Source organism: Exiguobacterium sp. 17-1 (assembly GCF_023096305.1).
GTDB lineage: Bacteria > Bacillota > Bacilli > Exiguobacteriales > Exiguobacteriaceae > Exiguobacterium_A > Exiguobacterium_A sibiricum_A.
Genome location: NZ_JALIGJ010000001.1, coordinates 346,030 through 403,700, shown reverse-complemented (window position 1 = coordinate 403,700; position 57,671 = coordinate 346,030). Strand labels below are relative to the sequence as shown.

Annotated in this window: 57 protein-coding genes and 1 other annotated feature (2 of these 58 only partly in view); of the genes, 14 read left to right on the top strand and 43 right to left on the bottom strand. The window is 48.9% G+C overall.

Translation table 11 applies throughout. The features are described from left to right. From whiA to hprK, 10 genes are all read right to left on the bottom strand, one after another. Positions 1–821 carry the 5' portion of a DNA-binding protein WhiA gene (gene whiA / locus MUN34_RS01920; protein ID WP_026827578.1) on the bottom strand. Its footprint begins 136 nt before the window's first position, so only the first 821 of its 957 coding nucleotides appear in the window; the start codon lies at positions 819–821; its stop codon lies off the left edge, out of view. Then, a complete protein-coding gene (locus MUN34_RS01915) occupies positions 818–1,816 on the bottom strand; it encodes a gluconeogenesis factor YvcK family protein (RefSeq protein ID WP_247856760.1) in 999 nt (332 codons plus the stop codon). Before MUN34_RS01915 ends, whiA begins: the two co-directional genes overlap by 4 nt. Beyond that, positions 1,816–2,685 carry an RNase adapter RapZ gene (gene rapZ / locus MUN34_RS01910; protein WP_247856759.1) on the bottom strand — a complete coding sequence of 290 codons (870 nt, stop codon included), beginning with the start codon at positions 2,683–2,685 and terminating at the stop codon, positions 1,816–1,818. Before rapZ ends, MUN34_RS01915 begins: the two co-directional genes overlap by 1 nt. A gap of 112 nt (positions 2,686–2,797) precedes the next feature. Then, positions 2,798–3,760, bottom strand: a complete 963-nt coding sequence (gene trxB, locus MUN34_RS01905; protein WP_012371272.1) for a thioredoxin-disulfide reductase — start codon at positions 3,758–3,760, stop codon at positions 2,798–2,800. 60 nt (positions 3,761–3,820) lie between these two features. Then, positions 3,821–5,305, bottom strand: a complete 1,485-nt coding sequence (locus MUN34_RS01900; RefSeq protein ID WP_247856758.1) for a tetratricopeptide repeat protein — start codon at positions 5,303–5,305, stop codon at positions 3,821–3,823. Positions 5,306–5,401: 96 nt separating this feature from the next. Next, on the bottom strand, positions 5,402–5,782 hold the full coding sequence (gene kapB / locus MUN34_RS01895) for a kinase-associated lipoprotein B (protein WP_247856757.1): 381 nt from the start codon (positions 5,780–5,782) through the stop codon (positions 5,402–5,404). A 29-nt stretch (positions 5,783–5,811) separates the two neighbouring features. Continuing rightward, positions 5,812–6,294 carry an acyltransferase gene (locus MUN34_RS01890; RefSeq protein WP_026827574.1) on the bottom strand — a complete coding sequence of 161 codons (483 nt, stop codon included), beginning with the start codon at positions 6,292–6,294 and terminating at the stop codon, positions 5,812–5,814. Continuing rightward, positions 6,278–6,934, bottom strand: a complete 657-nt coding sequence (gene ppaX, locus MUN34_RS01885) for a pyrophosphatase PpaX (protein ID WP_026827573.1) — start codon at positions 6,932–6,934, stop codon at positions 6,278–6,280. The genes MUN34_RS01890 and ppaX overlap by 17 nt, the downstream gene beginning before the upstream one ends. Positions 6,935–6,938: 4 nt before the next feature. Then, positions 6,939–7,772: a prolipoprotein diacylglyceryl transferase gene (gene lgt / locus MUN34_RS01880; RefSeq protein WP_247856756.1), complete on the bottom strand. Its 834-nt coding sequence runs from the start codon at positions 7,770–7,772 to the stop codon at positions 6,939–6,941. Next, a complete protein-coding gene (hprK, locus tag MUN34_RS01875) occupies positions 7,772–8,707 on the bottom strand; it encodes an HPr(Ser) kinase/phosphatase (protein WP_012371278.1) in 936 nt (311 codons plus the stop codon). Before hprK ends, lgt begins: the two co-directional genes overlap by 1 nt. Positions 8,708–8,827: 120 nt before the next feature. Between hprK and MUN34_RS01870 the strand changes: the two genes are divergently transcribed. After that, a complete protein-coding gene (locus MUN34_RS01870; RefSeq protein ID WP_026827571.1) occupies positions 8,828–9,220 on the top strand; it encodes a hypothetical protein in 393 nt (130 codons plus the stop codon). A gap of 105 nt (positions 9,221–9,325) precedes the next feature. Here MUN34_RS01870 and MUN34_RS01865 read toward each other — a convergent pair whose 3' ends face one another. The 15 genes from MUN34_RS01865 to MUN34_RS01795 form a co-directional block, all read right to left on the bottom strand. Then, positions 9,326–10,429: a DUF4097 family beta strand repeat-containing protein gene (locus MUN34_RS01865; RefSeq protein ID WP_247856755.1), complete on the bottom strand. Its 1,104-nt coding sequence runs from the start codon at positions 10,427–10,429 to the stop codon at positions 9,326–9,328. Positions 10,430–10,537: 108 nt separating this feature from the next. Continuing rightward, positions 10,538–13,393, bottom strand: a complete 2,856-nt coding sequence (gene uvrA / locus MUN34_RS01860; RefSeq protein ID WP_247856754.1) for an excinuclease ABC subunit UvrA — start codon at positions 13,391–13,393, stop codon at positions 10,538–10,540. A 1-nt stretch (position 13,394) separates the two neighbouring features. Further along, positions 13,395–15,362 carry an excinuclease ABC subunit UvrB gene (uvrB, locus tag MUN34_RS01855; RefSeq protein WP_026827568.1) on the bottom strand — a complete coding sequence of 656 codons (1,968 nt, stop codon included), beginning with the start codon at positions 15,360–15,362 and terminating at the stop codon, positions 13,395–13,397. Positions 15,363–15,529: 167 nt separating this feature from the next. Further along, a complete protein-coding gene (locus tag MUN34_RS01850) occupies positions 15,530–16,693 on the bottom strand; it encodes a PDZ domain-containing protein (RefSeq protein WP_247856753.1) in 1,164 nt (387 codons plus the stop codon). Between the two features lie 19 nt (positions 16,694–16,712). After that, complete coding sequence (locus MUN34_RS01845; protein ID WP_247856752.1) at positions 16,713–18,134, bottom strand: S41 family peptidase; 1,422 nt, start codon at positions 18,132–18,134, stop codon at positions 16,713–16,715. A 95-nt stretch (positions 18,135–18,229) separates the two neighbouring features. Then, positions 18,230–19,621, bottom strand: coding sequence for a M23 family metallopeptidase (locus MUN34_RS01840; RefSeq protein WP_247856751.1), 1,392 nt, complete (start codon positions 19,619–19,621; stop codon positions 18,230–18,232). Positions 19,622–19,662: 41 nt separating this feature from the next. After that, complete coding sequence (gene ftsX / locus MUN34_RS01835) at positions 19,663–20,562, bottom strand: permease-like cell division protein FtsX (protein ID WP_012371286.1); 900 nt, start codon at positions 20,560–20,562, stop codon at positions 19,663–19,665. Continuing rightward, entirely contained in the window at positions 20,552–21,238 is a 687-nt protein-coding gene (ftsE, locus tag MUN34_RS01830) for a cell division ATP-binding protein FtsE (RefSeq protein ID WP_014971187.1), read from the bottom strand. Before ftsE ends, ftsX begins: the two co-directional genes overlap by 11 nt. A gap of 194 nt (positions 21,239–21,432) precedes the next feature. Further along, entirely contained in the window at positions 21,433–21,795 is a 363-nt protein-coding gene (cccB, locus tag MUN34_RS01825; RefSeq protein ID WP_200868717.1) for a cytochrome c551, read from the bottom strand. Between the two features lie 109 nt (positions 21,796–21,904). Further along, entirely contained in the window at positions 21,905–22,774 is an 870-nt protein-coding gene (locus tag MUN34_RS01820) for a YitT family protein (protein WP_026827563.1), read from the bottom strand. Positions 22,775–22,875: 101 nt separating this feature from the next. After that, positions 22,876–23,379, bottom strand: a complete 504-nt coding sequence (locus MUN34_RS01815; RefSeq protein ID WP_247856750.1) for a GNAT family N-acetyltransferase — start codon at positions 23,377–23,379, stop codon at positions 22,876–22,878. Between the two features lie 66 nt (positions 23,380–23,445). Further along, positions 23,446–24,546, bottom strand: a complete 1,101-nt coding sequence (gene prfB / locus MUN34_RS01810; RefSeq protein ID WP_026827561.1) for a peptide chain release factor 2 — start codon at positions 24,544–24,546, stop codon at positions 23,446–23,448. Positions 24,547–24,613: 67 nt separating this feature from the next. Beyond that, positions 24,614–27,133 (bottom strand): preprotein translocase subunit SecA, encoded by a 2,520-nt coding sequence (secA, locus tag MUN34_RS01805; RefSeq protein ID WP_026827560.1) that lies wholly within the window; start codon positions 27,131–27,133, stop codon positions 24,614–24,616. Positions 27,134–27,350: 217 nt separating this feature from the next. Further along, entirely contained in the window at positions 27,351–27,914 is a 564-nt protein-coding gene (gene hpf / locus MUN34_RS01800; RefSeq protein ID WP_026827559.1) for a ribosome hibernation-promoting factor, HPF/YfiA family, read from the bottom strand. A gap of 283 nt (positions 27,915–28,197) precedes the next feature. After that, positions 28,198–28,398 carry a cold shock domain-containing protein gene (locus tag MUN34_RS01795; protein WP_026827558.1) on the bottom strand — a complete coding sequence of 67 codons (201 nt, stop codon included), beginning with the start codon at positions 28,396–28,398 and terminating at the stop codon, positions 28,198–28,200. A gap of 250 nt (positions 28,399–28,648) precedes the next feature. Here MUN34_RS01795 and MUN34_RS01790 point away from each other — a divergent pair, with 250 nt between their 5' ends. The 8 genes from MUN34_RS01790 to MUN34_RS01755 all read left to right on the top strand — a co-directional run bounded on the left by MUN34_RS01790 (position 28,649) and on the right by MUN34_RS01755 (position 35,763). Further along, positions 28,649–29,155 (top strand): competence protein ComK, encoded by a 507-nt coding sequence (locus MUN34_RS01790; RefSeq protein ID WP_026827557.1) that lies wholly within the window; start codon positions 28,649–28,651, stop codon positions 29,153–29,155. Between the two features lie 94 nt (positions 29,156–29,249). After that, positions 29,250–31,169, top strand: coding sequence for a serine/threonine-protein kinase (locus MUN34_RS01785; protein WP_247856749.1), 1,920 nt, complete (start codon positions 29,250–29,252; stop codon positions 31,167–31,169). 9 nt (positions 31,170–31,178) lie between these two features. Next, positions 31,179–31,469 (top strand): EscU/YscU/HrcU family type III secretion system export apparatus switch protein, encoded by a 291-nt coding sequence (locus MUN34_RS01780; protein ID WP_012371297.1) that lies wholly within the window; start codon positions 31,179–31,181, stop codon positions 31,467–31,469. Further along, a complete protein-coding gene (locus MUN34_RS01775) occupies positions 31,466–31,858 on the top strand; it encodes a flagellar export chaperone FliS (RefSeq protein WP_247856748.1) in 393 nt (130 codons plus the stop codon). The genes MUN34_RS01780 and MUN34_RS01775 overlap by 4 nt, the downstream gene beginning before the upstream one ends. Beyond that, the gene (locus MUN34_RS01770; RefSeq protein WP_026827553.1) at positions 31,858–32,748 is read left to right on the top strand and encodes a flagellin N-terminal helical domain-containing protein; all 891 of its coding nucleotides are present in this window, start codon (positions 31,858–31,860) and stop codon (positions 32,746–32,748) included. The genes MUN34_RS01775 and MUN34_RS01770 overlap by 1 nt, the downstream gene beginning before the upstream one ends. Positions 32,749–32,774: 26 nt before the next feature. Beyond that, positions 32,775–33,215 carry a YaaR family protein gene (locus MUN34_RS01765; RefSeq protein ID WP_026827552.1) on the top strand — a complete coding sequence of 147 codons (441 nt, stop codon included), beginning with the start codon at positions 32,775–32,777 and terminating at the stop codon, positions 33,213–33,215. 23 nt (positions 33,216–33,238) lie between these two features. After that, a complete protein-coding gene (locus MUN34_RS01760; RefSeq protein ID WP_247856746.1) occupies positions 33,239–33,907 on the top strand; it encodes a DUF2225 domain-containing protein in 669 nt (222 codons plus the stop codon). Between the two features lie 101 nt (positions 33,908–34,008). Then, a complete protein-coding gene (locus tag MUN34_RS01755; RefSeq protein WP_247856745.1) occupies positions 34,009–35,763 on the top strand; it encodes a GGDEF domain-containing protein in 1,755 nt (584 codons plus the stop codon). A gap of 34 nt (positions 35,764–35,797) precedes the next feature. Here the strand turns inward: MUN34_RS01755 and MUN34_RS01750 are convergent, their stop codons facing one another. The 11 genes from MUN34_RS01750 to MUN34_RS01700 all read right to left on the bottom strand — a co-directional run bounded on the left by MUN34_RS01750 (position 35,798) and on the right by MUN34_RS01700 (position 45,819). Next, a complete protein-coding gene (locus MUN34_RS01750; RefSeq protein ID WP_012371303.1) occupies positions 35,798–35,977 on the bottom strand; it encodes a hypothetical protein in 180 nt (59 codons plus the stop codon). 27 nt (positions 35,978–36,004) lie between these two features. Continuing rightward, complete coding sequence (locus MUN34_RS01745) at positions 36,005–36,391, bottom strand: hypothetical protein (protein WP_247856744.1); 387 nt, start codon at positions 36,389–36,391, stop codon at positions 36,005–36,007. After that, on the bottom strand, positions 36,355–36,726 hold the full coding sequence (fliS, locus tag MUN34_RS01740) for a flagellar export chaperone FliS (protein ID WP_026827547.1): 372 nt from the start codon (positions 36,724–36,726) through the stop codon (positions 36,355–36,357). Before fliS ends, MUN34_RS01745 begins: the two co-directional genes overlap by 37 nt. Positions 36,727–36,738: 12 nt before the next feature. Further along, a complete protein-coding gene (fliD, locus tag MUN34_RS01735; RefSeq protein WP_247856743.1) occupies positions 36,739–38,301 on the bottom strand; it encodes a flagellar filament capping protein FliD in 1,563 nt (520 codons plus the stop codon). 17 nt (positions 38,302–38,318) lie between these two features. Continuing rightward, the gene (locus MUN34_RS01730; RefSeq protein WP_247856742.1) at positions 38,319–38,675 is read right to left on the bottom strand and encodes a flagellar protein FlaG; all 357 of its coding nucleotides are present in this window, start codon (positions 38,673–38,675) and stop codon (positions 38,319–38,321) included. A 137-nt stretch (positions 38,676–38,812) separates the two neighbouring features. Then, positions 38,813–40,060, bottom strand: coding sequence for a flagellin N-terminal helical domain-containing protein (locus MUN34_RS01725; RefSeq protein WP_247856741.1), 1,248 nt, complete (start codon positions 40,058–40,060; stop codon positions 38,813–38,815). A gap of 224 nt (positions 40,061–40,284) precedes the next feature. Further along, positions 40,285–41,568, bottom strand: coding sequence for a methyl-accepting chemotaxis protein (locus tag MUN34_RS01720; protein ID WP_026827543.1), 1,284 nt, complete (start codon positions 41,566–41,568; stop codon positions 40,285–40,287). 198 nt (positions 41,569–41,766) lie between these two features. After that, entirely contained in the window at positions 41,767–43,281 is a 1,515-nt protein-coding gene (locus MUN34_RS01715) for a peptide ABC transporter substrate-binding protein (protein ID WP_247856740.1), read from the bottom strand. Positions 43,282–43,375: 94 nt separating this feature from the next. Further along, positions 43,376–43,611, bottom strand: a binding site (T-box leader). Positions 43,612–43,673: 62 nt separating this feature from the next. After that, on the bottom strand, positions 43,674–44,069 hold the full coding sequence (locus MUN34_RS01710) for a hypothetical protein (protein ID WP_114595086.1): 396 nt from the start codon (positions 44,067–44,069) through the stop codon (positions 43,674–43,676). Between the two features lie 359 nt (positions 44,070–44,428). Further along, on the bottom strand, positions 44,429–45,259 hold the full coding sequence (locus MUN34_RS01705) for a GNAT family N-acetyltransferase (protein ID WP_247856739.1): 831 nt from the start codon (positions 45,257–45,259) through the stop codon (positions 44,429–44,431). Between the two features lie 77 nt (positions 45,260–45,336). Continuing rightward, positions 45,337–45,819 (bottom strand): hypothetical protein, encoded by a 483-nt coding sequence (locus MUN34_RS01700; RefSeq protein WP_247856738.1) that lies wholly within the window; start codon positions 45,817–45,819, stop codon positions 45,337–45,339. A 137-nt stretch (positions 45,820–45,956) separates the two neighbouring features. On the opposite strand from MUN34_RS01700, the gene MUN34_RS01695 reads away from it, so the two are divergent. Then, on the top strand, positions 45,957–46,460 hold the full coding sequence (locus tag MUN34_RS01695) for a hypothetical protein (protein WP_012371315.1): 504 nt from the start codon (positions 45,957–45,959) through the stop codon (positions 46,458–46,460). 52 nt (positions 46,461–46,512) lie between these two features. Here MUN34_RS01695 and MUN34_RS01690 read toward each other — a convergent pair whose 3' ends face one another. Then, positions 46,513–47,778 carry a HAMP domain-containing sensor histidine kinase gene (locus MUN34_RS01690; RefSeq protein WP_247856737.1) on the bottom strand — a complete coding sequence of 422 codons (1,266 nt, stop codon included), beginning with the start codon at positions 47,776–47,778 and terminating at the stop codon, positions 46,513–46,515. After that, a complete protein-coding gene (locus MUN34_RS01685; RefSeq protein ID WP_247856736.1) occupies positions 47,775–48,434 on the bottom strand; it encodes a response regulator transcription factor in 660 nt (219 codons plus the stop codon). Before MUN34_RS01685 ends, MUN34_RS01690 begins: the two co-directional genes overlap by 4 nt. Before the next feature lie 129 nt (positions 48,435–48,563). Here MUN34_RS01685 and MUN34_RS01680 point away from each other — a divergent pair, with 129 nt between their 5' ends. The 4 genes from MUN34_RS01680 to MUN34_RS01665 all read left to right on the top strand — a co-directional run bounded on the left by MUN34_RS01680 (position 48,564) and on the right by MUN34_RS01665 (position 54,975). Further along, positions 48,564–49,706: a hypothetical protein gene (locus MUN34_RS01680; RefSeq protein ID WP_247856735.1), complete on the top strand. Its 1,143-nt coding sequence runs from the start codon at positions 48,564–48,566 to the stop codon at positions 49,704–49,706. Between the two features lie 547 nt (positions 49,707–50,253). After that, complete coding sequence (locus tag MUN34_RS01675) at positions 50,254–53,079, top strand: sensor domain-containing protein (RefSeq protein WP_247856734.1); 2,826 nt, start codon at positions 50,254–50,256, stop codon at positions 53,077–53,079. Positions 53,080–53,160: 81 nt separating this feature from the next. Continuing rightward, positions 53,161–54,042 carry a YitT family protein gene (locus MUN34_RS01670; RefSeq protein WP_247856733.1) on the top strand — a complete coding sequence of 294 codons (882 nt, stop codon included), beginning with the start codon at positions 53,161–53,163 and terminating at the stop codon, positions 54,040–54,042. Positions 54,043–54,072: 30 nt separating this feature from the next. Beyond that, positions 54,073–54,975, top strand: a complete 903-nt coding sequence (locus MUN34_RS01665) for an alpha/beta hydrolase (protein WP_247856732.1) — start codon at positions 54,073–54,075, stop codon at positions 54,973–54,975. Positions 54,976–55,027: 52 nt separating this feature from the next. Here MUN34_RS01665 and MUN34_RS01660 read toward each other — a convergent pair whose 3' ends face one another. The 5 genes from MUN34_RS01660 to flgL all read right to left on the bottom strand — a co-directional run. After that, entirely contained in the window at positions 55,028–55,852 is an 825-nt protein-coding gene (locus MUN34_RS01660; protein WP_026827534.1) for a squalene/phytoene synthase family protein, read from the bottom strand. A 127-nt stretch (positions 55,853–55,979) separates the two neighbouring features. Further along, the gene (gene csrA / locus MUN34_RS01655; RefSeq protein ID WP_026827533.1) at positions 55,980–56,207 is read right to left on the bottom strand and encodes a carbon storage regulator CsrA; all 228 of its coding nucleotides are present in this window, start codon (positions 56,205–56,207) and stop codon (positions 55,980–55,982) included. Further along, complete coding sequence (gene fliW / locus MUN34_RS01650; protein ID WP_247856731.1) at positions 56,207–56,647, bottom strand: flagellar assembly protein FliW; 441 nt, start codon at positions 56,645–56,647, stop codon at positions 56,207–56,209. Before fliW ends, csrA begins: the two co-directional genes overlap by 1 nt. A 4-nt stretch (positions 56,648–56,651) precedes the next feature. Beyond that, the gene (locus MUN34_RS01645) at positions 56,652–57,230 is read right to left on the bottom strand and encodes a DUF6470 family protein (protein WP_247856730.1); all 579 of its coding nucleotides are present in this window, start codon (positions 57,228–57,230) and stop codon (positions 56,652–56,654) included. Positions 57,231–57,247: 17 nt separating this feature from the next. Then, a protein-coding gene (gene flgL / locus MUN34_RS01640; RefSeq protein ID WP_247856729.1) for a flagellar hook-associated protein FlgL crosses the window boundary here: on the bottom strand, positions 57,248–57,671 show its 3' end. Its footprint extends 536 nt past the window's final position; only the last 424 of its 960 coding nucleotides appear in the window; the start codon falls outside the window, past its right edge; its stop codon occupies positions 57,248–57,250.

Genomic DNA, 57,671 nt, shown 5'->3' with positions numbered 1-57,671 from the left:
TCTTGGTGTGTCACCCGCAAAATGGCGATTTCTTTTAATTTGTCCGGTAAGACATCGAGTCCGACCGTCCGTTCGAGAAACTTGATGTTCTCGACCTGGCGTAACGCCGCCCCGACGGTTTTGTTGAGGTTCGCCGTCTCGCAGTTGACGAGCCGGTTGACCGAATTCCGCATGTCTTTTAAGATCCGGACATCTTCAAAGCGTAACATCGAATACGTCGCTCCGACGAGCTTCAGAAAATCAGAAATCTTCTCACTTTCCTTGATGTAGAGAATATGTCCTTTTTTCCGCTCGATCGCTTTCGCATTCAAATCAAATTGATTTGTCAGGCTGCGCAAGGCGGCATTATGTTCTTCGTACAGACTGAAAATTTCCAGGTGATACGAGGACGTCGCCGGATTGTTTAACGATCCTCCGGCTAAAAAGGCACCGCGCAGATAGGCCCGTGCACGACGTTCGTCGTTGAGAATCGAATCGCTGATCGAGCGGATCATCGTAAATCCTTCTCCCAGAATCCCAAGATCCTGTAGAATCTTATCCGCCTGTTGTTTGACGCGGACGATATAGACGTTATTTTTTTTCAGACGCATCTTTTTCCGGACAAGTAAATCCAAATGGACGGCATAGGCCCGTTTAAGCAAGGAATAAATACGGCGGGCAATCGATGCATTTTCTGTCGAGATATCCAGTGTCAATCCACGTCCAAGCCCAAATGAGATCGCGCCGTTCATCCGGGCCAAGGCGGCGAGTTCCGCCTTCATTTCATGATCAGTGATCGCGATTTGCGTTAATTCTTTTTTGACTTCTGATGCAAAACTCACGTCAGTTCCTCCTTCCCTTCGAATTGACGTACACGTCGGATGGATAGAACTTTCCGCATGACGAGGCTTGCGACAGCATCTGAGTCATGACGGATGAAGTGATGGTTATAATCCACGATATCGTCCGCGAGTACTTCAATTCCTGCTTCTTCAAAACTCGATTCATCATAGGTCACCATATCGGCATGATCCTTCTGGTACTTCCGCAGATAACTGACATCAATCGATTCGTTGTTGACGATGATTGTATCAATCACCCCTTTACCGAGGAATCGTTCCAGGACATTCAAGTGATCATTTGCCGTAAAGGCTGTCGTCTCACCTGGTTGCGTCATGACGTTACAAATATAGACGACCGGCGCAAGCGATTGTTTGATCGCATCACGGATTTCCTCGATCAGGACGTTCGGAATGACGCTCGTGTAGAGACTGCCGGGACCAAGGACGATGACGTCGGCATCGAGAATCGCCTGAATCGCTTCCGGAACCGGACGGACATCCTCTTCCTCGAGGAAAATCCGTTCGATGACTTTGCCGACTTTCGGAATCAAGGATTCCCCTTTGACGATCGTTCCATCTTCAAACTCGGCACATAACGTAATCGTCCGCTCCGTCGCCGGATAGACTTTCCCTTCGGCATTCAAGAGTTGTCCCATGACACCGATCGCTTCGACGAATGACCCGTTACAGAGCTGCGTCGCAGCCGTCAGCATTAAGTTACCGAGCGAGTGTCCGTGCAGACCTTCCCCCGTCTCAAAGCGGTATTGCATGATCCGGTCCATCAACGTCTCGGACTTCGACAGGGAGACGATGACGTTTCGGATATCGCCCGGCGGCAGCATGTTGAATTCCGTCCGCAGGCGGCCTGAACTTCCGCCGTCATCCGCGACGGTGACGATGGCCGTGATATCAAGCGGATAGTGTTTTAGTCCGCGCAAAAGAGTCGATAGGCCCGTTCCTCCGCCGATGGCGACGACTTTCCGTTCCCATTTCATTATTTTTCCTCCTTCGCATGGACATAATCCCGATGGTTCGTCACGACATGGTATTGATTCTTGAATTCTTTACTGATCGCTTCCGCAAACGTAATCGAGCGGTGTTTCCCCCCCGTACAACCGAGCGCCACGACGAGCTGCGATTTCCCTTCCCGTTCATACTGGGGAATCAGGAATTCGAGCATGTCGACGAGCTTTTTATAAAACAGCTTCGCTTCCGGCCATTGCATGACATACGACGAGACTTCGAGATCGAGACCTGTCTTTGGTCGGAGTTCCGGAATGTAAAACGGGTTCGGCAGGAAACGTAAATCAAACACAAGATCGGCATCGAGCGGCAGACCGTGCTTGAAACCGAACGACATCACGTTGACGGTGAACGGAATCCGTTCCCCTTCCGTAAACTCTTTTAAGATTCGTTCCTTTAAGGCGACCGGTTTGATGTCACTCGTATCCATCAACAACTGGGCTTTATCGCGGAACCCTTCAAGCAACGTCCGTTCCCGTTCAATTCCGATCAAAGGGGAAGCCGTCGGCGCCAACGGATGCGACCGGCGTGATTCTTTATACCGGCGGACGAGCACGTCGTTGCGGGCATCAAGATACAGCATCCGGATTTGCAGATTCGTTTTCTTCAAATCTTCATAAACGACAAAGAAACTGTCGATGAAATCACGAGCCCGTGTATCGATGGCGACGGCGATTTTCGGACGGACCTGCCCAATCACTTCAATCAATTGCGGCAGTAACGTCGGTGGTAGATTGTCGACACAAAAATAGCCTAAGTCTTCAAAGCTGTTCATGGCGACCGTTTTTCCGGCGCCACTCATTCCTGTAATGATGACCAGTTGCGGTTGATTCTGTTCCATCTCTTCGCCCTCCAGACAACAGTTCCGTGTGTATTTTTTACTCTCGTTTCAGTATAACATAAAAAAAGAGCCAGCTTGATGGAAGAGCCTCCCAACCAAGCTGGACCTTGAATTAGACTTGTGATGATTCCTGTAATTCTTCGAGCAAGGCTTCGATGTAATGTTGCGCGTTTTGCGCTGCAATCGAACCGTCGTTTGTCGCTGTGACGACTTGACGAAGTGTTTTTTCACGCACGTCGCCGGCTGCGAAAATACCTTTGATGTTCGTTTCCATCGCTTCATTCGTCACGACATACCCTTGATCGTTCAGAATGCCGAGATCCTGGACATATCCTGTGATCGGGTTCATGCCGATGTAGATGAAGACACCATCGATCGGATACGTTGTCGTTTCCGCTGTTTTCGTATTGATCAATTCAATGCCGCCGACTTTTCCGTTATCTTCGTTGATCTGTTTAACCGTATGGTTCCAGATAAAGTCGATTTTTGGATTGTCGAACGCCCGTTTTTGAAGAATTTTTTGAGCACGTAATTCTTCACGACGGTGAACGATCGTGACTTTTTTCGCGAAGCGTGTCAAGTAGACACCTTCTTCGACGGCTGAGTCACCGCCACCGATGACGAACAGTTCTTTTTCTTTAAAGAACGCACCGTCACAGACCGCACAGTAAGAGACACCGCGTCCGCCGAGTTCTTCCTCGCCCGGAACACCAATTTTCTTATACTGTGCCCCTGAAGCGATGATGATCGCCCGAGCATGGTAGTCCTTGTTGTGTGCATGAACGGTCTTGAATGCCGGACCGTCTTCGATGCTGCGAACGTCTCCGTACGCATACTCTGCACCGAACGCTTTTGAATGGTCGAACATTTTTTGTGAAAGATCCGGTCCAAGAATGCTGTCGTAGCCCGGATAGTTTTCGATATCTTCCGTGTTGGCCATCTGGCCGCCCGGAATACCACGCTCGATCATCAATGTCGAAAGGTTCGCACGTGATGCGTAAAGTGCAGCTGTCATTCCGGCAGGACCGGCACCAATAATGATGACGTCATAAATTTTCTGTTCAGTTTCTGTCATGATTCCACCCCATCTGTATTTTCGTTGTAATTTGAGTATAGGTGAGAATCGCACAAACGTCTAACACTTTGCACGGGCCGGGTTCAAAAGTCGTTGATAGGCACGGATCGTCGCTGCCGCATCATCGAATGAAACGTGAACGAGTGCCGCGCAGTCTTCAATCAACATACCGTCGCGGACATCATGAAACAGATAAATCAAGGCCGCAGCCGACTGTTCGACCGATTCAAACGTCTCACCACTCAGAACGAGTCGGGCAAATCGTTCGTAAAAATCACCTTCGAGGCTCATCCGTTCCTCATCCGAGACATATCGTTCCGCAAGACGAATCGTCATCAAGGCACGTTGAATCCGAGCATCGACAACTTCGTGCTCCCCGTTCATCTCATGAATGATTTGTTCAGTCAGTAATAAAACGTCTGGATGATCCGTCACTTCCGGCATCATCGATAATGCGAGCTTCGCTTCCTCATCGTTCAGCTTGCCGAGTAACAAGGCCGTAAAAATCCGTGAGACATCATCTTCTGTCTTCAAGGCTTGGATCAAGGCTGAGCGGAACTGGAGGTTATGACGGATGTCGTAAGCTTCCCGTTCTTCCCGCATGCCTTGCGCTTCTTCTGATTGAAGGAACGCAGCGGCTTCTTCGACATGTCCCGTCTTGAAAGCTGAGATCGACAACCAGTGGCCGAACAACGGGTCTCCCCGGTAGCCACGACGTTCGAGTAACTTCAGTTCTTCGTATGCCAAATCATGACGGCCGATGATCGCAAGCGTTGACGCGACCTTATAGCGTGTCTCAAGATTGACAGAGCGGACGTGTTCGAGCTTGTTCGACAAACGATGCGCTTCTTCATCCTGTCCCATCTCATGCAACAACACGAGGGTGTTACAGAGGGCATGCAAGTTTCCCGGATTTCCATCGAGGACTTGTTCGAGTGAAGCAAAAGCACGATCGTTTTCACCGAGATAAAACTCGACGATGGCGAGATTGTTATAGGCCGGCCAGAATGTCGGATACTGGGCGATTAATGACTCGAGTGTCTCCTGCGCCGCAAAGAGCATCCCTTTGTCGATTTGACGTTGTGCCTGAGCATGTAAACGAATCAATTCATCCTCATCGTCATCTTCCATCTCTTGTTCGAGATCAATTAATTCCACGAGTGCGGCCGATGCCTCTGCGTGTTTCCCGTTTGGTGCACTGGATAAATATTCAAGCGCGTAATTTTTCGCCTCTTCATATAAGGAGACATGCGCGTAGTTATTCGCTAAATAAAATAATGATTCCGTATTTGACTGGTCGAGCGTCCGCACTTGTTTCAAGACATCATTGGCATGATTGATTTCGCCTGTCTCGAATAAAACACGGGCGTAACGTAAAAGGTAACGGATGTCACTCGGCTGAAGTGTCGTTGCTTCATCGAGATGATAGACCGCCTCTTCCAGTCGCCCTTCCCGGTGCGCCTTCCGTCCGCGGAAATAAAAAAGCTCCGCTTGGCGCGTTGTAATCGCAAAGGGGTCTGCTTTGTATTCAGTTAATTCCATCATGATTCAAGCCCCCATAGATCTAAATCTAGTTTCGTAGTTGCAGAGACAAGAATAACCTATCTCGGAAACCGTTGCAACAGAAAAAAACGCCGGGGTTTATCCCCAACGTTTCGCATAAATCGATTCCAGTTCCTTGTAATTCTCCAAGCATTTTTGTACGAAAGCATCCGTTTGTGGGTTTTGTCCATTCAAGCGTTCCACTTCCTTGTCGAACGCTTGGCGTAAGCTTTCGGCATAGCTCGGAATCTCGCCTTCATAGGCATAGACGACACCGGGGGCAACCGTCACTTTTTCGTGCGGGTGTAAGGCGGTACGGACATGGAAGAGTGGCACGTCGACCTGATTCGGATTGTGCAGATCACCTTGAATCGGATGTTTCTCGACGGCCAATACCTCAACGACCAATCCTTGCGGACGTTCAGCAAATAATCTTCCGAAATACTTTCCTGTCTTATACGTAAAGCGGATTTGATTCATCTCGTCCTCTCCTCCTTCTCACATTTTTGTCACATTTCGTGCCGGCGCAGCGGTTGACTCGACACCCGTTCACCGGGCAGAATATCCCGGTGGACGACGGAACCTGCTCCAACCATCGCACCGTCTCCGATCGTCACACCGGGCAGAATCGTCACGTTCGCGCCAATCAACACATCGTTCCCGATCGTCACGTTGCCGATCCGGTATTCGGTCGTCAAATATTCGTGACAGAGAATCGTCGTATTGAATCCGATGATGGTGTTGGAGCCGATCGTAATCCGTTCCGGGAACATCGTATCCGGCATGACCATCAAAGCAAGCGCCGTCCGGTCTCCAATCTTCATCCCGAGACACGTCCGGTAGAGGCTGTTCTTGAAGCGAAGCGACGGGGAAAACCTGCCGATCGTGATGATCGTAAAACACCACATCACCTTAAAGAACGACACCGTCCGGTACATATGCCAGAGCGGGTTCGTTGCCCCGACATGATACCGGTCAGTCCGCCTTGGCATTTTCGGCCTCAATCCAGTCACTCAACTGTTCCATCGAATCAATGATTAAATCCGGCTGCAACGCTTCGAGATACGGACGTCCTTTAATCGCCCAGCCGACGGCAACGGTTTTCAGACCGGCATTTTTCCCGCCGTGGATGTCCGTATCGTTGTCACCAACCATGATCGTTTCTTCCCGTGTCGAACCGAGTAACGCCATCGCCTTTTCAAACGGTTCGACAGCCGGCTTCTCTTCCGTCACATCATCTGCTGCGATGATGGCATCAAACAGAGGTGTCAATCCAAACAGTTCGATTCCTTTTAGCGCGACCCGGCGACTCTTCGACGTGACGACCGCTAATTTATAGCCTTGTTCCTTCAATTGTCGTAATCCGTCGAGTACTCCCGGATATTCGAGGACAAGCGCGTCATGCATCGCGATGTTGTAACTCCGGTAAAACGCGACCATTTCTTTCCACTGGTCCGCATTCATTTCCGAAAACGACTTTTCAAGCGTCGGTCCGATGAACGGAAGCAGTTCCGCTTCCGTAAACGTCCGGTCCGGATAGTAATAATCGAGCGTATGGGCAAAACTTTTTAGGATGAGGGGGTTCGTATCAATCAACGTACCGTCGAGATCAAATAAAATCGTTTGAATCATCGGTTCATTTCGCCTCCCGTTTTGTTCCGTCCAAATAACGAACGGCATTTTTCCGCACGAATAGCATGATGACTCCGAAGATAATCAGACAGATCGAGACGATTTGCGCGGTCCGGAGTCCACCTCCCATCATCAAACTGTCCGTCCGTAAACCTTCGATGTAAAAACGGCCAATCGAATACCAGATCAGGTAACCGAGGAACACGTAACCGCGGCGTGGGTTGAACTTCATCCGCCAGACGATCAATAAGATGACACCGATGATGTTCCAAATACTTTCATATAAGAACGTTGGAATGTAATAGACACCGTCGATATACATCTGATTGACGATCCAGTCCGGTAAGTGCAATGTATCCTGCAGGAAGGTCCACGTCGTCTCTCCGCCGTGAGCTTCTTGGTTAAAGAAGTTCCCCCAGCGTCCGACAGCTTGTCCGAATAAGAGCGACGGTGCCAGAATGTCGGCAATTTGCCAAAACGAGATGTTTTTCTTCCGCGTATAAATCAAAACTGTCAAAATCGCACCGATGATGGCACCATGAATCGCAATCCCGCCCTGGCGGATGTTAATGATTTGATCAAGATTCTGACCATAATAATCCCACTCAAACGCGACATAATAAATCCGGGCACAGATGATGCTGATCGGAATCGACCAGATAACGACATCGACGGCATATTCTTCGTTAAAACCGATCCGTTTTGATTCAAAAATCGCAATCATCAGACCGACGACAGCGCCAAGCGCGATGACGATCCCGTACCAATAAATCGGAATCGGGCCCAGTTCGATGGCTACCCGATCAAACGTTGGTTGGACACTCGCTAATGTTCCCATCACAGACCACCGTTCCCGTCTTCAATCGCTTGCGCGAGACGCCCGGCAAACTCTTCTGCTGTATTGATACCCATGTTTTTCAGACGATAGTTCATCGCAGCCACCTCAATGATGACGGCTAAGTTTCGCCCTGGACGAACCGGAATCGTCAAGAACGGGATTTCCGTATCGATGATTTGCAATGTTTCCTGGTCCAGTCCTACCCGATCGTAGACTTTCGCCTGATCCCAAATTTCTAAATTACAGACGAGGCTGATTTTCTTATGCGAACGAACGGCACCGGCACCGAATAACGTCATGACATCGATGATGCCGATTCCGCGAATTTCAAGCAGATGCTGAATCAATTTCGGAGCTGTCCCGACAAGGATCCCGTCCCCGGTTTGGCGAATCTCGACCGAATCATCGGCGACCAAACGATGTCCCCGTTTGACGAGTTCCAGTGCCGTCTCGGATTTCCCGACGCCGCTTGCCCCTTTGATGAAGACACCGACACCGTAAATGTCGACGAGCACGCCATGCATCGCTGTCGTTGGCGCCAGTTCTGCCTCAAGGAAATTCGTGATTTGCGATTCGACCGATGTCGTATGTCCCTTCGTCGTCAAAAGGGGGACGTTCGTTTCGTCCGCTGCTTTGACGATGGCTTCCGGCACATCAAAACCACGTGTAATCAAAATTCCCGGTGTTTCATCCGTACAGAGAACATTTGCTCGTTCCAGCTGTTCTTCATACGTCAAGTTGTTGAAAAACGTCAATTCCGTTTTCCCGAGAATCTGGAGACGTTCTGCTGGATAATAGGCGTAATATCCGGCGAGGACAAGACCTGGTCGACAAAGATCAGCCGTCAGAATCGGACGATGTAGTCCTTCTTCCCCGGTGACAATTTTTAAATTGAATTGCTTTACGATTTCAGCTGTTCGCACTTTTGGTTGCACGCTCAATCAGCCCCTTTCACTTGAAGTATTGTACCATATTTTTATCAAAATCAAGGATTTCGATTAGAAGTGGGCAATCTTGGGAATGGAGTACAGATAGGAAAAAAAGGAGGGTTTACCATGATGGAATCATCAGGTAGTGGTATTGGCATTATTATTATCTTCATTTTATTCGGAATTCTTGCCATTGTTGGATTCGTTTATCTCATCATCGCCCTGATTGATATGTGGAAAGCGTATTCGCGTAACCAGGATCAAACGGCATTATTATTCTTCATCATCTCGATTATCGGGATCTTTATCAGCGGTTCGTTCATCTCGTATATTTTGGCTATCATTTTCTATTGGAACCGCTCACGTCGGAAGAGTTGGATGGGGATTGGGCTGATCATTCTCTCGATTGTTCTCGGAATCATCGGCGTCATCACGCTCTTCTCGTTTGGCTATGATATGAACAATTTCGAAAACATGAATTTTGACGATCCGATGATGGATCAGGATTACGATTATTAAGCAGTACCACTTTTTATCCGGCGACACCCTATCCTTTGATAGCGGGTCGTCTTTTTTTTCGCAAAAAAATCCCCGCCTCTCGTTATGTAAGAGGCAGGGATCATATTATAAGGCTTGCGGACTCAAGTGAACACCGTGTGTAACGGAAATCGTACCTGTCTTCGTATCGGCAGCGACTTCAATCTTCGGTGTCCGTCCACGACCTGACAGGAAGTGGAGTTTCCGGTTGACGACTTCTTTTTGATCACGGATCAATTCCATCTCATCGAGGTTACAGTTCAACCCGCCAAAGTTCGTTTCCAGTTCACCGTAGACTTCCGCACCGTGCGGCAACATCAGGGCGATACTTCCCGCAAGCGACGATGCTTGGATCTTCGCATCCTGGACCGTCTTCAGTTCACAACGGACGTTTCCGTTCGCCGTCTTCAGCTCAGAGCGCTCAAACACACCTGTCGCGATGACTTGACCATTGGCTGTTTTCGCTTTTAGAGACTTGATTTCCGATTCTTCGATTTCGATCGAACCGTTTGCTGTTGATGTCTTCACTTCTTCACTGAACAGGTCACGAACCTGAATCCGTCCATTCGCCGTCATCAGTTGCACCGACGTCGCATCGAGCGAAGATAACGTGATTTCACCATTTAACGTCTGCAACACAAATGATTCATAGTGACGGCGCGGAACCTTCAAGTGAACCGTCGCTCGAACCCGTTTGTCTTTTAAACGAATCGATAACGTATTCGCAGAGACAGAGTGCTGAAGCGCTGCTTGCAGCTGCTCCAGTGCCTGTTCTTCGTTAACTTGACGGAGCGGGCGACCGGTAACGGTCAACTCACACTCTTCCAAATCACCCGGTTCGACGATTGCATTGGCATTAAATAAATCCAAATGAATCGTCTCACCGCTGAACGGGAATTGTTTGACGTACGTGACGTTCGGTCCGGACGTTTGATTGAGTGATAAATCACTCTCTTTAATCCGGTTGACGAGGCCGTCAAAAGCTGACATGACCTTCGTTGTCAAAGAATCGACCGTATAATGATCGACCCGGTCGTAATGTTCCGGTTCGTCCACGTATTTATGCTCACTTGCCGGCGACGGGTTCTGATCGATTGCCTCGAGGCGCTCTAATTTGTCGAGCGCTTCGTCAATCGTCAGCTTTCCTTCTTTCACTTGTTCAAGTATCAGTTGGCGCATATCTTGCTTCATCAGTATTTCCCTCCTCTGATCTGGTACACGTTAATCGATGTGACTTGCTTATTTACTTCGTTCTACTTCCCTTACTTCCCTTTTTACGATTCCTGAATCAAAAAAGTTTCACGATTCGATCCGGGCCGCGTCCCGTTCGAGAACAGGAGCCAGGTAATGACCTGTATACGACTCCTTGACAGCTGCGATTTCTTCCGGTGTCCCGGTCGCGACAATCTTCCCGCCACCGTCTCCGCCCTCCGGACCAAGATCGATCAAATAATCGGCTGTCTTGATGACATCGAGGTTGTGTTCGATGACGAGCACCGTGTCACCGTTGTCGACCAGTCGTTGCAAGACTTTCAGCAACCGGGCGATATCGTGGACGTGGAGCCCTGTCGTCGGTTCATCAAGGATGTAAATCGTCTTCCCGGTCGACCGTTTATGCAACTCAGATGCCAGTTTGACCCGTTGCGCTTCTCCGCCGGACAGTTCCGTTGCCGGTTGTCCGAGACGCATGTATGTCAGACCAACGTCGGCAATCGTCTGCAGCTTCCGGCTTATTTTCGGAATCTTATCAAAGAATTCCAAGGCATCTTCGACTGTCATCTCCAGGACATCAGCAATCGTCTTGCCTTTATATTTCACTTCCAGTGTTTCGCGGTTGTACCGTTTTCCGTGACAGATTTCACATGGAACGTAGACATCCGGCAGGAAGTGCATTTCGATTTTGATGATTCCATCGCCGCGACAGGCTTCACAGCGTCCGCCTTTAATGTTGAAACTGAAACGGCCTTTTTTGTAGCCGCGGAGCTTCGCTTCGTTCGTCGAGGCGAACACGTCGCGGATATCGTCAAAGACGCCGGTATACGTCGCCGGGTTCGAACGCGGTGTCCGACCGATCGGTGACTGATCGATATCGATGACCTTATCGATTTGATCGAGTCCGGAAATTCCTTTATGGGCGCCCGGTTTTTCCTTCGCCCGGTTCATCTCATGGGCAATCGTCTTGTAGAGTATCTCATTGATCAACGTCGATTTCCCGGAACCCGACACACCGGTCACGGCAACAAACAAACCAAGCGGAATGTCGACATCGACGTTTTTCAAATTGTTTTCCGACGCTTTATGAATCCGTAAGGCCCGACCGTCCGGTTGTTTCCGTTCAGACGGAACCGGAATGAATTTCTTGCCGGATAGATATTGTCCCGTCAACGAGTTCGGATCCTGCATTAATTCTTCCGGACGTCCCGCTGCCGTGACGAATCCGCCGTGATCGCCGGCTCCCGGTCCGATATCGATCAGGTAATCCGCAGCCATCATCGTATCTTCATCGTGTTCGACGACAATCAGCGTGTTTCCGAGATCGCGCATCGTCTTCAACGTATTGATCAAGCGGTCGTTATCACGTTGGTGGAGTCCGATTGACGGTTCATCCAAGACGTAGAGGACTCCTGTCAGCCGGGAACCGATTTGTGTCGCCAGACGAATCCGTTGCGCTTCCCCACCGGATAATGTTCCGGCGGCACGCGAGATTGTCAGATAATCAAGGCCGACGTTTTCGAGGAATGAAGACCGTTCATGAATTTCGCGGACGATCATCCGCGAAATCGTCTGATCCTTCTCCGATAGTTTGCTTGGTAACTCTTCAAACCAGACGACAGCTTGTTTGACGGACATCTTCGTCACATCACCGATGTGGATTCCTGACACTTTGACTGCCAATGATTCGCGTTTCAAGCGGTGTCCTTTACACGTCGGACACGCTTTTTTCGCCATGTACCCTTCCATCTGTTCACGGATGTAGTCCGATGATGTCTCTTTGAAGCGGCGCTGCAGGTTATTCAGGACACCTTCAAAGAATAACGATGTATTGCGGACCATCCCGAAGTCATTTTCATAACGGAACTGAATTTCTTCCTTCGTGCTACCGTTCAACAAGATATCGCGGTGTTCTTCCGACAATTGTTCAAAAGGCGTATCCATGTCGATGTTAAAGTGGTTGCAGACAGCCGCCAGCAACTGAGGATAGTATTGTGAACTCGTTGGTTCCCAGGCGATAATCGCCCCTTCGTTGAGCGATTTATCCGGATGCGGCACGACGAGATCGACATCGACTTCCAGTTTCGTCCCGAGACCGTCACACGACGTACAGGCACCAAACGGTGAGTTGAACGAGAACATGCGTGGTTCGAGTTCACCGATCGAGAAGCCGCAAATCGGACAGGCATGGTGTTCGCTGAACAACAGTTCGTTCCCGTCCATCGTATCGACGATGACGCGACCGTCAGCAAGACGAAGGGCCGTCTCGAGTGAGTCCGCGAGGCGGGCTTCAACGTCCGGACGCACGACGACCCGGTCGACGACGACTTCGATCGAGTGTTTTTTATTTTTCTCGAGTTCGATTTCATCCGTCAAATCGATCGTTTCCCCATCAACACGGACGCGGACGAATCCTTCCTTTTTCAGGTCTTCGAAGACTTTCACATGGGCGCCTTTGCGTCCGGAAATAATCGGCGCGAGAATTTGCAGACGGCTGCGTTCCGGCAGTTCCATCACTTGGTCGACCATCTGACTGATTGTTTGGCTCGAGATTTCGATTCCGTGATTAGGACAGATCGGTTTCCCAATCCGTGCATACAGCAGACGCAGATAGTCATAAATTTCCGTGACCGTCCCGACCGTCGACCGCGGGTTTTTACTTGTCGTCTTTTGGTCGATTGAAATCGCCGGACTGAGTCCTTCAATCGCATCGACATCCGGTTTGTCCATCTGACCTAAAAACTGACGGGCATAAGCGGACAGACTTTCGACATACCGCCGTTGTCCTTCCGCATAAATCGTATCAAACGCGAGGGATGATTTCCCCGACCCCGACAAGCCCGTCAAGACGACGAGCTGATCGCGCGGAATTTCGACATCGATGTTCTGTAAGTTATTGACGCGAGCGCCTTTGATGATAATTTTGTTCTTTTTTTCTGCCAACTTAGGCACCTGCTTTCAATTCTAAGATAAGGTCTCGCAATTCAGCTGCCCGTTCAAACTGCATGTCTTTCGCCGCTTGACGCATCTCTTGATCGAGTTGTTCGAGCAACGTTTCGCGTTCCGGTTTTTTCAGTTTGTTGAACTTCTCGAGTTTTTCGACGGTATCATCATTCTCAATCGTCGTACTGATGACACCACGGACATCTTTTTGAATCGTTTTCGGCGTGATACCGTGTTCTTTATTAAAGGCGAGCTGAATGTTCCGCCGCCGATCGGTTTCATCAATGGCCCGCTGCATCGAGTCGGTCATCTTATCGGCAAAGAGAATGACGTGCCCTTCCGAGTTCCGGGCCGCCCGACCGATCGTCTGAATCAGCGACCGTTCCGAACGCAGGAACCCTTCTTTATCGGCATCGAGAATCGTCACGAGCGAGACTTCCGGAATATCAAGTCCTTCCCGCAACAGGTTAATCCCGACGAGGACATCGTATTTGCCGAGCCGTAAATCGCGGATGATTTCAATCCGTTCGAGTGTCTTGATTTCCGAGTGCATATAGTTGACCTTGACGCCATGTTCTTTCAGGTAGTCCGTTAAGTCTTCCGACATTTTTTTCGTCAACGTCGTCACGAGAACCCGTTCATTTTTCGCGACGCGCTCCCGGATGTTATCCATCAGGTAGTCGATTTGTCCGGTGATCGGATGAATCTCGATCGTCGGGTCGACCAGTCCGGTCGGTCGGATGATCTGTTCAACCATCTCTTTTGTATGTTCGATTTCGTAAGGACCCGGTGTCGCCGAGATATAGATTGCCTGGCTGACCTTCTCTTCGAATTCCTCGAACCGGAGCGGCCGGTTGTCCTTCGCTGATGGCAGACGGAAACCGTGGTCGACGAGGACTTGTTTCCGTGCCTGATCCCCGTTGTACATGCCGCGGATTTGCGGCAACGTCACGTGTGACTCATCGGCGACGAGCAGGAAGTCTTTCGGGAAATAGTCGATCAGCGTGTACGGTGTCGAGCCCGGTGGCATTAAGTTCAAGTGACGGGAATAGTTTTCAATCCCGGAACAGTAACCCATCTCGCGCATCATCTCGAGATCGTAGTTCGTCCGTTGTTCGAGACGCTGGGCTTCAAGCAGCATACCGTCTTCGCGCATCTTCGCGAGTTGCGTTTCGAGCTCAGCCTCAATGTTCGCAATCGCTTTTTGCAGACGGGTATCCCCCGTCACGAAGTGGGATGCCGGGAAAATCGAGATGTGTTCCCGGTCGGCAATGATTTCACCGGTCAATGGATCCATGTCGCGGATTCGTTCGATCTCATCTCCGAAAAATTCGACCCGGACACATTGTTCATCACGCGACGCCGGGAAAATTTCGACGACGTCTCCCCGGACGCGGAACCGTCCGCGCTGGAAATCGATATCGTTCCGTTCATATTGGATATCGATCAGACGGCGTAACATCTCATTCCGTCCCATTTCGTTTCCGACACGTAACGACAGCACATGGTTGTTGTACTCTTCCGGATTACCGAGACCATAGATACACGATACCGACGCGACAATCAGCACATCTTCGCGTTCAAACAAAGAAGATGTCGCCGAGTGACGTAATTTATCAATCTCATCATTGATCGATGAGTCTTTTTCGATGAACGTATCCGTCGACGGTACGTACGCTTCCGGTTGATAATAATCATAAAAGCTGACGAAATATTCGACTGCGTTATTTGGGAAGAACTCTTTGAACTCCGAATACAGCTGACCGGCAAGCGTCTTGTTGTGCGCTAAGACCAATGTCGGCTTCTTAATCTCTTTGATGACGTTCGAGACGGTGAATGTTTTCCCTGTTCCCGTCGCTCCAAGTAACGTCTGATGGCGCTCGCCGTTCTTGACGCCTGCAATCAGTTTTTCAATTGCCACCGGTTGGTCGCCACCCGGTTCAAATGGTGATACTAACTCAAAATCCATCGTATTCTTCCCCCTCATCCAGTTCACAAAATCTATTTTTATTGTACCACTTTACGAACAAACATTCGATTTTGAAGTGCTCCATTTAAAAGTTACCCGTTTTTCACCAAAAGAAAAAGTCCAGCACGGCGGCTGGACTGTTTTTTTAGCTGGATTTTGATTTTGACTCACTGAAGTGTCCGGATTTTCGTCCGTTTATTACCGGGCTCACTGACGAACAAAATCCCGAGATCGTGATGATCCTGTTCATAAAAAGCCCGCTGTGCGAACCGGACGTCTCCGTTATGGTTCATAACTTCGAGACGGAGATACGGCTTATGTTTTTGAATCGCTTCATAAAATGATTTCTCCGACTCGACGAACTCTCCGTTGACCTTATAAATCGCTTCACCCGGAATCAGTCCCATCTCAGAAGCCGGTTTCTCCGGTAACGTCCCGAGAATGACGACACCACGTTTTCCATTAAGGAACAACGGGGTCTGTGACCGGTTGAGTCGCTTCGTCCGCTGATGCAGAATCAGGTGAATAATTAACAAGACAGGCAAGCCGTACAACCAGACATCCTGTCCGGTCAAGAATGCCCCTGCCGCGAGCACGACAGACAATAAGAACGTGATCAGTCGCCCTTGGATCAGGGGACGGATCAACTGTTCCGGTAACTGGCCAGTAAAGAGGAAGCTGAAGCCGACCGGCAAGAACAGGACGATCGGAACGAACTCCGGAAACGACCATTGCGGAATGAAGGCTTCCAGACTGCTTCCCGGCACAAGGACGACGAGCGGAATCAACCACAGTTTATTGGACGATAGACCACCGATGTAACGTCCCCGTTTCGACAAGACGAGCGAAGGCGATAAATTCTTTTTTCCCCGCCAGATGAGCAACAGGAATTCGGCACCTAACGATAGGGCTGCAAGCAGTAACCAATCGCTGACACTGACATCCCGAAGACCATCAATCCGGTCACTCGTCATGAACCAGGTGACACCTGCTAAGATGACAAGCGACCCTAACGGTAAATTGAATCGAATGATACCAGTTAACAGAATCAAGAACGTCAACACCATGAAAGCAATCAGAAACTCGGACGAGACCGTCAATGCAAGACTTACACTGATGACGGATAAGACAAGACCAACTACGAAGCCGGGAACAAGCGTTTCGAAGACATCGGTCCGTTTGCTGCGCGTCCGTGACCGGAACAGGTTCCGTTCACGTTTGACACGTCGCACACTGAGTAAAAAACTGACTAGAATTGCTAACCACAAGATTGGACTAGCAAAGAGACTAATCACTGTCCAACCGATTCCATCGAGTAATTCCACGCTCATTCAGACCTCTTTCTGTGAGTTATTGTGCAGCGACTTCCAACGCCTTGATGCGCTGAACATCATTTTTTTGATCTTCCAGTTTCTTCAGAAGACGGCTTTCCATTTCGGATGCCGTCACTTGATCGATTTTACCGGTCACTTCGAGCTTCGCTTCTTTTTGGAGACGCTCGACAGCCTGTTTCATCGTATCGCCGAAGTAACCGTCCTGCCCTTTTGGATCGAAGCCGATCGCTTCGAGAACCAGGTGCGCGTTTTCAACAGCTTTGCCGTAATCTCCGCTTGCAAGTGTCTTGTCATCCGTTAGAATCTTCGTCACATTGAAGTAATCCGGCTGTTTGACTTCGACTGTCGGCTTGACGCCTTTTTTATGAATCCAGTTTCCGTCCGGAGTCAGCCATTTATTCGTCGTCAGTTTCAAATCACTGCCATCTTTTAAATCATAGGCACTTTGAACGATTCCTTTTCCGAACGACTTCGTCCCGACCACTTCCGCACCGGCACCTTCTTTTAGACCGGCTGCCAGAATTTCAGAAGCCGAGGCCGATCCACTGTCTTCGAGGACAACGAGCTTATAGGGTTTCTTCTCGTCCGCTTTCCCGAATTCCTGCGTCCGTTCGCCTTTGTTATCTTCTACTTGGAAAATCGGTGTCTCCTTCGGAATGAACGGAGCAATCATTTGTGAGACTGCCGTCAGCAGACCACCCGGATTTCCCCGGACATCAATGACAAGTCCATCAATGTTTTTCTCTTCGAGCGCTGCGAGTTGTTTTTCGAACTCTTTTGCCGTCGGGTCCGAGAATTGTGTCACTTGCAGGACACCGATCGTCTTGCCGTTAACTTTTTCTGTCTTCGAGTAGACGGTTTCGATCGGAATCGTATCGCGGACGATCGTAATCTTCATCGGATCCTGTCCGCCGCGTTGAATCGTCAAGACGACTTTCGTGCCTTTTTCGCCGCGGATTTTTTTTACCGCTTGATCCGTTTTCTGTCCTTTTGTTGATTTACCGTCGATTTCTAAAATAATATCTCCTGGTTTGATACCGGCTTTTTCAGCAGGCGATCCCTTGATCGGTGAGACGATAACAATCGATTCGCCTTTTTGTTCAAGCGTCGCGCCGATTCCTTCGAACGACGATGACAAGTTCGTGTTGAACGATGCGGTTTCCGATTCGTCCATATAAACGGAATACGGATCTTCGAGGACTTCCGTCATTCCCGTCAATGCTCCTTCTAACAACTCTTGATCCGATACGTCTTCCAAATAATTTTGTGAAATCATCTGTCGGACCTGATCAATCTTTTTCCAATCCCCCGTTGCTTTAGACGAAGAACCCGTCGCCACTGAATCCGTTCCACCTGCCGCTAACATCCCGACAGCCCCTGCTCCAAGACCCAAACCAAACGTACTGACCGCTATGACGGCCGTTGTCGATTTTTTCACGCGTAATTCCTCGTTTCTGGTGTAAACCTGCTATTTTTTTCAGTATAGCAAAAAAAGATAGGTTACCCTACCTTTTCGTCAGTCGCGTATTGAAGTTATAAGATGTAAGGTGCCGGATCAACCGCATTCGGTTGCCCGACGGCCCACTCGCCGCGATGAATCTCAAAATGAAGATGCGGTCCCGTCGACCAGCCGGTTGAACCGAGTTTGCCGACGATATCCCCCGGCATGACCGTTTGTCCGGCCGTGACCGAGACAGAATCGAGATGCCCGTAAACGGTCGTCCAGACTTTGCCTTCAATCAGATGCGTAATCATGACGACATTTCCGTAGCCGGTCGCACTGCCAGCCCGGAGGACAATCCCACCGGCCGCTGCTTTGATTGGTGTTCCTTTGGCATTAACGAGATCCAGTCCGGTATGCCGTTCCGACTTCCCGGTCAGCGGATTATTGCGAGGACCGAACGGGGACGAGACATAGCCGGTCACAGGCAACAGGAAGGGCTTCAAGGCCGTTCCCGTTTCGGGTGTCGCCGGTTGGGAAGAAGGTGCTTCCGTTACCGGTTCCGAAGCCGTCGGCGGGCGAGACGTCGTTTGGTTTTGTTCTTTCTGCGCTTTTGCTTCCTGTTCTGCCTGCCGCTCGGCCTCTGCTGCTTCCCGGGCGGCTGCTTCGGCTGCTCTTTGCGCCGCTTCTGCACGTTCTTTTGCCTCTTGTCGGGCCTGTAGTTCGGCCGCCCGCAACTCTTCCAGCTGACGACTGATCAGACGTTGTTGGTCCTCAAGGATCGCGGCTTCCTCCGCTTTCGTGAACTGTTCCTGCTGTAACTGTTTAACCTGATTGTTCAACCGGACAACCAGTGTCCGTTTGACTTCGGATTCCGCGATGATCCGGGTCTTTAGAATCAATAGCTTCCGCTGCTCTTTTTTTAGTTGTCCGAGAATCAGTTCCTGCTCGGACCGTTGTTCTGTTAATTGTTTGACGTTCGCTTGGTACGTCTGTAAGACACCATCGTCCTGCTGGATGATTTCACTGACGGTGCTGAAACGTGAAATCAAATCCCCAAAATCCTTGGCATCGAGCAATACTTCGATGTATTTGACATCCCCATCCCGTTGAACGGACCGCAGACGGTCTCCGATCAATTTTTCCTGCGCTCGCAGTTTGGTCTCAGTTTGACTGACGGCACGGGTGACGATCGCCAGTTCCTCTTTGGCAACAGAAACAGCCGCCTGTTGATCCGCAATCTTACTCGCTAAATCTTCCAGACGGCTGTTGACTTCATCAAGACGCGCTTTCGCTTCCTTGCGCTCTTGTTTCGTCAAGACTAACTTCTCCGATGTCTGATTCTGCGATTGTTCCGTCTCTTGCAGACGGGACTCGACCTCCTGTTGTTCCTTCAACAAATCTTCCTTGGACGTTGCCTGAACGGATACACTTGAACCAATTAATGCCAAGCTTAGGACGGTAGAACAGAATCGGACCTTCATGAGAAGCATCTCTCCTCTATCTTTTATTTGATTTTAAGTCGTTATATCTTCAAGAAGCGGCCAAGTGACGTCGTTGATCCCCACACACCGATGAAAGCACCAAGTGCAAGCAGGATGACAGAAACCTGAATCGACAGTTCACCCGGTGGAATCAAGGTGAAGATCGAGGCATTCAAGGACACGAGCTGCGGTTGCAATGCATTGTACGTCACTTCATATCCGAAGTAGACGACGGCAATCGGAATCAGTGCCCCGAGTACCCCCATCAATAATCCTTCGATGAAGAACGGTGCACGGATGAAGCCGTTTTTCGCACCGACGAGTCGCATGATTTCAATCTCACGGCGACGTGAGAAAATCGTGACCTTGATCGTATTCGAGATGAGGAACATTGCCATGAATGTCAAACCGACAATCAGGATGATTCCGCCGATTCGAACCCCTTCAAGGAAGTTGAACATCTTCTCAACATAATCTTCGCCATATTCGACACTATCTATATTTTCCATTTTTTTGACTGTATTTGCAATAGTTTCTGTCTCATTTGGTGAAGTTGCCTTGACGATATACCGGTCGTGGAGCGGATTATCCTTCTCAACCGACTGATACGCTTGTGATCCTTCGCCAAGCTGTTCCTTGAAGCGGTCCAGTTCTTCTTCTTTTGAGCTGTAACGAACAGATTCAACACCCGGCATCTGTTCTAATTTTTTTCCAACTGCATCGATTTTTGCCTGATCGGACTCTCGTTCGACGAATACTTGAATTTCGACGTCTTTTTCGACGTTATCGGAAATCTTGTTGACGTTGAACATGACCATCGCAAAAATCCCTACGAGTAATAAGGTCACGGTAACGGCACTGACGGAAGCGAATGTCATCCAGCCGTTTCGGACGAGACCTTTTGCCCCTTCCCGTAAATGACGGAATCCATTAAACTTCATAGCCGTACATTCCTTTCTCTTCGTCTCGGACGATTTTTCCACCGTCAATTGCGAGGACGCGATGACGCATCTTATTGACGATATCTCGGTTGTGGGTCGCCATTACGACCGTTGTCCCACGGCGATAAATCTCTTCAAACACTTCCATGATCTCCCATGCCGTATCCGGGTCGAGGTTTCCTGTCGGCTCATCAGCGATGACGAGTGACGGACGATTGACAATGGCTCTCGCAATCGAGATCCGTTGTTGTTCTCCACCGGATAGTTCATCAGGATAGTTACGTTCCTTGTGCTTCAACTTCACGAGATCGAGTACTTCAAGCACTTTCTTACGGATTTGCGAGCGGTCTTCCCCGACGACTTCAAGGGCGAACGCGACGTTTTCATAAACCGTCAAGGACGGGAGTAGTTTAAAGTCTTGGAAGATGACGCCGATTTGGCGACGAAGTTCGGGGATCTGGCGGTTTTTCAACTTGCCTACTTCAATTCCTTTAAATAAAAACGAACCGCTTGTCGGCCGTTCTTCGCGATACATCATTTTCATGAATGTCGATTTTCCGGCTCCGGATGGACCAACGATGTAGACGAATTCGCCTTGGTTGATCGTCAAATTGACTTCACGAAGTGCCGTGACACCGTTCGGATAAATCTTGCTGACTTGTTGCATCTTGATCACTTGCTTCACATCCTTACTTGATTACTGATGGTGATCAGATAGGTCTTAACGCCTACCGAACACCATTATAACAGGCAACATTTTTTAAGCACATTACAATCAAATGTCATTTCCGGCTGATTTAGATAAAAAAAGGGGGCCGGACGGCGAACACTTGTCATGTTCGTCATCTCTAGCCCCATACTATCACATAATTATTTTTTGTCAGCTAACCAATCCGCAACCGCAACGATTTCTTTATCATCTTTCAGGATGCCAGCTGGCATTTGCCCGTTACCGTTTTTAATGATTTTTTGGATCTCTTCCGATGATAACTTGGCCCCGACTTTCGTCAAGTTTGGTCCGACGTTACCTTCGAGATTCTTCCCGTGACACGAAGCACAGTTGTTGGCAAAGATTTTTTCAGCATCAACCGCTGTTTCTGTTTTTGACGAATCATCACTCATCGTCGATTCGTCTTTTGATGTATCTGACGAACTTGAATCGTCACTGCCACATGCGCCGAGTACGAGTGTCGCACCGAGTCCTGCTGCGAGTAAAAGATTTTTCAGTTTCATCCGGATTCCCCCTTAGTAAGTACAAAACCACATTGTTATCTACTAGAGTATAACCGTTATTCGTACTTTCTAAGCGTGATTTCACAAAAACTTCACGAATGACTAACGTTTACGGCACATTCCGGTACCGTTTATCGTCCGAGAAACCAAGCCCTAACACTTCATGGGCTTCACTGACGACCAAAAAGGCAGTCGGATCAATGTGCTTGACGATTTCCTTTAATGTCGTGATTTCCCCTTGCCGGACGACAACCATTAACATCGGTTTCCGCGTCCGTGTAAAGGCACCGGCAGCTTCGATTTCCGTCGCCCCCCGGTCAAGCGTCTGGAAAATCTCTTTGACGAGCGCTTCCCGTTGATCCGAGATGATATACGCCAGTTTGTCGTTCGTGATGCCGAGCTGGACGACATCAATCATCTTGATCGTAATGAACAAGGCGACGAGGGCATACAAGCCGATCTCAAGTGAAAAGATGATGGCGGCACTGATGACGATCGTTCCGTCGAGCATGGCGATACACAGATGAAGCGGAATTTTGGTGAAGCGATGCAAAATCTGGGCAATCAAGTCCATCCCGCCGGTCGAGGCGCGGGCTTTAAAAATCAGACCGAGACCGATTCCGACACCGGCTCCGCCGAAGATCGCGGCGAGCATCGGATTCATCGTCGCTGCCGGCACTTCAAACCGTTCATAGACTAAGATGACGACCGGTAAAAAGATCGAGCCGACAAGCGATTTGACGCCAAAGCCCATCCCGAGAATCATCCAGCCGATCGCAAGCAGGACGATGTTGGCGATTAATTGAAACAAGCCCGGTGAAATCCCGAACAGATCGTTCAAGACGATCGACAGACCGCTGACGCCTCCGGAGGCCAACTGGTTCGGGGCCAAAAATAAACTGAAGGCACTGGCGACGAACACCGAACCGAGTAGTAAATAGATATAGTCGCGAACGACTTCCTGACGTGTTGATGTCATAACGTTACATTTCCCCTTACATAAGTTCTACAACCCGTTTTTCATTTTAGCGGAAAAACAGATGAGCGACTAGAAGGGCTGAGCAACTCGCAGTGGTTCTCTTATACCGCACTAAAGGGTTTTGAGTACCGGACGACACCATTAATCCCTTTTAAGGCCTGCCGTTCGAGCGGCATGACGAGAAAGACATCCGTCGGCACCGGAAACGGCGCTTCGATTCCGTAATCGACAGCCCGCTCGAATCCGAACTGCGGATAATAACTGTCATGACCGAGGACGACGATATGCGCTTCACCGGCTTCCCGGGCATCTTCAATCACTTGACGGATCAGTTCCGAGCCGATGCCTTTCCGTTGCCAGTGCGGTTTGACACCGACCGGAGCGAGTGCGAGCGACGGGATGTCTTCGATGTAAATCCGGCTCAGTAAGACATGACCGACAATCTCTCCCTTGTCCGTTACGGCGACGCGGCTATAGTGCGGGAGCGACTCCTCGTCTTCCCGTAACGCTTCGACGAGATCGGCTTCTGTCCGCTGACCAAACGCGGCTTGATGGACGAGCCGAATTCCGGCGGCATCTTTGAATATTTCTGTACGAATCTGCATCTGCTTCGCCTCCTGAATCGATTGGTAGAAAAAAACCGCCGACACAAAGGCCGGCGGGATATAAACTTACATATTCATTAAGCGCAGGTACGCATCGATGAAGCCCATGATGTCTCCATCCATTGCGCCTTGCGTATTCCCGACTTCGTAGTTCGTCCGGTGATCCTTGACCATGCTGTATGGGTGGAAGACGTACGAACGGATTTGGCTACCCCAGGCGATGTCTGATTTTTCGCCGCGGATTTCGTCGAGTTTCTTTTGTTTCTCTTCGATTTCACGTTGGTAGAGTTTTGCTTTCAACATCTTCATTGCCGCTTCACGGTTCTTGATTTGCGACCGTTCCTGCTGACATGAGACGACGACGCCTGTCGGAATGTGGGTGATCCGAACGGCAGAGTCCGTCGTATTGATGTGCTGTCCACCGGCACCGGATGCCCGGTACGTATCGACACGCAAGTCTTCCGTCCGGATATCGATATCGATGTCATCGTTGAATTCCGGCATGACGTCACATGAAACGAACGACGTATGGCGACGGCCTGACGAATCAAACGGTGAAATCCGGACAAGACGGTGAATTCCTTTTTCCGCTTTCAAATACCCATAGGCATTATGCCCTTGGATACGGAGTGTGACCGATTTGACACCGGCTTCGTCACCCGGCTGATAGTCCATCGTTTCGACTTTCCAGCCTTGCTTGTCGCAGAAACGCTGGTACATCCGGAGTAACATCGATGCCCAGTCTTGCGACTCGGTTCCGCCCGCTCCCGGGTGTAATTCGAGAATCGCATTGTTCGCATCGTATTCGCCGTTCAACAGGATTTGCAATTCGAACTCGTCAAATTTCTTTTTGATGTCGCCGAGTTCCGACTCCAGTTCTTCCTGCAATTCGACGTCCGGCTCTTCTTTAATCAATTCGTACGTCAAAACGATGTTTTCGTGACCGTCTGCGAGGTGCTGGTATTTATCGACCATCGCTTTCAGACCGTTTGATTCGTCGATGACCTTTTGAGCCGACTCCTGATTGTTCCAGAAGTCCGGATATGTCATCTCATTTTCAAGCTCCTCAATGCGTGAGATTTTGTTCTCGAGATCGAGCGATGCTTTGTATTCAGCGAGTTTCTTTTCCATCCACTCGGCGGTATTGCGTATTTCTGCTAATTCCATTGTGTTCCACCTTCTCTTTCCGTCAAAAGAGGCAGGAATCTCCCGCCTCTTTCAGCCGCTTCGTCACTTATGCCTGACGGCCGTGACAGTTCTTATATTTTTTACCGGATCCGCACCAACATGGGTCGTTACGTCCGATTTGTTCATTTGGATTTTTGCGGACCGGCGCTTTTTTGACGACCTTGTCCTCTTTTCCGGAAACCGCGACTTCATCTTTGACGACTTTCTCGCGTTTCAGGTTCGGATCAAGATCCGCACGGAGAACGAACTGTGTCACTTCTTCCGCAATCGCTGCGTTCATCGTGTCAAACATCAGCGAACCTTCCGATTGATACTCACGAAGTGGATCGTTTTGACCGTAGGCACGTAAATGAATCCCTTCACGCAATTGATCCATCTGATCGATATGATTCATCCAGTGCTGATCGACGGCGCGGAGAACGATGACTTTCTCGAACTCGTCAAACGCTTCAGCCGGTACTTCCGAGCGTTTGTGCTCGTAATGGGCAAAAGTCCGTTCTTTTAACAGTTCGATGATTTCTTCGCGTTCCTTACCGAACAGATCCTGTTCCGACACTTTTTCTTCGAGCGCAAGCGTTTGGTTGGCCCATTCCGCTAATGCACCGATGCTCCACTCTTCCGGAACGAACTCGATTGGCGTGTACTGATGGACACCGGCTTCAATCGTCTGTTCGATCATCGGACGGACGATATTTGAAACCGACTGGGCATCAAGAATCGCAGCCCGGTCCGCGTACATGACTTTCCGTTGGTCCGCCATGACGTTATCATATCCGAGAACCTGTTTCCGGGCATCGAAGTTATTTCCTTCGACCCGTTTTTGTGCCGATTCAACGGCCCGTGAGACCATCCGGCTTTCGATTGGTTGGGAATCATCCATTCCGAGACGATCCATCATCGATTGCAGGGAATCCGATCCGAAACGGCGCATCAATTCATCTTCAAGTGACAGATAGAACTGCGATGCCCCTGGATCCCCTTGACGTCCGGCACGACCACGGAGCTGATTATCGATCCGGCGGGATTCGTGACGTTCTGTCCCGAGGATGTAAAGACCACCTTTTTCGATGACCCCTTGTCCCAGCTTGATGTCGGTACCACGACCGGCCATGTTCGTTGCGATCGTGACCGCGTTCGGTTGTCCCGCATTCTCAACGATTTCCGCTTCCCGTGCATGGTTTTTCGCATTCAAGACTTCATGGCGGATGCCGCGTTTCTTGAGAATGCTGCTGAGGAGTTCAGACGTCTCGACCGCTACTGTACCGACAAGGACCGGTTGTCCTTCGCGGTGGGCACGTTCGATTTCGTCCGCGACTGCCGCAAATTTCCCGTTCATCGTCTTGAAGATCAAGTCCGGCTGATCGTCCCGGACGATTGGTTTGTTCGTCGGAACCGGTACGACATGCATGTTATAGATGTTACGGAACTCTTCTTCCTCGGTTTTCGCTGTCCCGGTCATGCCGGCAAGCTTCGTGTACATCCGGAAGAAGTTTTGGTACGTGATCGTCGCAAGCGTCATTGATTCACGTTGAATCTCGACGCCTTCCTTCGCTTCAATCGCCTGGTGCAGCCCTTCCGAATAACGGCGGCCTTCCATGACACGTCCCGTGAACTGATCGATGATCATGACTTCGTCTTCACGAATCATGTAATCGACGTCCCGGTGCATGACTGAATTCGCACGGAGCGCAAGACTCAAGTGATGGTTCAAAGCGATGTGATCGAGCGCGAACAAGTTATCGATGCCGAAATATTTTTCAGCACGGTCGATGCCCTGTTCCGTCAGTAAAACACTTTTCGTTTTGATGTCGACGGTATAGTCTTCATCTGCTTTCATCATCTTCGCGAACATATCTGCCTGCGAATAGAGTGCTGTTGATTTTTCGGCAGAACCGGAAATGATCAGCGGTGTCCGCGCTTCATCGACAAGAATCGAGTCGACTTCATCGACGACAGCAAAGGACAGCGGACGCTGCACGCGGTCTTCTTTATAGAGGACCATGTTGTCACGCAAATAATCAAATCCAAATTCATTGTTCGTTCCGTATGTGATGTCACAGTTGTAGGCCGCTTGTTTCTCTTGACGCGACATACTCGACAAGTTCAGACCAACTGATAAACCGAGTGCTGCATAAAGTGGTTCCATGATGTCCCGGTCACGTTTCGCCAAATATTCGTTGACGGTGATGACGTGGACGCCGTTTCCGGCGAGGGCATTCAAATAGACAGGAAGTGTCGCAACAAGCGTTTTCCCTTCCCCGGTCTTCATTTCAGCGATATCGCCGTTGTGCAGGACGTATCCGCCAATCAGCTGGACACGGTAATGACGCATCCCGAGGACACGTGTCGACACTTCACGACAGACCGCAAAAGCTTCCGGTAAAATATCATCGAGGTCTTCCCCGTTCTCAAGACGAGTCCGGAATTCAACCGCTTTTCCTTCTAATTCTTGATCCGATAAGGCAGCCACTTGTGCCTCAAATGATTCAACGGCATCCGCCGCTTTTTCTGCTTTTTTCAGAACACGTTTTGTCGGTGCGAATAACTCTTTTAGAAAATTAGCCATGCCTTACAGTCCCCTTACTTCGAACGATTCTTAAAACGAACAGAATTCCGAGATTTTTCCTTTATTCAGTGTACCGAATACGCCGTCAAATTTCAACACGCGGACCATCCGGGTCACGGGAAATACAACTTTAGTCTGAGACAACTTCTATTCATGAATAGTTTTTTATCATACCAAAAGAGGACTTACTCCGTGGAGTAAGTCCTCTGTAGATTCATTATTCTGGTTCAATCAAGCCATAACGGCCATCTTTTCGACGGTAGACGACGTTCGTGTTACCCGTTTCAGCGTCTGAGAAGACGAAGAACGTGTGACCGAGCATGTCCATTTGAAGAATCGCTTCTTCCGTATCCATCGGCTTGAGTGTGAAACGTTTTGTCCGAACAAGTTCGAGTTCCGCTTCATCCTCTTCGTAGACAGGTGCTTCTGCCTCCGGTCCTTCGAGCGTTTTGAAGTACTCCCCAATACCGCCTTCTTTGGCACGGCCTCTCCGGTTGATCTTCGTTTTATGTTTCCGGATTTGACGTTCGAGCTTATCGACGACGAGGTCGATGGCTGCGTACATGTCGCCATTGACATCCTCTGCGCGAAGCAAGAGGTTTGGCATTGGAATCGTCACTTCGACTTTTTGTTTCTCATTGTTGACTTTGAGATTGACATAAGCCGTCTGCGCTTCCGTAGGAGTTGTAAAATAACGAGTTAACTTTTCAAGCTTTTTCTCGACGTAGTCCTTGAGAGCATCTGTGACGTCCAAGTTTTCACCGCGAATGTTGTAGATCATGTAAACTCCTCCTTAAGTAACCGGTTGAACCTATGAATTCGTCATCGTTTCAGTCGTTTCCTTCTGAAGATTCAAAATTCTTTTGGTTCGTAATTATTATACCACGATAAGCCATACAAGGAAATGAAAACGATGACATTCTGTTGAACATCTGCCTTGAATCTTAGCGTACTATAATAGTTATTGCATGTTGATATTAGCGTATATACCCTTAACAAATTGAGATGAAACAAAAAAACCGCTTTTAGGGGATTCCTAAAAACGGTGGCGGCTGCTAACGGGATTACAGTTTCGAGACGTTTGCTGCTTGAGGACCACGATCGCCATCGACGATTTCGAACTCTACTTCTTCGCCTTCTTCAAGTGATTTGTAGCCTTCTGCTTGAATTGCCGAGAAGTGGACGAAGACGTCTTTTGCATCCGATGTCTCGATGAAGCCGTAACCTTTTTCAGCATTAAACCATTTTACTTTACCTTGTTCCATTCGAATTCACGTTCCCTTCGCAAACTGGATAGCGAGAGCAAGCTCTCTACCATCTATACTAGCAAAAGAAGCAATTATTGACAATTAAAAATTCTGATTAATTTGAATTCAATATCAAATCAAACCTAATGAAGCCACTTATTGCTCTATATTTCAAAAAATTACATTGTCATTACAGGTGTAGTATTGTATTATATCGTTAGTAATTACCTATTTTATCCATTGTCCTATCTAAGGAGGATGCAGTCGAATGCGACCATTCCATAATGACGAAAAGTATCGAATCACGAAACGGACCGTTGCGATTTTGCCCTGTTATGACATGATGAAACAATCCATCATCGTCTTAGAAGACGGGTCAACGATCATGACGCCGCTTCGTCCGTATCAACTCCTGCAGTTATCTTGCAGACAGTACAACAGTTCCATCGAGGAACGGATTGTCACCGCTAAACGTGTCGCTTCCGTGAAAGGAAAAGTTCCGGTCGTCATCGAACCGACACTTGGTCTTGTCTTTTTCCCTACCAAATCACCAAAACGTGATGATTGCGAGTGGTATGCCTGGAGTCATATGTCCGAAGTCATCGAGGAAGACGGACAGACGAAACTCAAAACTCGTAACGGCATGATCCTTCCCGTAAACGCCTCTCCTTACATCGTCCGCAACCAAATGAAAGCAACCGGCGAGCTGATGGCTCGTTACCAGCAATTAAACGCGATGACATTAGAGGACCGCTTTAATGCAATTAAATCTTAAAAAAAATGGGTTGGGCGATGATTTCGCTCAATCCTTTTTTGTTTGTGCCGATATATAATAAGATGAAGAATTTTTCAAGAAAGGAGGTTCATCGATGAATATCCAGATGAATCCAACAAGTCCGACCCGTTCCACCCCCACGACCACCTTATCGGAGACTAAAACATACAGCGGGACAGTCCTTGAAAAGACAGGTCCGAATACGGCCCTCGTCCAGGTCGGCCGCGAGAAGGTCGAGATGACCTTCACCGGTGACGTCCCGGAAGGCACCTTTCAATTCCAGGTCAAAGGCCAAACGACAGAAGGTTACCTGATTGAACAGGTGACGGAACAGACCGATCCTGATGTCCCGGTGACCGGAACGACCAAACCGGATTCATCTGGTGTCGATGCGACCTTACTCGATGATCTCCCACCGGAATTAAAACAAGCCGTCGCCCGACTGCTTGCGACGGGGCAACTGCCGCAGACACCGGAAACGGTCGCCCGACTCGTCGCTGCCCTGCAAGGAACGTATAAAGACCTTGTTCTTCAGCTCGTGACACGTCCGTCCGACAGTGCGCTGCCGGCCGACGCCGACGTCCTGATTGCCCAGTTGCTCGGCGCAACCGATACATTGGTGGACATTTTACCGGAACGTCAAGCGGTGATCGAGAAACCGACGCTCAGCAACGTCATTGCACTCGACGTCGCCCGCGCGACACTTCCGACGCATCACGACATCGATCAAGCGACACCGGTCGCCCTCCGGCAGATTGCGGCGCATGTTCCAGCAGACGTCCGACCAGATATCCTCGGCCGGATCGATCGCGGTGAACTGCGAGAAGTCCGAGAGCAGCTGCAGTCTTATTTCCCAAGTGAACGCCCCGTGCTGACGGAACGACCAGCGCCAAGCAAACTTGAACAACTGACCGCTGTCATTGCGCAAGCACAAGCAGTGCCGGCAGAAAAAATTAGTCCGCCCGCCGCACCCGTCCGGTCGAATCTGACGGTCATTGCCGAAGTGACACCCCGACTCGCCGAAGTGACAAATGACTTCCGGCGTGAGCAACGGACGATCGTCTCGCAACTGCGGCAAATTGAACCGCTTGTCGAAGAACGTCCGCTCCAAATGGCCCAAGTCATCGAAAGTACGGCAAATCGCCTGCGGCAAACGTTCCAGCAGACGGACGCAATGTTACATACGAGCATGCGTGATGAAAAACAATTGATTCAACTGTTATCAAAACTCGAACGGGGAACGGAACTCGCCCTGCTCGGACGCGGCGCGGAAGCCAAAGCCGTCGTCCAGGATGTCCGCCAAACACTGGAAGCGTTCCGCTACTCCCCGGCGAATGTCCGGACAGCTTACTTACCGGAACTGAATCCAAGCTTACGGCCGGCTGTTGCAAACACGCAGCAAACAAATCAGCCCGGTTCACCAAACCAATCGGCTTCGACCGCGCAACGACCGATTCCCTATGAACCAGGACAAAACAGTCCACGAGTTTTACAGGAGACGGTCCAAAAAACGCTCCAGTTGCAGACGGCGGAATTAAAACTCGCGACACCGGCGGCGAATCCGGAAGCGGCGAAACTGCAAACGTTCCTGAACACACAGCAGCAGATCAATAAACCGGACAGCAACCAGCAGTTGCAACAACTGTTGCTCGCTCTGCCCGTTCAGCTCGTCGAAGGGACAGCCGGACTGCACGTCCACTTACAAAATAAACGCCCGGATGAAGTGATCGACTGGGAAAACAATACGTTATATGTCCAACTCGAGACACCACGGCTCGGCGACATCGGCGTTCGTGTCGAGACCGTTAACCGGAAGATGCAGATTACGATCGAAAATGATTTCCCACTCCTTGAGCGTCTGGCAACACCGTTCCTTGAACGGACGACGGAAGCCCTGCAGGCGACCGGTTATCAGGATGTCCGCATCCGCTTCGATGCCTTTACGAAAGATCACACGACACCAGAAACCGTCAAACCGGACGAGACACCGACCGGTTACGATTACCGGATTTAAGGAGGCCCTATGTATCAGAAAATTGATTTAAAACACCGGAAATCAGCGGCCGTCCTCCGGTACGATGAAGCGTCGGGCAATGCCCCGATCGTCGTCGCCCGGGCAACGGGTGCCGCAGCGGATCGGATTTTACAGGAAGCCCGTGCAAGCGGCGTCGCGATTGAACAGGACACGTCGCTGCTCGGTCACCTGCTTGACCTTGATCTCGGAACGGCAATCCCCCCACAACTGTATGATGTAATGGCCGAATTGTTACTGTTGATTGAAGAACTCGATCACGCGAAAGGACGGAACTCATGACCGAACAAGAACTGTACCAGATGACACCCCAACAATTGACGGAGACGATGTTAAAAGGCTTGGTCTTTCAATATGAACAGGCGATCATCGGTCGCGACGAGCGACGGTTCGATGCTGTCAACGTCCGTCTGCAAAAAGCCTACCAGCTGCTTGAAAAACTGCAGGCCGGTTTGAACGACGAAGGCGGCATCATCACAGCGCAACTCGATCAATTGTATTATTACTTAGCGGAACAGACATTACAGGCTTACGTCGAGCCGACACGCCTAGACGAAGTGTTACAGCTGACGGAAGAACTGTTAATCACCTGGCAAGCGGCCAGTCTGAAAAAAGACCGTCCCCTCGTCCGGGCGGCACACCATGAGCGTTACGAAGGGATGGACTATTAATGCGGATTTCAAACAACGTACAGGCTTTAAAAGCCTACCGAAACTTAAGTGCCAATCAGATGAACGTCAAGACGACGATGGATAAATTATCGAGTGGCCAAAAAATCAACCGTGGTGCTGACGATGCAGCCGGTCTTGCGATTTCGGAAAAGATGCGCAATCGACTCAAAGCGCTCGATAAAGCGGAACAGAACGTCCTCGACGGAATTTCAATGGTCCAGACGGTCGAAGGTGGACTCGGCGAAACACATAACCTGTTGCAACGGATGCGCGAACTGGCCGTTCAAGCCGGTAATAGCACACTCGCGACAGAAGACCGGACCGCGATTCAGGAAGAAATCAACCAGTTGACGAATGAAGTCTCACGGATTGCTGAGACAACCCAGTTCAACGGCAAAAAATTACTGACAGGTGCATACGGAAAAGACAATGCCGTCTTCATCCAGACAAACGCCGGTGCGAATGAAGGCATTGCCTTGACAATCGATGATATGCGGGGACTGAATATCGGAATCAGTACGACCGTCAAACCGAATGCCGACGCCCTGGAACTGGATTACCCAAGCGTCAATACAACACCGGAATACGCGCTCAGTGTCATGACAGGCAGCGATGCCGATCAGGCTATCAGCCTTTATACACAAGCAATCGATACGATTTCCCAGCAACGGGCAAAACTCGGAGCAATCCAAAACCGGTTCGAAGCAACATCATCCGTCCTCAGTGTCAGTAAAGAAAACCTGACGGCGTCCGAGTCACGGATTCGTGATACCGATATGGCGCGTGAGATGATGGAGTATGCGAAGTACAATATCCTGAATCAATCGGGTATGGCAATGATCGCCCAGGCCAATGCCTTACCGCAAGGTGTCTTGCAATTACTCAACTAATCAACTAACCAAAGGAGGAATCAACGATGGACATCCGGCGCATTCAAGAAACAAGCCGCCTTCAGACACCTAAGAGCGGACCACGTGAGGTCGAAGCGTCGACGACGTTTTCAGCTTTGATGCAAGATAAACGTGAGCATAAAGGCTACGAACGTCTCCAACAAAAGTTGCTGCTCGTCGAAGAGCACGGTCAGTTACTGGCAGAAAGTCAAACGATTGAACATCTCGAAGACTATAAAGAAAAAATCAAGGACTTCTTAAAAGATGCCCTCGATCAGTCGCAACAACTCGAAGAAAAACGTGGCTTCAACCGCCGTGGACGAACGAAAATCTACAAGGTCGTCGAACAAGTCGATGCGAAGTTGTTGCAACTGACCGACAACGTCATTTCCGGCGAATCACGCCGATTGGAGATTCTCGACCAAATCGGTGAAATCAAAGGAATGCTCGTCAACGTTTTTGTCTAAATTCATCTTGAGGAGCCCGTCCGATGCCTGACCTGTATATGAAAAAATGCCGTTGCCCCTACTGCCTCAAAGAAACGGAGACGAAACGTGTCTTGAGCCGACATATTCGTGTCGAACATACCGATATGGATGGTTTCATTCATTATCAGGGACCAAACGTCTATTTTTACGAACCCATCCAGTGCAATCACTGTCGCTTTATTTTCCATGAAGCGTTTGAAAAACTACGGCCTGATGTCCGGATTCTACTGGAAACGGACATATTATCGATGCTTCCGGTCTTACCTTTTTCTGCAACAGAACGTTCTGTGAAACAAGTACTGTATCTATACAAACTATGCTTGTATATGGCACAAATCACGTTACAAAAAGACAGCATCCAAGCGATGCTTGGCATTCGAATTTCCTGGATGTATCGGTTGCTGGAAGATTTGGAGCAAGAACTTTCTTGGACGATGCGATCTGTCCAAAAATACGAAACCATTTACTTAAACTATACGGACGCAGTCCGAACGGGCATTCCTCACGATGTCTTACTTTTACGAATCAGTGATTTGTATGCAACGCTAGGCGATACAGATAACGCCAAACAATGGTACAGTCTCATTTTCCAAAGTAAAACTGTTTCTGATCGAATTAAAAAGGAAGCCCGCGAGCACTGGGAATTGTACCGTGAACAACATACCATTTGATTTCATCCCCTGTTTGTCTGAGATGTGTTGGACGAAACAGGGGTTTTCTCTCCTGTTGACGAAATGCATATATATAAGACATCGAGAAAAGAGGTGGACACATGACGAGACCACATGCAATCAGTCTTCTTTATTTACTTGTGACCTATCTGGTTCTAGCATTGACGCTTGACCAAACGTTGACCCCTGCCATCGCCGGCAGCATTACCTTAATCGGCTTAAGTTTTTGTGCCTCGTCAGCGTTTGTTCACTTTTTAAAACCATCCAATCATCCGTACCGCAGAATGGGGCTGGCAATTGTCTTGTTTTGGCTCGGCATTGTCCTCAACGTTGTGTTGGCACTGTTACCAAATCGTCTCCATCCTGTCTGGTCCGATGCCTTGGCAAACATGACGCTGACGCTCTTTTTACTCTTGACTGCTATGACACTGGCCCGCTTGATCGTCTGGTCGTCATTCCGTCAAAACCGGTTGCTTTATCTCGATGGCTTTATTTTATTCGGCATGTCGCTCGTCTTTGGGTATGTGATGATTTTACAGTACGTCCCTGACTTTGCCCGGACTACCGTCGAATTGATTGCGATGACAATCTACGCACTTTGTTTCATGGCACTTATTTTATTTTTTCTGATTCTCTATACAACTGGCTTACGCGGTGCGCCGCAACATCGGATTCTGATTCAGGCCGTTGCCTTATTTTGTTTCACGAACTTCGGGTACTATACGTTTCTGATCCGTAATCAACTCGACATCGCAGCGCTTTTTTTACCGTTCTACCCGCTTAGCTTGTTTGGGCTGATTCGCTATTTCCGGCAAGTCCCACCACCGATTACATACATATATACCTTGTCGCGGCCATATTTACCGTATATCAGTCTGGTACTTTTACTCGTTTGGATCTCGTTTTTCAAAGTGCCGAACATCGTCTATATCTTGACGATCACACTGCTCTTTTCGTTATTTTTAATCCGACAATATTTCTCAGAACGACTCAATCAGCAGTTGCTCGAAGAACATGAAGTCGCCCAGCTTAATCTCGCAAAGCGCGTCAAGGAAAAGACCGCACTCCTCGAATTAAGAAAAGAAGAATACCGGCGCCTGTTTCTCGATCATCCGGATCCGATTCTGCAAATCAATCGAACAGGCACACTCCAGACGATGAATCCGGCAGCAGTCCAGCGATTCGGTCGACAACTATCAGAACGGCTGTCACACCAACTCCGACAAGAAGTCGTGCGTTTAGAGTCGAGTCGCAAGTTACTGTTACAAGATGATTCCCTCACGTATGACACGACGTTGATTCCGGTACCGGATCAGGATTACATCTACGTTCTGTTAGCCGATATCACGGAGACACTCGAACAACAACAGTGGCTCGAAGGACTTGGGTATCATGATGTCTTGACCCGGTTGCCAAATCGTCGTTATTTCGAACATTTCCTGCAAGAGCGACTCACGCAGATTACAGCCGGTTCGTTACTGTTCATTGATCTTGACGGCTTCAAACAAATCAACGACTCGTATGGGCATGACGCCGGTGACTATGTTCTGCAAGAAACAGCGAATCGCCTCCAGCTCCATCTGCGGGACGACGAGGTCGCAGCCCGGCTTGGCGGTGACGAATTCATCGTCTTCCTGCCGCGCTCAAAGGCAGATACGATTCTTTACACCGAAGAACTGATCGCTCAGCTGAATGAACCGTTTTGGTTTAATGACAGCGCAATGTCCGTCACGCCGTCAATCGGGATTGCCCGATATCCGGACGACGGGACAACGACGAGCTTGTTGTTGATTCGGGCCGATGAAGCAATGTACAGCGTCAAACAACACGAAAAAAACGCTTATCGGTTTAAATGAAAGAGGACCTTCCACAGTGGAAGGTCCTCTTTCATTACAACGACTCACGTCGATATTTTTCTTCTTCATACGCATCCGGTAAATCGGAAATCGGACGTTCGGCTTCTTCCCAGGATTCCGACTCGACATCCGGTTCGATGAACTGATCGTACGAGCCGTCAGATCGATAAAATGGTTTGACGACCTTTCGTTTCTTGTCTTCACGTTTTGTCACACGAGATCCCTCCCTAAGGCTAGAAAGTTACTGACGAGAATCAAAATACGGTGAAAAACTACCTTCGACTTCTTCATACGGATCAACATACGATTTTCGACTCGTTTTCGTCTGACGCAATTGATTGATTTGTACCCCTAATTTAGCGGTTTCTGACGATAATTTCAAGTCGATTTTTTGACTGTCGGCGACAAGTTCCTGAATAACGGCCTGATTCGCACCAGCCAGTAAGTTCGAATGAGCCGCGATAAACGCTTCGCGTTCGTTCAACAAGTTCTGGATCTTCAGCAACCACTCGTCATAGACGTCTTCTTCCGGCGTTTGCTCCAGCAGTTCCATCAGATGTTTTGTCTTCAGACGGAGCGGATCAAGCGGACTCATCGTTGACGCGCGAGCTTCATCGCTTCTTTCCACGTTTCGCGGAATTCTTCCGCAAAACTAATCACTTCGTCGATTGCCACAACGTCATTCTTGACGTTGGCATCAATTAAACGACCTTGCATATAGTCATACAAGTTATTTAAGTCTTTTGACAAGGCAATCGATTGATTAAGCGTCAATTGAAGCTCAAGGATGATTGCCTGCGCTTTTTGAATGTTCGTGTTTTTTTGTTCAATCAATCCTTGTTCGATTGCACGCTTGGCGAGCATGGAGAACTTAATTAGTCCTTCATACAACATCAACGTTAAGTCTTGTGGTAAAGCGGTTGTAACCGAGTTCGTTTGGTACGTTGCGTATGGGTTCGCCATCTGAAATCCTCCTTATTGTCCTAAGTATGAAGCGAGCGTTGCCGATTGGCTGTTCGCTTGGCTCATCGCCTGTTCCATCGCTGCAAAGCGACGATAGTAAGCATTCTCTTTGCTAGTTAATTTATCTGCCCACGTCAGCATACTCTTATCAAGATCGGCGAGGGATTTTCCGAGACGGTAAGTCGTCGAGACAGAACCATCAAGTCCTGCGACCTTCGAAATTTTATCTCGCATCGTCGTCGCGAATCCTTGGATTTGGCGAACAAATCCGTCAAGTCCAGCTGTACCCGGAATTGGATTTCCTTGAGCATCTTTTGTCGGTTCCGGTGCATCGGTCGTAAATAGTTTATAAACGCCTTCCGGTTGTTCCTCAAGCATTTTCTTCAGTTTTGTTTCATCCAGCTTTAACTTTCCTCCATCGCGGAAATCACTTGTTGAGGTGATACCGATTTGCGACATATAATTCAGTTCAATCGTTTTTGAGTCAGCTGTGTATGAGTAACCTGTGTCGATTTTTGCAGAAATCGCACTCCGGAACGAGTTCATTCCGTCGCGTAAGAAACTATCATTTTTCAAGACACCACTGATAGCTTTCTCTTCCCATTTCTTGACTTCGTCTTCACTTAATTCCTTTCGCTGCGCATCCGTCAACGGTTGGAAATCACGATACTTTTCTTCCCGAACTTTTTTATTCATCTTATCAATCATCTCGTTATACTTATCGACAAACTTCTTAATCGAATCAAAGTTCGCTTGCGTATCGAGTTTCGTGTTGAGGGTCGTAGCTGTCGTTGCTGTCCCGTTTAATGTGATCGTCAGACCGTTTTGCGTAAAGGTGTTGGTCCGTTGTTCGAGTTCCTGACCGCCAATCGTGTACTTTGCATTTTTACCGTCCTGCCCCATCGTCAGTGACTCGGAGTTCACAATCTCGGAATTGGCATTCGCATCACGAATCGTTATATCTGCCCCACTTGGATTCAATTTTCCGGTGCTTGTCTTCGTTAAAACTAGTTTACCTGTAATATCGTTATAGACAGCACTCATTCCGAGACTTGATTTAGCATTGATAGCTGATGTTAAATCTGACAATTTTTGCGTCGCATCAAGCGAAATCGTTTCACTGATTGCTTTTCCGTCAGCAGAAAAGCTATTGATTTGAACATTGATTTTTCCATCTGTCACAGTAAACATCCCACTGTCAGCAAGCGTTGTATCTGATGATTTTCCTGCCGCTGTTATCATCGTTACGGATGCTGCTGATGCTAACTGACCAATCTTATCAATCGTCACACTACCAGCTGTCGCTGCTGGACTTGCTGTCACGGATACTTTCGATGAATCCGAACTTGTCGCAGTCTTCGCTGTATAATTTTTCGATAACAGCATATCACTTGCTGCCGTTCGTAAATCAAGTAAGCCACGGTTCATTTCGCGGTAAGCGTCACGTTGCCAGGTCAATGTTTGTTTCTTTTGTGAAAGACGATCCACCGGTGCCCGTTCTGCCTGCATCAATTGTTTAATCATCGTTTCTGTATCGATCCCACTTGCGAGACCACTAAGACGTATCCCTGCCATCCAATCAGTCCTTTCCCTTAAATCCGTTTATCGATCAGTTGATTAAATTCCATGAAAGCGGCAAAAAAATCGAGTTCCTTTTTACTCGGAATTTCTTGGACGACATGGTTATTTGTATCGACGACTTGAATATAAAATTCATTGAGTTTTTCATGTTTGATAAACTTTAAGCCTGTTCGTTGTGATTCGAGCTGGACATTTGCCTTTTCAATGGCTTTTTCAAGCTTTGCGATATGTTGCGGTGTCGGTAGAATAACGACTCCATCCTGTGCCAAGTCCTCTTGATTCGCTTCGACGAAGACATTTCGTGTCGCTTCGTATGGTAAGACATTTTCAGGCAGGTGAAGCCGAATTTCCGTGTTGATGGAATTCATAGACAAACACTCCTTTTTCTTCTCTATGTAGTATATCGGCATCTTCCAGTAAGTTGTAATACCTGATTTAAAAATCAATAGAAAAAGGCCATGGAACGAGTCCACGACCTTTAAGTAAATTGTATGACCAATTACGATTAACGGAGTAATTGGAGAACGCCTTGCGGCTGTTGGTTTGCTTGTGCAAGCATAGCTTGTGCTGCTTGCGCAAGAATCGAGTTCTTCGTTTGGTTCATCATTTCTTTTGCCATATCAACGTCACGAACGCGTGATTCAGCCGCTGTCAGGTTTTCAGAAGATGTTTTAAGGTTGTTGATTGTGTGCTCGAGGCGGTTTTGTGTTGCTCCGAGTTTAGAACGCTCTGCAGATACTTTTTGAATTGCAGTATCGAGAACTTTAACAGCAACGTTTGCTTGACCTTGGTTACCAACTTTTAAATCTTTAACACCTAAAGCAGCAGTACCCATATCTTTAAATGCTAATTGAATGTTTTGTCCAGTGTTAGAACCAATGTGGAAAGTTGCTTGTCCATCTGTGTTGATGTTAGCAGCAGCAGTTTTTTCAGTGAAGCTAGAAAGTGCATTTGTAGCAGCACTTCTCACGTTTCCTGAAGCATCTTTAACAGTTACAGTAAGACCATTGATTGCTCCACCAACACCTGCTGTACTTGCAGTCAATGAAAGGTTTCCACTTGCATCAGCAGAAAGAGCTGTGCTAGTATCATCAGCTGTTCCATCAGTTGTTCCTAATGCAGCAGTTGTAAGAGTACCAGCAGTAAATGTATTAGTAACAGTTGCACCATCTTTTACATATGACACACTGATTACGTCAGTTGCTGTGATACCTAAGTTGTTTCCGTTTTTATCAGTTAAAGTTGTCAAAGCATCTGTTAAAACACTTGCAGTAGCAGTTTTAACTTCTGTATTTTGGTTAACGTTTGCTACAGCAGCTGCTTGCCCTTTATCCATTGAACCGTTTAAAAGATTTTTTGTATTGAATTGAGTTGTATCGCGAATACGATCAACTTCTTTTCCTAATTGGTTAACTTCATCTTGGATGTTTGTACGATCTGCATCAGTATTTGTATCTGTAGCAGATTGGACAGAAAGTTCACGCATCCGTTGAAGGATATCATGCGTTTCATTAAGTGCACCCTCAGCAGTTTGAATCATTGAGATACCGTCTTGTGCGTTACGTGAAGCTTGATCAAGTCCACGAACTTGTCCGCGCATTTTTTCAGAGATTGCAAGACCAGCAGCATCGTCGCCCGCTTTGTTGATGCGAAGACCTGAAGCTAATTTTTCCATTGATTTGCTTTGAGCAGCAGAAGCGCTCGAAAGTTTGTTGTGTGTGTTAAGTGCTGTAATGTTGTGATTGATAATCATTGTAAGTTTCCCTCCATAGGAATAATTTTTTTGTCTCTTTGAAGATCCTTCTTCTCCGAGATGCGCCCCCTGGCCGGCCCAAGAGTAGCGCGGTGGTTGTAGTCGATGACTGCTTCCACTCTATATATCGTCGCCGTACCGAAATGTTTAACAGTTTCTCTCAAAAAAAAATAAAAAACTTCAAACAAAAATCGCAGACGCTGTTTCCGTCTACGATTTCTGATTTACAGTCGCGTCGCGCCTGTCTCTTCCTGTAGTTGTTCCGCGACTGCAACCAACTCTTCCATCGCGCCGTTGACCTCACCAAGTGAAGCCGCTTGATGGCTTGATGCCTGCAAGACCTGTTCCGCGTGTTTCGATGCTTCTTCGACCATCGCAAGGATATTTGCCGTCGTCAATCCAACCTGATCGATTTCCTTGTCTGACTTAATGACAAGTTGATCAACCGACTGGACACGTGAATAAACACTTTCTGTCGACTGGTGAATCTCTTCAAACGACGAACCGGCTTGTTCGACGAGTCCGACACCAGTCGCAACTTCTTTTTGGACGTCCGTCATCGCATTAGCTGTATCGTTAACAAGACGTTTAACACCGGAAATTAAATCCGTGATTTCTTTGGCTGATGTTGCTGTTTGTTCCGCGAGTTTCTTAACTTCTGCCGCAACAACGGCAAAGCCACGCCCGGCGTCACCGGCCCGTGCTGCTTCAATCGAGGCGTTGAGACTGAGTAAGTTCGTCTGGGCCGAGATGTCACTGATAACATCGGTAATCCTCGAAATTTCACCTGTCATGCCGGTCAGTCGACTGTTCAATGTCGCTGATTGTTCCATCTTACTTGAAATCATATGCATCGCTTCGACAGAATCTGTCGCCAGCGTCTTCCCGTTCTCAGCTTCCGTCTGCATGACGGTCGCCGATTTCAACGCTTCATTCATTTCTTTTGCGACTTCATCCATCGTCCGTTTAACGGCACCGAGGGCATCCATCGACAGATAAGCTTGATCGACGTTTTCATTCATCTTCGTCGATAGCTCTGCCATCGCAGAGCGGATGCTTTCGCCTGATGCATTACCTTCTTGGACAGCAGCCGCGATTTCCTGCGCTGACGCCGTTAATTTATCACTTGAATTGCCCATCTGTGTTGCCTGTTTGCGGATATGTAAGACCATGACTTCGAGTTCATGCATCAACTGATCAACTTCGTCGCCGCGTTTTGCTTCTTCGAAATCAACGTTGAAATTACCGTTTGCGACTTCACGCGCTGTTTCCGTCGCCTTTTCAATCGCTTTAATCGGTTGACGGAGAATCAATTGGATCAATGCTGAACCAATGATGGATAAAACTAAGCCAATCCCGGCACCTAACCAAATCGACGGTCCGTCAGCGACATTAAGTCCTCGGTTTAAGAACAACGTCAACTGTGCTGAAATCCCACCAGTAATGACTGAAATCGCCAAGACCCAGACAAACAACCGCATCTTTAAATTTTTGCGTAATCTACTCATCTTCGAAACTCCCTTTCCTGTTTCAAATCTCATCACCTTACTTATCGGCAACTTCTGAGGACGCTTTAAGTGAATTGACCTGATTTTCCAGTTCTTTCTCATCTCATTTTCACCACAAATGAAACGCCATGCACAAAAATACCCAATCAACACTTCCTATAGAAAGAAAGTCGATTGGGTATCTTTAAGTTTAGAACGTTACTTGCGGTCAATCTCGACGTATTTATACGAGATATCTGTTCCGACATTATGACGGGCCAGGTTTTTGACTTCTGTGTTTTGGAGGAAGGCATTTTTTCGTTGGTAGACCGGTGAGATGGCTTGATCGTCAAGCAACATCGTTTCTGCTTCGCTTAACAGTTCCAGACGTTTATCTTGATCGAGTTCGTTTTCCGCCTGTTTCAAGAGACCGTCATACTTCTTGTTCGAGTAGTCCATCATGTTAAACGGATTTCCTGTCATGAACAAGTTCAAGTACGTTGTTGCATCTTGATAATCTGGAGCCCAGCTCGCGAGTGACAAGTCGTAATCCCCTCGTCCTTCACGCGCCAATCGTTCTTTTTTCGGCAGTGACAACAGTTTAACGTCGACGTTTTTTTGTTTCAGTGAACCTTGGATGTACTCACCGATTTTCTTCGAGACATCGTCGTCTTCAATGATCATCGTCAGCTCAAGGTTTTGACCAGCCAAAACTTGTTTCGCTTGTGCCGTGTCAAACGACGATTCGATTTGACGTGTCTTGTCGTATTTCGGATCAAGATCCTGCGGAACAATGTAATCAGCCGGCAATGAACCGTTTCCGAGCAACGTTTCCGTCAGTGCTTTTTTATCGTAGGCCGCATCAATCGCCTGACGTGTCTTCTGATCTTTGAGCGCGTCCGTTTTTTGATTCATCCGAATGAAGAACATCCGCGAATCGCTGAACGTGTTGTACTCTTTTTTGTTTTTGTACGTGACGACGTTTTCTGAGTTGAGTGGTGCAACGTCGAGTTCGCCTGTTTCAAACAAGTTGATCGCGAGCATCGGATCTTTGATGATTTTGACATCGACTTCGTCGATCTTGACGTTTTTTCGGTCGGCGTAGTCCGCGTTTTTTGCGAGCGTATAACCTTGCTCGGCCTGATATTTTTTGAACGTGAACGGTCCATTGTAGACGTTCGTTTTCGGATCCGTTCCGAACTTGTCGCCTTGCGCTTTGACGATGTCTTCCCGGACCGGCATGTATGTGCCAAACGTCGTCATGCTGAGGAAGTACGGTGTCGGGCGTTTCAGTTCAATCTGTAACGTCTGATCGTCAATGACTTTTGTTTCCTTAACCGGCTCGAGCAGATACGCGAATGGTGAATTCGTGTCGATGACGCGCTCATATGCATAACGGAAGTTTTCCGCTGTAACCGGCTTGCCGTCCGACCATTTGGCATTCGGGTCGAGCTTAAACGTATAGACTTTTCCGTCTTCCGACACGCTATGCGACTTCGCTGCTGCCGGGACCAGTTCATTGTTTGCATCAAAGCGGTAGAGTCCTTCATAAATCTGGTTAAAGATATTTGACGTGATGGCGTCTGCCGGGTCGACTGACAGGAGATCGTAACTTTCCATCGTATGCAGGACTTTCTTTTCGTTCTTATTTGGTGCTGCTTGTTCCGTATCCGTTGTTGAGCATCCTGCAAGCAGGAACGCCGTACTTGCCGCCGCGATCAATGTCTTTTTCATCAAAAATTCCCCCTAAAGATAATGTGCGTTGGATGATTCGGCGTTCCTTGACGTAAAACAAAAGACGTCCTCTATGCACAGCAAAAGCTGATGCATAGAGGACGCCTGTATCCGCGCGGTGCCACCTCTAGTTGAGATTAAAAATCTCCTCTTGTCGCTGGTCCAACAACCAGCTAGCCCGTTAACGGAGGCAACCGTCCTGTCTACTGAATCGTTCAACAGGCTCTCAGCGGTCCATTCCCTAATCAGCTTACCGCGTCAGGCTCTCACCTTTCCTGACTCGCTTTGTCGGCAGTGTTGACGGTACTTACTCCGCGTCGTTGATTTGTTTGATATGGCTTAACTTGTTGTTTACTTTACACGGCTTGTTTTCTCCTGTCAACGAAAAAAACTTAGAACGGATGGTCTTCTTTGCGTTCCTGTTCTTTCCGGACCGGACGGGGACGGATTGGTTCGACACGTTCAACATGTGTCCGCGTAATGATTCGGTTCCCGAATGCCGCATCAAGCAAGATCGTAATCGCTGCAGCTAGATGCAAGAACATGCCGACGACCGGAATGACACCGACTGTTGATGCAACAATCCCGACGATGTTTCCTTTTGAAACACGGCCGGCTCGTGCCGTCAAAACGACGACCACGATATGGAACGCTAACATAACCCAAAGCGCATTGTAGCCTGTTCCAAAGACAATAAATAATCCACCAAGCACCGGAATCCCGAGCATTGCCTCTAAACCACCTGATACCCACTTCAACGTCCGTAATGAATCTTTCCGACATTCCATAACGTCGCCTCCTCTTTTTTTCCATATGTGTAGTATACGACAAAAAACGGAGAAGGTTTCAGATTTCCTTTAGAATGTGAACTTGTTTTTTTATGTCGTCACTTCATCATATCTCACCAATTTTTCAATGCCTCAGTTTCCGGAGTCCAGGCGCGACTCCTGCGGGAAAAGGAAGGGCTTGTCCCTTCCGTCAGGAACAGGCGAGACCCGGTCGTCCGAAGAGGACGATCGCGGCTTGCGTTCCGCCCGAGGAAAGCGCGCCAACGGACGACAAGAAACGAAAGATATTTTTCATCGTAAGACCTATGGTCTACTACATACAAAAAAAAGCCCACTCGCGTGGACTTTCTGCAAAACAATTATAAGCCAAGCACGTGGAACTGATAACCGCGTCCGACGACGAACCCGGCATCTTTATACAAATCAAGCGCTCGTGCGTTGTCTGTCTCGACGTCGAGCTCAAGTTGCGTCCGCCCGGTCCGGAACATCGCTTGGACCATCAGCTTCAACATTTTCTTACCGTACCCGTTGCCCTGTGCTTCCGGGCGGACGGCAAAGGCATGAATGCTCGCCTGCGTGTCTGACGCCAGATAAGCCCGAATGACACCAACTGGCTTGCGGTTTGCGACACCGATGAACGTGACACGATCATCCGACTCAATCGCTTGGTAAATAGATTCTGCCTCGTCTGCCGTGTTGCCGAATGATGAACCGAGTGTCTCAACGATGAACGGACGATCGTCCGCTGTTGCTTCCCGCAGTTCGAAATCCGGGTCCGCTTTTAAGAACAATTGCGCTTTTTTCAGCACCATGTTGTATTCCGTCATCCGGTATTCAGCACCAAGTTGACCAAGGACCGCTTGGCCGGACTCGCTTGCGTCATCAATGACGAACGTAAACGCTTCGACGCCTTGCGGACGTGCCGCTTCTTTCGCTGCTTCGACAAGTGTCTTAAAGACACCTTGCTTCCGGTAATCTGGATCGACGAAGACATTGAGTTCCCATTCCGTCGGCAAATACGCGAAGGCCTGCAGATAACCGATTAATTTCGTATCGTCATAAATCGCGAAATCATTTTGTCCGACCCAATCCGCCGCGACTTTCAATTCAATTCCGTCGTGATCGTTGACACATTTCTCAAGTTGCAATACTTCTGTTGTTTGTTTGACTTCTGTTACTGTCCATTCCATTTCACTTCACCTCAACCTTTACTATATCGGACCATCAAAAGAAGCACTAGCAAAAGCTGGTGCTCCTTGCAGTTTCCTCATTTTAATTTGAATGTCTTCATCATCGTCGGAATGTCACTTGTGATCAAGTTGGCGATTTTTTCTTTGCCGACTGCCCCTTTGACGGCTTCCGTCGGTTGCACATAATAGTACGTTTTGTTGCCTTTTGTGCCGAGATACGTGCCGAATCCGACTTGTTTCTCAAATTGTTTTTTCGTTAATTTTTTCGGTTCAAAGTTCAAATTCACGAGCATTTGATCTTTGCCCTTTACTTTATAGTAGAGCGAAAACGTTCCGCTACGTGTCACGGTTCCATATTTCGTCTTGATCGTTTTATTTTTGACGACATCGACCTTGTCTTGCTTGATCGCTGTCTGTAAGGCTGTCGTCGCCTTGACCGAATAACCAAAGTCCTTGTTTTGAATCGTGCCTGTGTTGTACGTCACGTTACTTGCACCGAAAGCTGTCATTGGAATTAGACATGCTCCGATTAATACCCCTGTCATTGCTACTCGTTTCATGCTAACTCCCCCTTAACTCTTCAATAGTAGAGGAATTCCCTTTTGTGAAATAGGTAAACTCTATTCTTGAAAAAGATTTGACGGAATTGTCTAAATTTCTTACGATAGAACTAACGAAACGAAATGGGGTTAAACTGATGGCTGAACAAGAACTATTAACGCAAGAACAGCTCGATAATCTGCTGAAGAATTCGTTTGCGATGCAGGTACCAATCCTCGAGAAGTTCATGAAAGATACACATGACCGCTACGCACTCGCAACGACATCGTTCAAACGCGATATGGATACGATGAAAGAATCAGAGTGGCACCAGTTCTTTGCCGGTAAGTTGTTACCGCACTTTTTCCTTGAGCATCTCGGCTTCGGGGCATCGTTCCGCTTCAACGGACACGATAAAGAAGTGGATCTTCCGGAAAACGTCGTCCCGGTCCGCAATGACGCCGATGACCAAATCGCGAAAGTCGTCCTTGGTGTCGAAAAAGCGATGAAAGACATGCATATCAAAAACCATAATCTGGTCGCGAAATTCTACCAGGAGACACTCGAATTGGCCTGCCAGATGGGCAGTCGCGTCGGGATGAGCGATGAGTTCTATACGCTCGTCAAACCAAGTCTCGTTCAAGCAAACGACTCTGAATAATCAACAGGTCCCGCTCTTCACTCCGGTGAGAAACGGGGCCTTTTTTCTTACATTATTTGAACCGGATATAAAAGCAGGCACCGCCAAGCGCGCTGTTCCGGACACCGTACGCTAAGCCGTGACTGTCGAGAATCAGCCGGCTGATTGCAAGTCCGAGACCATGCCCGGAGCCGCCGGTCTGTTTGACATACAAATCCCAGATCGTCGCGCGGTCGCTTTCTGCGACGCCGCTTCCGGCATCTTCGACCGTCAATTCGCTTTCCGTCAGCCGGACTAACACTTCACTTCCGCTCGGGGCAGCGACGTGGGCGTTCATCAGGAAGTTGACGAGCACCCGTTCGAACATCCGTCGATCAAATGAAAGCCGGACCGGTACTGTCTCAACCGTCAACCGCAGACCGTCTTTAAGGAACGTCGACCGCAACCGTTCCACTGTTTCTTCGACTAATTGATTGAGTACCACTTCTGTCCGGTCAAGCGGCATCATTCCGCCGGCCAGTTTCGAATAGACCAGCGTCTCGTCAATCAGCAGACCGAGCCGATCCGTTTCTTCGATGATACTGCTCGTAACGTCCGGCAGTTCGTCGACCGGAATGACACCAGCCGCCAGAGCTTCCGTTTCATTGCGAATGATGGCGATCGGCGTCCGCAAATCGTGGGTGATTCCGGCAATAAAGGATTTCTGCAAAGCTTCTTTTTGGACCAGCTGTTCCTGCATCTCATCGACGGCATGAATCAAATCACCGACTTCATCGTTAGGCCGGATCGGTAGCGCGACGTCCTTTCGTCCGTCCCCAATCTGTTTCGCGACGGTCCGTAACTCCATGATCGGCCGGATGAATTGCCGTCCCATATAATAGGCCAGTCCCGTTGCCAGCAGTAAGGCAGCAAGTAACGCCACACCAATCGCCAGATAGACGCCGTCAAGGGCACTGCTTGCGAGCGGTGCTTCACGGATTGTCGTGATGACCGTATTACCGCTCGTCAATTGATACGTCAACAGTCGGTTGCCTTGGACTTCGATACTGTCCTGTTGTTGCAGATCATTCAGGATCGGCAGTTCGACGACTTGCCGGCCCCGTCCCCCGATTCTTTCCGTTACACCGTCACGGGTGATAAACCCCTGGATTTCCCGGGGCACCGGACGGTCTTCTGTTAGTGCTTCCTGGATGATATTCGCTTCCCGTGTCAGCTGACTGTAACGTTCATCTTCCGCAAACCGATTAACGAGGAATGCCGTCAGACTGAAACTGAGTACACCCATAATCAACAACGGGGCGATGACCGCCAGCAAAAACTTGCGCATCAGCTTACTCATTCAATCGCCTCCAACCGGTAGCCGACCCGGTGGACCGTCTTCAACTGCTGTTTAATCGTCGGCAGCTTATCACGCAACTGTTTGACGTGTGTATCGACCGTCCGCGTGTCACCCCCGAATGTATAACCCCAGACTTCGTCCAGAATTTGATCCCGTGTCAACGCTTCCCCGAGATGCTCAAAAAAGTAGAAGAGCAGTTCGAACTCCATCTTCGCAAGACTAACGGTCTCTGGTCCATTTTGGACACGGCGGGCCTTCTCATCAATCGTCACGTCACCTAACTTCCGCCCGACCGGCAGCCGTTGTTTTAACGCCCGCTCGAGCCGGATGATCAGTTCCTTCAGGACAACCGGTTTGACGAGATAATCATCTGCTCCAAGTTCCAGTCCAAATACGCGATCGTCGGCTTCCCCGCGTGACGTCAACATGAAGACGACCGGTGACGATGCCAGCGCTTTAATCCCCGGAACAAGCGACCAGCCGTCCCCGTCCGGTAAGCGGACATCGACAAGGACAGCGTCAAATGACGCGTTCGTAAGTTTTGTTTTAGCCTCCGCAAGTGATGCCGCAAGCGTGACCGTATATCCATGATGGCGCAGGAAACGTTCCGTGACCTGTGCCAGTTTCAGTTCATCCTCAATCACTAAAATATTCATCTTCATCCCTCCACTAGTAGTGTACCGCCTTTTTTGAGCGGTTGACGTTTCTTTGCGATTTCCTTGCAACTTCCTCACAACTTCGCAGGCGTGTCCCGCTAACATAAAGGGTGAAAGGAGTGATCACCCATGCAATTCAAAAAACAATGGATCACCGCATTGACCATCAGCGCCTTAACAGTAGGAGGAGCGTCCGCTTATGCTGCAACCAATGACGACAGCTCGACGGAAACAAAATCAGAGCGCCATCACTTCGAAGGAATGAAACGACTCGACTTTACGTTACTGCTCAAAAAATTGAATCTGACGGAAAAACAGGCGAATGCCGCCCGTGAAAAAGGTTTATCGATCGCAGATCTGGCCAAACAAAAAGGAATCTCGTTCAGTGACTATAAAAAGGCGGAACTCGCCGCCGCAAAAGAACAGCTCGCTTCACTCGTCAAATCAGGTGACTTAACGAAGTCGCAGGCAGCGGATATGTTAAAACATCATACGGAACGTTTTAGCGGGGTTTCGAGTTATGCCGATTTAAAAGAACAGATGCCAAAAGGACCGCATAGTGAAAAAGGCGGTTTCTTCAATGAATCGCTGATCGCCGACGTCTTAAAGGCACTCGGTCTGAGCCAGAATAAATTTGATGCTGCGAATCAATCACTCGCCGCTTATGCGAAAGCCCAGTCCATCAAGTTCTCTGACTATAAAAAAGCTTTGCTTGCAGCCCAAACGACGCAACTCGATCAACTCGTCAAAGACGGGAAGATGACGAAAAAACAGGCGACGGAAATCAAATCCCGGCTGACGGAAGAGTTCTCTGACGCAAACAGTTACGATGACTTACCGGACCGCGGTCAACACGGACCAGGCGAACACGGTGGACCCGGTCATGACGTCTTCGGTGACACAACGTCTGCTATCTTGAAACGACTGAATCTTGATGAAGCGAAGTTCAAGGCTGCCGATCAATCGTTACCGGAATTCGCAGAAGCGAATAAGATTTCGTTTGCTGATTTTGAAAAGGCTGTCCTTGCCGAACAAACGAAAGCAATCGATGCTAAAGTTAAAAGCGGTACCATCACGAAAAAACAAGCGACGGCAATCAAAGAACGGATGCAGGAACGTGCCGATGAAGTCTCAAGCTATGACGACTTACAGCAAGGTCCCCGCGGCGGACACGGACCGGGACGTCATCACGCGCCAGGTATGAACGGTTCCGACCGACCTGAACAAGCCGATCCAAACGCCAGCGACACGTCTGTCGACTTAGCCATCTGATCACGCATTAAAATCACGACAAATCTCATCGATCTTCACAACAAGTGGAGCATGATGAGGTTTGTCTTTTTGTCTTTTTGTCTTTTTGTCTTTTTGTCTTTTTGTCTTTTTGTCTTTTTGTCTTTTTGTCTTTTTGTCTTTTTGTCTTTTGTGTTCTTAATAATCTTTTACGACTTTATGGTCTTATCGTCTCCTGTCGTCTTATATATTGATGTTTTTTCTGTTTTTCTTTCAATCCGTGGATTGCATGAGACGGTTGCGTCCACGTTCGAAGCTCGACTTCTACGGGAAAAGGAAGCTTTGCTTCCGTCAGGAACAAGGAAGACCCGGTCGACTGAAAAGGCGATCGCGGATTCCGTTCCGCCCGCGAAAAGCGAGCGAAAGAACGTGGACGCACTCTCCCCATCACCACTTTTTTACTCATCCCCCAAAAAATGATTCACTTTTTTTGAAAAATAAGTCTATCTGTCGAACTTTGATTGCAATTCAGGGACAGATACTCCGATACTAGAAAGAGAGTTAAAAATTCGAGTGAGGAGATTCAGCCATGACTTTTTTCAACGCGATGCAACGACTCAGTCGTTCATCCACATCCCCCTTGTTGATCGGCGGGCTAGAACTGTCACATCCGGAACGTGTAGAGCCGTTTTTTCAACAAACGACGGATGCTGTTTTTTTCTTCAATCACCTCGGTGAAATTATATACTTTAATGAATACCTTCCACGGATGCTCGGTTATTCGGAAGAAACGTTGTATGAACATTTTGCCGTTTTCAATCCACCGGAACAAATCGAGGACGTGACTGCCTTTTTCAACCGTGCCCTTGCCGGGGAAACCGTCCATTATACGGCGCAAGGACTGCACGTCGATCAACACCGGCTGACGTTAAAAATCACCAACATGCCAATTGAACAAGACGGTCAGGTTGTCGGGGTCTACGGTGTCGCCCGCGATATCACCCGTGAGAAACAACTCGAAAATGACGTTGCCAAAATCCGGTCCCAGCTCGAACTGACGGAACAGGTTCCGGAACTGGTCGTCTTCACATACGATCCGTCGACACGGACCATAGAGTATTCCCCGTCCTTGATCAACTACTTAGGTCTTGATCCAGCGAAACCGAAACACTTGTCCAATGAACAGGTGCACCAACGGATTCACCCACGTGACTTTGATCCACTTAAGTTTCAGATGATCCGGTTGCTGGACGGCGAAATCGAGACCTTTGAACAAGAGGTGTCGGTGCTCAACGCCAATCAAGAGTACCAACTCCTGCGTTTAAAAGCGTTGCGACGCGACGGTCTGAACGGTCCGATTTCCGTGATTCTGTACGATTTATCGGAAGTCGATGACGTCCGGCGTCAACTGAAAATGGAACGTGAACAAACAAAAGAAATTTATGAGGCGCTCGAGGCAGCGATCTCGCAAATCGATTTATCAAACGGACGACTGCTGTTTCATTCCAAAGGGTTCTTCCAGATTTTCGAGGAGCTGCCAAAAGACCTGATTCTTAGTCAAGACTGGTTGTTTGAGCGACTGGATCCGCGTGACAGACCGGCGATGAAACGATTCATCAAACGGCTGACGTCCGGGAAATCCGGCACGATCCAGTACCGACTGCTGTTTCCGGACGGACGTCGCAAATGGATCGAGGACCAGCAGATTCCCGTCTTCCAACTCGATGGAACGATTGCCTATACAAACAGCATCATGCACGACATCACGCTTCAAAAAGAGTACGAGGAACGGTTGCAACAACTGGCGATGCATGACTCCATCACCGGTCTGCCGAATCGGTTGTCGTTGACGGATACGATTCAAGACTGGATGCAACAAGGGATCACCTTTTCGATTCTCTCGATATCATTTAACCGGATTACCGATATCAACAATGCGTTTGGTCACGCGACCGGCGATCAATGGATCCAAGCGACCAGTAACCTTCTTTATACGACGAAACCGGCCGAAGTCTTTTTTGGTCATCTGGGCGGAGACGAATACGCGATGCTGATTCCGTCAAGCTACAAGGAAGATGTCACCTCTTGTGCCGAGACCTTACTGGCGTTATCCGCTGAACCGATTTTGATTGAACCGTATGCCTTGTTTGCCCGCGTCTCGATCGGCGTCAGCCGGTTCCCGGACGACAGTGACAATCCGGTCGAACTGATGAAACATTCCTATACGGCACTGCGGCGTTCACGGCGCGAAAACCATAGCGCTTTGCATCACTATGCCTCGAATCTCGACATCGACTATTACCGCCGTTACCGGCTGGAGCAGGATTTACATTATGCCATCGAACGGGAAGAACTGTTTCTTGAGTACCAACCGAAAGTCGACAGCTGGACTGGAAAAATCATCGGTCTCGAAGCCTTGATCCGCTGGCAACACCCGGAGTGGGGACGGATTCCTCCAAATGATTTTATCCCGCTTGCGGAAGAAAGTGCGCTCCATGTCGCAATCGGTGACTGGGTCGTCGACACCGCCTGTAAAACGATGAAACAGTGGGCACGTGCGGGGACACCGGCGATTCCGATTTCAGTCAACGTCTCGCCGAAACGATTTTTGATTCCCGGATTTGAACATCAAATTGAACAGATCCTGACGAAGTACAATTTATCGCCCCACTTGCTGGAACTTGAAATCACGGAAGCCGCCTTGATCATGGACGATCCGAACATCAGTCGGACGCTCGAATATGTCAGTCAGATTGGTGTCCGGATTGCTCTTGATGATTTCGGCAAAGGCTATTCATCGATGGTGTATCTGCAACGGTATCCGATCAATGTCGTCAAGATTGACCGCCAGTTCGCGACGCATATCACGGACGATGCCAAGGCGCAGGCAATCGTCAAAAGCATTCTCTATATGGCAACGGAATTTAATTTAGCCGTCGTTGCAGAAGGGATCGAGACACACCGCCAACTCGAGACATTCCGGGCGCTCAACTGTCCGAACATCCAAGGATATCTGTTCAGTAAACCGGTTCCGGCCTCTGTCATAGAAGGTTTCCTATTACGGGAAGTGTTGTATCCGATTGAAGCCTGTTCGCTTGCAGCCGACAGTGTGCCAAGCTTCGTGGTTCAAGGGAAAATCAAAATGCTGAAACACCAAAATCAAGCATTGGATTTAGGCTTTTCGGACATTAAGGCTCATCGGACCAGCACCCGTTTTCTTTACTTCACGACGGATACGCCACTCCCGTTGCAAAGCGCGACTTTTGAAGTGCGTCTGTTCGAAGGGATTCAACTCGTCTCCTGCACCCTGACGGTCACAGCGATCGAACACGGGCAATACGTCGGCGAATATACGACGACGCAGGAAGCGGAACTTGTCTTACGGTTTTTCCAATCACTCCGGTACAAAGAATAAGTCTCGCACTAAGGTCGTTCTCGCGCGCCTTAGTGCTTTTTTGTTATAGTAATGAAAAGTACTAAAAAAGGGAGGGGTTCGATGCCTGCGACTGAACAGGCCAAACGACACCGCCGGTCAACGAAATGGCAACTGGTGCGCCGCCTGTTGTTATTGACGATTGGGGCGGTTATTTTTGCGATTGGATTAAAAGGGTTCCTTGTCCCGAACAGCATCATCGATGGCGGGATCGTCGGAATTTCAATCATCGGCTCCAAGCTGACGGACTCGACACTCGCCCTTTGGCTGTTCTTCCTCAATATTCCGTTCATCTTTTTTGGTTATAAACAAATCGGAAAAACCTTCGCTTTATCCACACTGTATGCCATCACGGTCATGGCGATTGCGACGAAGTTGCTCGAAGACATCGGTCCGATGACACGGATCGATTTGCTTGCGACGGTGTTCGGAGGACTGATTCTCGGAATCGGGGTCGGGATCGTCATCCGGGCCAGCGGTTCACTCGACGGGACGGAAATCTTAGCGGTCTCGTTCAGCCGATCAACGCCCTTCTCCGTCGGTGAAATCGTCATGTTCTTCAATGTCTTCATTTTAGGGGCTGCCGGTTTTGTCTTCGGCTGGGACCGGGCCATGTATTCGTTGATCACTTACTTCATCGCTTTCAAGACGATTGATGTCGTCATCGACGGGCTCGATCAGTCGAAAAGTGTCTGGATCATTTCTGAAAACCATGAAGAGATTGGTCTTGCCATCATGGACCGGCTCGGTCGGACGATGACGTACCTAAACGGGGAAGGCGCCTTTTCCGGCGATGACAAAAAAATCATCTTTTGTGTCATAAGTCGGTTGGAGGAAACGAAGCTGAAAGAAATCGTCCGTGATTTCGATGAAGAAGCTTTTATCGCGATCGGAAACATCCATGATGTCCATGGCGGTCGTTTCAAGAAAAAAGATATTCATTAACGTACTCTACTAGAGAGAGGAAGAATCGCCGTGTCGTTTTTGAAAAAACACCGCAAGAAACTGATTGCCGGACTGATCGTACTCATCGTCTTAGTCCTGATTGCCATCGTCGGAATTTCTGCTTATGTCGGTTCTTCGTTGACGGAGCCGCCTCGGGAACCGTTGACGACCAACCCGAAAAAGGCGGAAGGTCTCGTTTACGAAAATGTCTCGTTTCGCTCTTACAAAGACCGGACCCGTTTATCCGGCTGGTGGATTCCGAGTGAAGACGCCAAGCTGACAATCGTCTTTGCCCACGGGTACGGGAAGAACCGGGAACAAAATGATGTCCCGATCCTTCCGTTGTTCAAGAAATTCCACCAGGCCGGGTACAACGTCCTGACATTTGATTTCCGCGGTTCTGGTGAATCCGAAGGTAAACGGGTCACCGTCGGAGCGAAGGAACAGGATGATTTGCTGACGGCCGTTAATTATGCGAAGTCCCGCGCATCGGAACCGGTTGTCCTCTACGGCATCTCGATGGGAGCTGCAACGTCTCTCGTCACGGCACCAAAAGCCGAAGTCGCCGGTGTCATCGCCGACAGTCCGTTCAGTGACCTCAAGAACTATCTCGAGACGAATCTGCCGGTTTGGAGTGGATTGCCGAACTTCCCGTTCACGCCGGTCATCTTACAAGTCACCCCGCCTTTGACGGGATTGAATCCGGAACGGGTTCAACCGATCGAAGCCATTCGTCGGATCGATTACCCGATTTTGATGATTCACGGGAAAGACGATGACGCGATTCCGGTCACCGAGAGCATGCGGTTGCAAAAAGCAGCGCCGCGTTCCGAGTTATACGTGACGGAAAACGGCGGACACGTCCAGTCGTACAAACATGACCGGAAAGCCTATGAAGAAAAAGTCTTATCTTATCTCGAAGATATCCGTTAAACCGACAGGAGACCTTTGTTCCTAAGAACAAAGGTCTCCTGTTTTTATATACTTAGCGTTTTAACACGGCACTGCCGACAATCTTCAAGACTTCCGGGCGGCTGAGTTTTTCTTTCCCGCGTGCGAGTGCATCAAGCGTTCCGTGAGCAAGCGCAAGCGGAATCTTACAGAACTCATAAATAGTCGTCTGTTTCGGAATCGATGCGAGGTACGCATCGGCTTCCGCCAGATTCTCGCGGGCATACTCGAACATCGTCTCCGTCGTCCAACCGGGCGGGAAATATCCGACACCACGTTCTGCGTCTTCCTGTTGATTACGCAGGATGTTGACGGCCTGCAGTCCCCGTCCGAATCCGATTGCCTGTTGCTTGTCCGTCACGATACCAGCTTTCCAGTACCAGATGTCGGATAACATGACACCGACCAGTCCTGCGACGTAATACGTGTACTCGTCAAGGTCTGCCGCCGTTTTGACCGTCCAGTCCCGCTCTGCCCAAGTGGCCATGCCTTCTGCCATCTCGGCCGTTGATTCCAAGACTTTCGTCCGAATACCAACCGGACAATACGCAATCCATTCTGACAAGCGTAGCGTCACTTCCGGTAACTGATCCGCATAAGGGGCAATCATCGTCCGGTACGCATGCGCGTCGAATGTTCCCCGCATCATCAACGCCGTTTCCCGCAGTAATGTCGTCTTGACCCCGGTCGGCAATTCCTCGTGATCTTCGATTTCATCGATCGCCCGCATACATAAGTAAGCAGCTCCGACGGCTTCCTGTAATTCCTGTGACAGACGGCTGATCGGTATATAAAAGGTCCGGCTCGTCGCTTTTAATACACGATTCGCATCTTTCTTCAGCTGCTTCGTCTCATTCATCCATTACACTCCCTCTTTAGTCAAAAAGGTTTCTTTTCTCTACATTACTATACACGATTCAAAAGAAATGAGCATTTTTTTGTTAAACGAAAAAACAGGACCGACATTGAAGTCTGTCCTGTCCTAGTCATGTATCCGTCCGTTGCTTTAATAATTGACTCATCAGACCGGTACTTTGTGAGGCTTCCGCATTCTCATCCTGAATCGCCAAATAGATTTCTTTGCGGTGGATATCGATTTGCCGCGGGGCATTGATGCCCAGCTTGACTTGATCCCCTTCGATGGCGAGAATCGTCAGCTCGATGTCATCCCCGATTTGAATCGCTTCTCCCGTTTTTCGTTTTAAGACGAGCATCAGCGGCCACCTACTTCAGTCAGACTGCCGATCATCCGACGATTGGCGTACGTTTCATCGAGAATGATTTGTTTCGCTTGACGGCGTTGCGTCTCCATGACGAATGGTGCCCGTAGGTTCGTCGTCGACTCCTGGAACGGTTCGCGTAACGTGACCGTCGTATAGACAGCGACTTGTGCCGTTTCCTGAATACCAAGCTGCTCTTTCGCCGATTCCGGTAATTCAAACACGTAATCCGGATCAATCCAAAATGGATTCGTCACGACGAACGCACACTCCGGCTGGTCAATCGATTGGAAGGACCAGAAAGGAATGCCTTCCCCAAATGGTAAGAGGATAAAGCGTCGTGCTTCCGGAAAACCCGGTACTTCCGAAACGAACGTGATGATTTCACTTTCGTCGACTTGAACCGGACCAAAAAAATCAGTCATGATTTGCATATGATTATCCTTCCCCATCGAACATGCCGCCGACCGGCCACATGTCCAGTTGATTTTGTTCCCGTAGATAAATGTCGACCGTACCTTCCGTGACTTTCAATTCCGGACGATTAACCTGAACCTCGATTCGTGGTCGCTCTGCCGTGTAATTGAGTTGCACTTCTGCCGGTGTGTAATTGATTTTGACCCGGTCGAGACTGCGTGGCGAAAAGCCGAGTGTCGTTACTTCAGCAGGCGGTGTGTCCCGCGATTTGGCGACACGGGAAACTGCGTTGCCCCCCTGCTCAATCCGCATCAGTTGATCCCCTTCAGAAGCGGCACGTCCAACCGCTTGTTGTCCCACTTGTCGACCATGCTCCGCATAACGCTGGACAGACTCAAAAGCCGGAATCCTTCCTGTTTCAATCATCGCCTGAGTCGAATCAATCTCGAGCCGGGCGGCAATTGTCTCGATCGACAGATTCCCTTTCGGCTGTTCGATCGATAACGTCGCCGGTGCCTGATGTTGCTCAAGTGTCGCACGGGTGGTATTGATTCCAATCTTCGCTGACGTTTGACGCATCTCAAGATGTGGCAGATTCACCGTCCGTCATTCCCTTCTTAACGTAAGAAATCAAGCAAGGTCGGCTGAATGATCCGCGCCCCCGCGCTGAGTGCCGCACGATGTAACGTTTCATACGACTTCAGTTCCATGATGACTTTTTCGGCTTCGATGTCTTCGTTATCCGACATGACCGATTTCGCGATAATTTCCTGATCTTCCAGACGAGATGCGTTCAGTTCGAGTCGGTTGACCCGCGCCCCGAGGTCAGCACGCGTTTCGACCGTTTGATTGAGCATACTATCAAGATCTTTTAACATACCTGATAATTCGGCTCCATTATTTGAACTATCGACGGCACCTGCGTCTGAAACCCCACCAAGGGCATCGTATAATTTTTTGAGCGTCGTGAACGTTTCCGGACTAAATACATTTGTCGGTGAAACGTTGACTTGTACTTCAATTCCGGAAGAGATTTCATAG

What these genes read in the sequence shown, in the direction of transcription:
- MUN34_RS01915 (WP_247856760.1), bottom strand. Translation starts at nt 1,816, where the DNA reads ATGAAATGGGAACGGAAAGTCGTCGCCATCGGCGGAGGAACGGGCCTA.
- rapZ (WP_247856759.1), bottom strand. Translation starts at nt 2,685, where the DNA reads ATGGAACAGAATCAACCGCAACTGGTCATCATTACAGGAATGAGTGGC.
- trxB (WP_012371272.1), bottom strand. Translation starts at nt 3,760, where the DNA reads ATGACAGAAACTGAACAGAAAATTTATGACGTCATCATTATTGGTGCC.
- MUN34_RS01900 (WP_247856758.1), bottom strand. Translation starts at nt 5,305, where the DNA reads ATGATGGAATTAACTGAATACAAAGCAGACCCCTTTGCGATTACAACG.
- kapB (WP_247856757.1), bottom strand. Translation starts at nt 5,782, where the DNA reads ATGAATCAAATCCGCTTTACGTATAAGACAGGAAAGTATTTCGGAAGA.
- MUN34_RS01890 (WP_026827574.1), bottom strand. Translation starts at nt 6,294, where the DNA reads ATGCCAAGGCGGACTGACCGGTATCATGTCGGGGCAACGAACCCGCTC.
- ppaX (WP_026827573.1), bottom strand. Translation starts at nt 6,934, where the DNA reads ATGATTCAAACGATTTTATTTGATCTCGACGGTACGTTGATTGATACG.
- lgt (WP_247856756.1), bottom strand. Translation starts at nt 7,772, where the DNA reads ATGGGAACATTAGCGAGTGTCCAACCAACGTTTGATCGGGTAGCCATC.
- MUN34_RS01870 (WP_026827571.1), top strand. Translation starts at nt 8,828, where the DNA reads ATGATGGAATCATCAGGTAGTGGTATTGGCATTATTATTATCTTCATT.
- MUN34_RS01865 (WP_247856755.1), bottom strand. Translation starts at nt 10,429, where the DNA reads ATGAAGCAAGATATGCGCCAACTGATACTTGAACAAGTGAAAGAAGGA.
- uvrB (WP_026827568.1), bottom strand. Translation starts at nt 15,362, where the DNA reads ATGGATTTTGAGTTAGTATCACCATTTGAACCGGGTGGCGACCAACCG.
- MUN34_RS01850 (WP_247856753.1), bottom strand. Translation starts at nt 16,693, where the DNA reads ATGAGCGTGGAATTACTCGATGGAATCGGTTGGACAGTGATTAGTCTC.
- MUN34_RS01840 (WP_247856751.1), bottom strand. Translation starts at nt 19,621, where the DNA reads ATGAAGGTCCGATTCTGTTCTACCGTCCTAAGCTTGGCATTAATTGGT.
- ftsX (WP_012371286.1), bottom strand. Translation starts at nt 20,562, where the DNA reads ATGAAGTTTAATGGATTCCGTCATTTACGGGAAGGGGCAAAAGGTCTC.
- cccB (WP_200868717.1), bottom strand. Translation starts at nt 21,795, where the DNA reads ATGAAACTGAAAAATCTTTTACTCGCAGCAGGACTCGGTGCGACACTC.
- MUN34_RS01820 (WP_026827563.1), bottom strand. Translation starts at nt 22,774, where the DNA reads ATGACATCAACACGTCAGGAAGTCGTTCGCGACTATATCTATTTACTA.
- MUN34_RS01815 (WP_247856750.1), bottom strand. Translation starts at nt 23,379, where the DNA reads ATGCAGATTCGTACAGAAATATTCAAAGATGCCGCCGGAATTCGGCTC.
- prfB (WP_026827561.1), bottom strand. Translation starts at nt 24,546, where the DNA reads ATGGAATTAGCAGAAATACGCAATACCGCCGAGTGGATGGAAAAGAAA.
- secA (WP_026827560.1), bottom strand. Translation starts at nt 27,133, where the DNA reads ATGGCTAATTTTCTAAAAGAGTTATTCGCACCGACAAAACGTGTTCTG.
- hpf (WP_026827559.1), bottom strand. Translation starts at nt 27,914, where the DNA reads ATGATCTACAACATTCGCGGTGAAAACTTGGACGTCACAGATGCTCTC.
- MUN34_RS01795 (WP_026827558.1), bottom strand. Translation starts at nt 28,398, where the DNA reads ATGGAACAAGGTAAAGTAAAATGGTTTAATGCTGAAAAAGGTTACGGC.
- MUN34_RS01790 (WP_026827557.1), top strand. Translation starts at nt 28,649, where the DNA reads ATGCGACCATTCCATAATGACGAAAAGTATCGAATCACGAAACGGACC.
- MUN34_RS01785 (WP_247856749.1), top strand. Translation starts at nt 29,250, where the DNA reads ATGAATATCCAGATGAATCCAACAAGTCCGACCCGTTCCACCCCCACG.
- MUN34_RS01780 (WP_012371297.1), top strand. Translation starts at nt 31,179, where the DNA reads ATGTATCAGAAAATTGATTTAAAACACCGGAAATCAGCGGCCGTCCTC.
- MUN34_RS01775 (WP_247856748.1), top strand. Translation starts at nt 31,466, where the DNA reads ATGACCGAACAAGAACTGTACCAGATGACACCCCAACAATTGACGGAG.
- MUN34_RS01770 (WP_026827553.1), top strand. Translation starts at nt 31,858, where the DNA reads ATGCGGATTTCAAACAACGTACAGGCTTTAAAAGCCTACCGAAACTTA.
- MUN34_RS01765 (WP_026827552.1), top strand. Translation starts at nt 32,775, where the DNA reads ATGGACATCCGGCGCATTCAAGAAACAAGCCGCCTTCAGACACCTAAG.
- MUN34_RS01760 (WP_247856746.1), top strand. Translation starts at nt 33,239, where the DNA reads ATGCCTGACCTGTATATGAAAAAATGCCGTTGCCCCTACTGCCTCAAA.
- MUN34_RS01755 (WP_247856745.1), top strand. Translation starts at nt 34,009, where the DNA reads ATGACGAGACCACATGCAATCAGTCTTCTTTATTTACTTGTGACCTAT.
- fliS (WP_026827547.1), bottom strand. Translation starts at nt 36,726, where the DNA reads ATGGCGAACCCATACGCAACGTACCAAACGAACTCGGTTACAACCGCT.
- fliD (WP_247856743.1), bottom strand. Translation starts at nt 38,301, where the DNA reads ATGGCAGGGATACGTCTTAGTGGTCTCGCAAGTGGGATCGATACAGAA.
- MUN34_RS01730 (WP_247856742.1), bottom strand. Translation starts at nt 38,675, where the DNA reads ATGAATTCCATCAACACGGAAATTCGGCTTCACCTGCCTGAAAATGTC.
- MUN34_RS01725 (WP_247856741.1), bottom strand. Translation starts at nt 40,060, where the DNA reads ATGATTATCAATCACAACATTACAGCACTTAACACACACAACAAACTT.
- MUN34_RS01720 (WP_026827543.1), bottom strand. Translation starts at nt 41,568, where the DNA reads ATGAGTAGATTACGCAAAAATTTAAAGATGCGGTTGTTTGTCTGGGTC.
- MUN34_RS01715 (WP_247856740.1), bottom strand. Translation starts at nt 43,281, where the DNA reads ATGAAAAAGACATTGATCGCGGCGGCAAGTACGGCGTTCCTGCTTGCA.
- MUN34_RS01710 (WP_114595086.1), bottom strand. Translation starts at nt 44,069, where the DNA reads ATGGAATGTCGGAAAGATTCATTACGGACGTTGAAGTGGGTATCAGGT.
- MUN34_RS01705 (WP_247856739.1), bottom strand. Translation starts at nt 45,259, where the DNA reads ATGGAATGGACAGTAACAGAAGTCAAACAAACAACAGAAGTATTGCAA.
- MUN34_RS01700 (WP_247856738.1), bottom strand. Translation starts at nt 45,819, where the DNA reads ATGAAACGAGTAGCAATGACAGGGGTATTAATCGGAGCATGTCTAATT.
- MUN34_RS01695 (WP_012371315.1), top strand. Translation starts at nt 45,957, where the DNA reads ATGGCTGAACAAGAACTATTAACGCAAGAACAGCTCGATAATCTGCTG.
- MUN34_RS01690 (WP_247856737.1), bottom strand. Translation starts at nt 47,778, where the DNA reads ATGAGTAAGCTGATGCGCAAGTTTTTGCTGGCGGTCATCGCCCCGTTG.
- MUN34_RS01685 (WP_247856736.1), bottom strand. Translation starts at nt 48,434, where the DNA reads ATGAATATTTTAGTGATTGAGGATGAACTGAAACTGGCACAGGTCACG.
- MUN34_RS01680 (WP_247856735.1), top strand. Translation starts at nt 48,564, where the DNA reads ATGCAATTCAAAAAACAATGGATCACCGCATTGACCATCAGCGCCTTA.
- MUN34_RS01675 (WP_247856734.1), top strand. Translation starts at nt 50,254, where the DNA reads ATGACTTTTTTCAACGCGATGCAACGACTCAGTCGTTCATCCACATCC.
- MUN34_RS01670 (WP_247856733.1), top strand. Translation starts at nt 53,161, where the DNA reads ATGCCTGCGACTGAACAGGCCAAACGACACCGCCGGTCAACGAAATGG.
- MUN34_RS01660 (WP_026827534.1), bottom strand. Translation starts at nt 55,852, where the DNA reads ATGAATGAGACGAAGCAGCTGAAGAAAGATGCGAATCGTGTATTAAAA.
- csrA (WP_026827533.1), bottom strand. Translation starts at nt 56,207, where the DNA reads ATGCTCGTCTTAAAACGAAAAACGGGAGAAGCGATTCAAATCGGGGAT.
- fliW (WP_247856731.1), bottom strand. Translation starts at nt 56,647, where the DNA reads ATGCAAATCATGACTGATTTTTTTGGTCCGGTTCAAGTCGACGAAAGT.